Genomic DNA, 56,394 nt, shown 5'->3' on the forward strand with positions numbered 1-56,394 from the left:
GCCGTAAGCCCCTTCGGCGATGGTGGCGATGATTGCCTCGCGCACGCTGTCCCGGATGGCGTGCACCTCGGCGTCGAAGCCGACGCCGCCGCTGACGATGGTGCGGTAGGCCGCCTGGTGGTGCTCGGCGTAGCGCAGATAGCCGTCGATGGTGCGGTGGACCCGGTCCACGGCGGGCATCTCCAGGCCGTTCGCGGCGAAGGTGACCAGGTCGGCGACCGAGTCCTGGACGATCGCCAGGTAATAGCCGCGCTTGGACTGGAAGTAGTAGTAGATCAGCCCCTTGGCGACATGCGCCTGGCGGGCGATGTCGTCCATGGACAGCGCGTCGTACGACGTGTCGGCGAACAACTTCCGCCCGATGGCGATGAGTTCGGCGCGACGGGCCATCGAGCGCTCGGTGCCGCGCATCCGGGGACGGACGGCGGCACGCTGATGCGGCATATTCAATTTCGACCCTGTTCCAGGCGGTCGGCGGGACCACCGCAGTATGTCAGAACATGCCGCACACGTGAGCGGGTCGAGTCAGAGCAGGCCGAGCTGGGTCACGAACATCGCGACGACCGCCACGAGGACCCAGCCCATGACGTGCTCGAGGATCTTCGGGCCGTCCTCCTGGGGGCCGCCGGTGCGGACGCGGGTGGCGGTGGCCGGGTGCGTGGTCATATCCATTTGTCCACCTTGCCACCCGCGACGGCGTTCGCGGGCGATGAGCTTGCTCACACCCTCGTGCTCACCTGATCAGCGCACGCCCACCGCCGCGAGCGCCTTGCACTGGCGCGGGCTGGGACGGGCCGGGAAGTAGAGGTAGCAGACTCCCCCGGTGCCGGAGACGACCTTGCCGGAGGCGTTGTACCGCTTGGTGCGCAGCCAGATGTTCTCGAACTCCCGGCGCAGATAGACCCGTCGTACCGCGTCGTCGCTCGGCGAGGCCGGGTCGTTGGCGATCACGTCTCCGTCCGCGGTGAAGCCGATCACCGTCATCAGATGGCCGGAGGTGCCGTAGCCGGCGCCGGTCAGCTCGGTCTTCAGGAACGACTGGGACGTTATGGCCGGGATGCCTGCCGCGATCAGCGTCTCCAGGTCGGTGAGCGAGGCGAGGCGGGTGACCACGCCCTGGAGACCCTCGAAGGTGGCCGCGTAGGCGGCGTTGAACGGCCAGTTGCCGCAGCCCTCGTACTGATAGTCGTAGGTGAAGCGGGCGGCGTGGTCCACCTGCGGGTCGGCGTAGGCCGGGTCGACCCAGGACAGCTGCTCGGGGGTGAGCCGGCCGCCCCAGTACTCGATGATCATCTGCGAGGAGGTGGGGCTGCACCAGGCCTCGCCGCCGTTGTCGTACTGCGGGTACTGGCCCTTGTGGATCTCCTGCGAATAACGCGGGACGGCCAGTTCCTGGGCGAGGCCGGGGGTGGAGGCGGGGACCGTGAAGCGGTCGGGGATGTCGGACCCCATGGCGCCCAGCCGCCACACGGTCGGCGTCAGCCGCGTCCCCGGCCTGCGGTAGAGGGTGAGGCGCAGCCGGTACGAGGTCAGGCGCAGGCCGGTGCTCGCGTCGTCGATGGCGAAGGTGTCGGTCCAGATGGTGCTCTTGCCGTCGGTCTGGCCGTCCACCGAGGTCCGCTTGATGTCCTGGTCACCGGCCGCCCAGCGGCCCATCACGTACCACGGGGTCCCGGTGCCGTCGGAGTACGTGCCCTGGAGTTCCACCTGGAGCCAGGTGCCGTCCGGGGTGTGGGCGTTCCAGGAGGAGACGACCTCGGTGGCGGGGACGGTGAGCTTGTGGACCGGGGAGGTCCAGCTGGCGTACTCCCAGGTGGCGGTCGTACCGGTGTGCGGGTCGGTGTAGTCGGTGCGGCCGACGGGGGCGCCGATCACGACGGCGGGGCGGGCGCCGGCGACGGGCCGGACGCCCTGGGCGGCGCCGAGGCGCCACTCGCTGTACGTGGTCCAGGCGTGGTAGTCGATCGGGCGGGCCGGCGCCCGGCCGGAGTCGTCGGCTTCGGTGCCGGGTCCCTGCGCGGCGGCGGCAGCGGGGACCGTTCCACCGGCCACCGCGACGGCGACGGCTGCGGTGAGGACGGTTCTGCGGGACGGCTGTTGGGCTCTGCTCATGGGCGCGATTACCCCCGGGTGTCCGGTGATCCGGTGCGGTGTGTGCGCCAACTATGGAGCAGGCGGCAGGGCGCTGCCAGCACTTCTGCGCGTACGGCGCCATCAATATTGGTCTCGGCCACTGGAACGGCAGAGTGGGCTGGTCGCGCAGTCCCCCGAAGGGGCGCGGGGAACTGCGCAACCGGGCCACCGGCCCGCAGCCGCACAGTTCCCCGCAACCACCCGAGCCGGACGCCTCCTGCAGTGGTGCTCGGCGTCAGACGAGATCCATCGCGGCGACCTCGTCGGGCCGCCCGTAGCTGATCGGCCCCTGGAAGCGGCGGCGGGCCGTGGCGAACCACCACACCGTCGCCACGACCAGCACGGCGGCCAGCGCGATCGGCGCGTAGTTGAAGGAGTCGACCGTGATCGGCGAGGCCTGCGGCAGCATGAACAGGACGCTGCTGAGCACGATCCAGATCACCGCGAGCCAGCCGACCGGCCGCCCCCAGCGGCCCAGCTGCCAGGGCCCCGGCTGGAACTCGTCACCGAGCCGGAGGCGGAGGAAGATCGGCACGGCGTAGGCGAGGAAGAGGCCGACCACGTTGACGCTGACGATCGCGGTGAACGCGGTGTGCGACCACCAGCCCGGCACGACCAGGGCCACCGAGCAGGCGACCGCGAGCCACACCGCCTTCACGGGCGTACGGGTGCGCGGCGAGACCGAGTGCCACCAGCGGGAGCCCGGCATGGCGCCGTCGCGGGAGAAGGCGAAGATCTGCCGGGTGTTGCTGGTGAGGTTGGCGAGCCCGCAGAAGAGCATCGCGCCGATGACGACGAGGAGCATGACCTTGGCGGTGCCGAGGCCGAGGCCGTCGATGAGGATCTGGACGGGCGGCGCCGCCGAACCGGCCACCTTGGCGTAGTCGCCGATGCTGTAGACCAGCGCCAGCATCAGGATCAGACCGGTGATCGCCGAATAGCCGATGGAGCGGGTGATCCCCTTGGGTGCGTTGATCGTCGCGTGGACCGTTTCCTCGGACATGTGGAAGCTGCCGTCGAACCCGGTGAACGTCCAACTGGTGACCAGCAGGCCGAGCATGCCGCCGTAAAGTCCGTTCGTGAAGCCGGTGTTGTTCTCGAAATGCGTCACGAAGGACACCGGCTGATGGTGATCCGGCATCACTATGAGTGCACCCACGATCACGACGAGTCCGATCAGCAGCCACCACACGGAAATGCGGTTCAGTACGGCGACGAGCTGCACCGTGTAGGTGTTGGCGAGGCCCTGCACGACGATGATCAGGGCCGTGATCAGCACCGTCTGGTGCGCGGTGGGCTGGTAGGAGGGCCACTGCAGCTGGATGAAGGCCTGGATGAAGGTGGCCGCCGCATAGCCGGTGGCGGCGGTGCCGCCGATCTGTCCCACGAAGTTCAGCCAGCCGGTAAACCAGGACCAGGCGCCCTTGTGCCGCTTTGCAAGTTTACCGGCGGAGAAATACAGGGCACCGCTCGTCGGATAGGCCGAGGCGACTTCCGCCATGGCCGCGCCGATGAGCAGCACCATGACACAGACCCCGATCCAGCCGAAGACGAGAATGCGCGGCCCGCCCGCGTTCATACCGAATCCGAAGGACGAGAAAATACCCGAGAGGATATTGATGATGGTGAAGGAGATCGCGAAATTGTCGAACGCCTGGAAGCGCCGGGTGAGTTTCCGCGGATAACCCATCGCGTGCAGGGTCGCGTCGTCGTCGAGCACGACCGCGTCCTCGCCCGCGCGGGCCTTCGCCCGGGACGCCGATGTCCGTTCCGACACAGTTCGGCCTTTCTCTGAGTGAATCGAGTGAATGGGCAGAGCATGTGCAGATCAGTCGGGCCGCGGGACGGGCAGGCCGCAGGCACGGCGGGCCCGGGAGAGCTGCTCGGCGGGGTCGCCGAAGGCGCTCCAGGGCATGCGCGAGGCGTACGGGCCCATCGCCGTGAACACCGCCCGGGCCTCGAACTCGCGCCGGGCCATGACCAGGGCGTGCGCGAGGTAGGCCAGGTCGAGCACCGGGGTGAAGCGGTAACGGGACACCGTCGGCAGCCAGTTCTGGTAGATCGCCAGCGCGGCGGAGCGCCACTGCGGCTCTTCCCAGACGCGTTCGGCGAGCAACTGGGTGGGGTTGTAGCTCTCCACCAGGGCCACCAGCGGCAGCAGCCGGAGGGCGGAGTCGGCGGGCGCCCGCTGGCTGAGGAAGGCGGCCACGTCCCAGGCCGCGTTGACCGAGCCGCCGTGGCGCGTGAAGAAGAACGACAGGAAGCGGTGGTGGCCCTCGCGGTGCCAGGGGTCCAGCGAAAGGACGTGCGCGAACAGCCGCCAGGGGCCGGGCGGGGCGGTGAGCAGGCCCCGCGGGGCCGGGTCGCGCAGCCGGTGCAGCCGGGCCATGGCGAGCTTGGCGACCCAGGGTGTGGGGTCCTCGGGAGCCATGGCGGCGGCGCGGTCGCAGGCGGTCAGCGCGATCCGCTCCAGCGCCTCGGCGCGCTCGTCGCGGGCGTCGGCGGCCCGCAGCGCGCGCTGCACGGCGACCCGGGCCCACATCAGCGCCGCCTCGGGTGTCGGCTCCTCGGCGAGCCAGCGCTCGACCAGGTCGGTGCCGGCCGCCTCGGAGGCGAGGACCAGCGAGCGATGGGCGCGCAGGGCGAAGTCGGTGCGCGTCTCGGCGAGGGCCTCGTGCGCGTATCGATAACGCCCGGCACGCACATCGACGCATACGCTCGCCAGGACACGGTCGTCGGCCGCCGGATGCCACACATAGTGCCCTTCGAATAACTCCGCGGCCATGTCTCCCTGCCAGTCCCCGTACGGCGCACAGTGGTTGCGCTGGAGGCACCCTACTCAGCCGCGGGCACGCCCGGAACGCCTAATTCGACATATCGGTCAGGGGATTCGCAAATGTTTATCCGCGCCATTGACTGGCTGCCGGCCGATGGTTCAAAACGCGACCACTACTACACTGTTTCCGGAAAACCGCCCACACCGACCACCCCGGGAACCACCATTCACGACCTCGCCGCCCGGCTGCGCGGGCTCCCCCCCTCCCTCGGGCCGGTCCGGCTGATCGGCGTCGACGGACACGCCGGCTCGGGAAAGTCCACCTTCGCCGGGCACTTGGCCGCCGCGCTCGACGGGGCTCCGGTGCTGCACCTCGACGACATCGCCAGCCACGAACAGCTCTTCGAGTGGACCGACCGGCTCATGGCGCAGGTGATCCATCCGTTCGCCCACGGCGAGAGCGCGTCCTACGAGCCCTACGACTGGCGCGCCCGCACCTTCGGCGCACCACGCCCGCTGCCGGCGGCGCCCGTGGTGCTCGTCGAAGGGGTCGGCGCCGGCCGCCGGGCGCTGCGGCCGCATCTGGCGCTGCTGCTGTGGATGGAGCTGCCCCGGGAGGAGTCCTGGACGCGCGGCCGGCAGCGGGACGGGGCAGAGCAGCGGGAGTTCTGGAGAGGCTGGGTCGAGGCGGAGCGTGCGCACTTCGCCGAGGACCCCTCGCGCCCCCATGCCGATCTTCTGGTGCTGCAGAGGCAGAAGGGGTACGAGGTGCTGCCGGGTCCTGGGTCAACCCGTGGACCGGACCAAGGTGTGACCCAGAGTAATGGACCGTCCGCGTTGTGGTGAAGCTGTGAAGACCCTTGCGGAGGAACTTCTCCAACTGTCTCAACTCCGCTTGACCCGGGGGCCGTACAGGTCTTACGTTCTCAATGAGCGGTCATTCGGGACCGCCCCCAGACGCGAAGCCCCCGGTTGTTCCCCCGTGACCGGGGGCTTCGTTCTGTCCACGCACCCCTTTCCCGGGCGCCCGGCGCACCGATCCGCTCACCCTCGGTCACCGAGCCGTGTGCGCCCCGTCTGCTCCCACCTCGCCAAACGGCCTGTGCGGCACCCTTCGGCACGCGGTCATCGCGCGGGTACGATGCCCTCGGTGCGACCTTCGAGGCTGCCTGGCGCACCGGTAACTCCGGTCCGCGGCACGGCGGTTCGACCGCGGCGGCCGTCGGGCGACCGCCCGGTGGTGAACCACGGGGACACGGTCTGTGGGGGGACGGATGGACTTCGGCACGCAGGGCCACGAGGCCCCGGCCGACCTGGCCTGGCTGCGGGGTGTGGACGCCTACACGATGGGCGCCTATCCGCAGGCGGAGGAGGAGTTCCGCACAGCGGTGCGGATGGACCCGGGGATGGCCGACGGCTGGCTCGGGCTGCACGCGCTGCGGGTCGACACGACGACCTCACTGCTCAGGATGTTCCGGCACCGCGACCGCTTCGGCGAACAGCGCGCCCGGCACCGCCGAACCCTCAACTCCTGGTACTGGCTGGGCTGGTGGGTGCAGCCGGTGCTGGAGAGCCCGCGCGATCTGCTGCTCGCGCACGCCTCGCACTGGCTGGACGGCCGTCACGTGCCCGAGCTGGACCGGGCCCTCGCCGGACTGCCCCCGGTCGACACCGACCCGCAGGTCCGCTTCCTGCACGCCTGCCGCGCCTATCTGGTCAAGGACTGGGAACAGCTGGTACGGCACACCGACCCGCTGCTGGACGATCCCATGCTCGGCATCGAGGCGGGCTTGTTCGGCGGCATGGCCAGAGTCCGGCTGGAGATGTACGGCCAGGCCGAGCCCCTGCTGTCGGCGGCGCTGATGCGCTGCCGCAGCGAGCAGCCGCAGCGCAAGGAGCTGCGCTACTGGCTGGCGCGGGCGCACGAGGGCACGGGCCGCTCGGCGGCGGCGCTCCCCCTGTACCGGGCCGTGCACCGGGTCGACCCGGCCTTCATGGACACCTCGGCACGGCTGGCCGCGATCGCCGAGGGCGACGGGTACGACGACACCGCCGACCTGGCCGCGATCACCCTGACCGGTGCGGGACAGGACAGCGTGGACGGGCCGGACGGATTCGATCCGCTCTTCGGCACCGAGGGGCGTGATCTGCGGCTGCCGGAACCGGATCTGCCGACCGGGCCCCTGCCGTCGGTGAGCGATCCGGGTGTCCGGGTGAAGACCGGGGTCTCCTCCTCCCCCATCCCGGCCGGTCCGACCGATCCCGCCCTGCTGGAGGAGGCGCTCGCCGAGCTTGAGCGCATGGTGGGGCTGGAACCGGTGAAACGTCAGGTCAAGGCGCTGTCCGCGCAGCTGAACATGGCCCGGTTGCGGGCCGGGCAGGGGCTGCCGGTGCAGCCGCCGAAACGGCACTTCGTCTTCTCCGGGCCGTCGGGGACCGGGAAGACCACGGTGGCCCGGATCCTGGGGCGGGTCTTCTACGCGCTGGGCCTGCTCGGCGGGGATCACCTGGTGGAGGCCCAGCGGGCCGATCTCGTCGGCGAGTACCTCGGGCAGACGGCCGTGAAGGCCAACGAGCTGATCGACTCCGCGATCGGCGGGGTGCTGTTCGTGGACGAGGCGTATTCCCTGTCCAACTCCGGATACGGCAAGGGGGACGCGTACGGCGACGAGGCCTTGCAGGTGCTGCTGAAGCGGGCCGAGGACAACCGGGACCATCTGGTGGTGATCCTCGCCGGCTATCCGGAGGGCATGGACCGGCTGCTGGCCGCGAACCCCGGGCTCTCCTCCCGGTTCACGACCCGCGTCGACTTCCCCTCCTACCGGCCGCAGGAACTCACCGAGATCGGGAAGGTACTGGCCGCGGAGAACGGGGACGTGTGGGACGAGGAGGCGCTGGAGGAGCTGCGCTCGATCGCCGGGCACGTGGTCGAGCAGGGGTGGATCGACGAGTTGGGCAACGGGCGGTTCCTGCGGACGCTGTACGAGAAGAGCTGCGCGTACCGGGATCTTCGGCTGTCGACGTATGCGGGGACGCTGTCGCGCGAGGACCTGGCGACGCTGCGGTTGCCGGATCTCATGCAGGCGTACGGGGAGGTGCTGTCGGGGCGGGGGCCGCAGGATCCGCCGGGTATGTGATGCGCCCCGAAGGGCCGCGAGGCCGTGTTTGGTCTGCGGCTCCGCCGCGCGGGCGCGACCGGCCACGACGCGCCCGCGCCCGCGCAGCTCTCCGTGACCAACCGGGCTAGGAGGCGAGCACCTGCTCCGGCTCCCCGCTCACCCGAGGCTCCGGCATCTCCCGGTGCGCCGGATCCCGAACCTCGCCCACCAGCAGTTCCAGGACGTCCTCCAGAGCGACCAGACCCAGCACCTTGCCGGAGGCATCGGCGACCTGGGCCAGGTGTGTGGCCGCCCGCCGCATGACCGTGAGGGCGTCGTCGAGCGGCAGCTCGGCCCGCAGGGTGGTCATGGGACGCCAGACGTGCTGCGGGACGGCACGGTCCGAGTGCTCCAGGTCGAGGACGTCCTTGACGTGGACATAGCCCATGAAGGGGCCCTTTTCCGTCGCCGAGACCGGGAAGCGGGAGTACCCCGTGCGGGCCGTCAGCTCGACGATCTGGCCCGGGGTGACCGACGGAGCCACCGTGACCAGCGACTCCCGGCGCAGCAGGACGTCGGTCACCGGGCGGGAGCCCAGTTCCAGCGCGTCCTCCAGGCGTTCCCGCTCCTCGGGGTCGAGCAGGCCCGCCTGGCCGGAGTCCTCCAGCAGTCGGTTGAGCTGCTCGCTGGTGACGACGGCCTCGACCTCGTCCTTGGGCTCGACCCGGAAGAGCCGCAGGATGCCCCGGGCGCAGGCGCCGAGGGCCACGGTGATGGGCCGGCACAGGCGGGCGAACCAGACCAGGCCTGGGCTGAGCCACAGCGCCGCCTTCTCGGGGGCCGCCATCGCCAGGTTCTTCGGCACCATCTCGCCGATGACCAGGTGGAAGAAGACCACGGCGGCCAACGCGATGACATAGCCCAGCGGGTGGACCATGCCGTCGGGGAGGCGGACCGCGGCGAACACCGGCTCCAGCAGATGCGCGACCGTCGGCTCGGCCACCGCGCCCAGCGTCAGTGAGCAGACCGTGATGCCGAACTGGGCCGCCGCCATCATCTGGGGCAGGCGTTCGAGGCCGTGGAGCACCTGTCGGGCCCGGGCGGTGCCGAGCGGTTCGATCTGGCTGCGGCGCACGGAGACGAGCGCGAACTCGGCACCGACGAAGAAGCCGTTGGCGAGCACCAGCAGCGCGGCGAAGACCAGTTGGAGGACGCTCATCGGGCGGCCTCCATCACGTTCACCGCGGGGGCCGTCCTGACCAGGCGGACCCGTTCGGCGCGGTAATGGCCGACCTGGCGGACCGAGAGCCGCCAGCCGGGCAGTTCGGCCCGGTCACCGGGGGCAGGGATACGGCCGAGCAGGTCGGCGACGAGTCCGGCGACCGTCTCGTACGGCCCCTCGGGCACGTCGAGGCCTATGCGCTGGAGGATGTCGACGCGGCAGCTGCCGTCGGCGTCCCAGGCGGGCCGGCCGTCCTCGGGCGGGGCGGGGGCCAGCTCGGGCATGTCCTTGGCGTCGTGCTCGTCGCGCACCTCGCCGACGAGTTCCTCGACGATGTCCTCCAGGGTGACCACGCCCGCCGTGCCGCCGTACTCGTCGACGACGACCGCGATGGGCTGCTCGGAGCGCAGCCGGGCGAGCAGGGGCCGGACCGGCAGGGTCTCCGGGACCAGCAGTGCCTTGCGGGCGATGCGGCTCACCGGGGTGCGCAGCCGGTCGTGCACGGGGACCGCGAGGGCGTCCTTCAGATGGGCCATACCGACGATCTCGTCGATCTTCTCCCGGTAGACGGGGAAGCGGGACAGGCCGGTGGCCCGGGTGAGGTTGACGACGTCCTCGGCGGTGGCCGTGTCCTGGAGGGCGCTGACCTTCACGCGCGGGGTCATGACGTGCTGCGCGGTCAGCTCGCCCAGGGACAGGGTGCGGACGAACAGGTCGGCCGTGTCCTGTTCCAGGGCGCCGGCCAGGGCGGAGTGGCGGGCCAGGGAGACGAGTTCGCCCGGGGTGCGGGCGGAGGCCAGTTCCTCGGCGGGTTCGACGCCGAGGGCGCGCACCAGCCGGTTGGCGACGGTGTTGAGCGCGGCGATCACCGGGCGGAACAGGCGGGCGAAGCGGTGCTGCGGGCCGGCCACGAACCGGGCGACCTGCAGTGGCTTGGACACCGCCCAGTTCTTGGGCACGAGCTCGCCGATCACCATCTGGATCGCGGAGGCCAGCAGCATGCCGACGACCACGGCGACACCGGAGGCGGCGCCGTCCGGGATGCCGATGGCGGCGAACGGGCCGCGCAGCAGCCCGGCCAGGGCCGGTTCGGCGAGCATGCCGACGACCAGGGAGGTGATGGTGATGCCGAGCTGGGTGCCGGAGAGCTGGAAGGACAGCTCCTTGAGCGACTCGGCGACCCTACGGGCCCGTCGGTCGCCCTCGGCGGCCGCCTTCTCGGCGTCGGTCGCCTCGACGGTCACCAGACCGAACTCGGCGGCCACGAAGAAACCGTTGGCGAGGATCAGCAGGAAAGCCGCTCCCAGGAGCAGCAGGGAGATGGTCACGCTGCCACCGCCTTCCCGGTATGTCGGGTCGGGGCGGCGCAGGTACTACAGGACGATCCGTCCATCGCTGGAGGGAGTCACTCCTCGGGTAGCAGGAACCCCCGTGCACCGGGTGGTGCTCCAGGGGCGGGGCCGCAGCGAAACGGCCTCCGTCACCAGATTAATCAAGACACGGGCCGCTCGGGCAGGGTGGACGCCCCCGAGTCAGCCCCGATCTGCCCCCGATTCAGCCCTGATCTTCCGCCAGGTGGGCCGTGGAGCGGGCTTCGGTGAGGGCTCGCAGGGCCTGCGCGTCGGCGATGGCGCGCTGCTTGGCGAGGCCCGGCTGGATGCCGAGCGCGGGCAGGCTGGTGCCGTCGCTGAGGTTGAGGAACACCCAGGGATCCCCCGGACGGAGGTTCACCTGGACGATCTCCGCCCAGTCCAGGCGCCGCTGACCTGCGATGTTGACCACGGTGACCCCGGACTCGTCGGCGACGACCTTCACCCGGGACAGCCGGGCCAGCACCCAGAAGATCAGCGCCCCGGTGACGACGAAGCTCGCCCGCTCCCCCGGGCCGAGCTTCAGCAGCAGCGCGATCCCGGAGATGGTCAGGAAGATCAGCACACCGGCGGTGAGCAGGATCGCCCGCGTATGGCCCGGCCGGAAGGTGACGGGAAGGGTGGGAGTGTCGGCCATCTCGGTGCGCACCCCTTACAGGCGGCAGGCGTGGATGGCCGTGGTGAGGATGGCGCGGGCGCCGATGGCGTAGAGGTCGTCCATGATCCGCTGCGCCTCCTTGGCGGGGACCATGGCGCGGACCGCGACCCAGCCCTCGTTGTGCAGCGGGGAGACGGTCGGGGACTCCAGGCCGGGGGTGAGCGCGACGGCCTTCTCCAGCTGCTCGACGCGGCAGTCGTAGTCCATCATCACGTACGTGCGTGCGACCAGGACGCCCTGGAGGCGGCGCAGGAACTGCTGGACCTTCGGCTCCTCGCCGTCGGTGCCGGTGCGGCGGATGACGATCGCCTCGGACTTCATGATCGGCTCGCCGAAGACCTCCAGGCCGGCGTTGCGCAGGCTGGTGCCGGTCTCCACGACGTCGGCGATGACCTCGGCGACGCCCAGCTCGATCGCGGTCTCCACGGCGCCGTCGAGGTGGACGACGGAGGCGTCGACGCCGCTGTCCTCCAGGTGCTTGGCCACGATGCCCTCGTAGGAGGTGGCGACCGTCCTGCCCTTGAGGTCCTCGATGCCGTCGGCGGTGCCCGGCTTGGCGGCGAAGCGGAAGGTGGAGCGGGCGAAGCCGAGCGGCAGGATCTCCTCGGCGTCGGCGCCGGAGTCGATCAGCAGGTCGCGGCCGGTGATGCCCACGTCGAGGCGGCCGGAGGCGACGTAGATCGCGATGTCGCGCGGGCGGAGGTAGAAGAACTCGACCTCGTTCACCGGGTCGACGATCCGCAGCTCCTTGGACTCGCGGCGCTGCTGGTAGCCGGCCTCATGCAGCATCTCCGCCGCAGGGCCGGACAGTGAACCCTTGTTGGGGACGGCGATGCGCAGCATGAGGTCGGCTTCCTTTGCGTGAAGGGGTTTCTACGGCGGTTACGGCGGGGCGGCTTACAGGTGGGCGTAGACGTCGTCCAGGGAGATCCCGCGGGCGACCATCATCACCTGGATGTGGTACAGCAGCTGGGAGATCTCCTCGGCGGCCGCCTCCTTGCCCTCGTACTCGGCGGCCATCCAGACCTCGGCGGCCTCTTCGACGACCTTCTTGCCGATGGCATGGACGCCCTTGCCGACCAGCTCTGCGGTGCGGGAGGTGGCGGGGTCCCCGTGGGCGGCCTTCTGCTGGAGCTCGGTGAAGAGCTCCTCGAACGTCTTCTTGGACATGGTGTCCTTACCCTACGCGCTCCGGCCGGTGCCTCAGTGCCAGGGTTCGGATACTGAGCGGAGCGTGGCGGCGGTCGAGACCGCCGCGGTCACCGCCTCGTGGCCCTTGTCCTCGTTCGAGCCCTCCAGTCCGGCCCGGTCCAGGGCCTGCTCCTCGGTGTCGCAGGTGAGCACGCCGAAGCCGACGGGCACGCCGGTCTCGACGCTGACCTGGGTGAGGCCCTGAGTGACGCCCTGGCACACGTAGTCGAAGTGCGGGGTGCCGCCGCGGATGACGACACCGAGGGCGACCACGGCGTCGTAGCCGCGCCCGGCCAGCACCTTGGCGGCGACCGGGAGTTCGAAGCTGCCGGGGACCCGGATCAGGGTCGGCTCGTCGATCCCCAGGTCGTGCAGGGCGCGCAGGGCGCCGTTCACCAGACCGTCCATCACCTTCTCGTGCCACTGCGCCGCGATGACGGCGACCCTGAGGTCGCTCGCGTTGCGTACGGACAGTTCCGGTGCACCCTTGCCGCTCACGTGTGTCCTCTCAGTGCTTCTTGCTTACTGGTTGCCGCAGCCGGACGCGACCGCGGCCGCGGAAGCGGTCACGGCGGGCGTCTCCAGCCAGGGCAGGTCGTGTCCCATACGGTCGCGCTTGGTGCGCAGGTAGTGGAGGTTGTGCTCGCCCGCCTGAACAGGCATCGGCTCCCGGCCGGTGACCTTCAGACCGTGGCGCAGCAGCGCGTCTGTTTTGTCCGGGTTGTTGGTCATCAGCCGGACACTGTGCACGCCGAGGTCCGCGAGGATCTGGGCGCCGGCGCCGTAGTCGCGGGCGTCGGCGGGCAGGCCGAGTTCGAGGTTGGCGTCCAGGGTGTCGCGGCCGCGCTCCTGCAGCTCGTACGCCCGGAGCTTGGACAGCAGACCGATGCCGCGCCCCTCGTGGCCGCGCAGGTAGACGACCACGCCCCGGCCCTCCTCCTGGATGCGCCGCAGGGCGGTGTCCAGCTGGGGGCCGCAGTCGCAGCGCAGGGAGCCGAAGACGTCACCGGTGAGGCATTCGGAGTGGACGCGGACCAGGACGTCCTCGCCGGCGCCGAGGTCGCCGTGGACGAGGGCGACGTGTTCGACGCCGTCGACGGTGGAGCGGTAGCCGTAGGCGGTGAAGGTGCCGTGCTTGGTGGGCAGGCGGGTCTCGGCCTCGCGGCGGACGGTGGGTTCGCTGCCGCGGCGGTAGGCGATCAGGTCCTCGATGGAGATGATCGTCAGGCCGTGCTTGCGCGCGAACGGGATCAGCTCGGGCAGGCGGAGCATCCGGCCGTCCTCGCCGGCGATCTCCACGATGGCGCCGGCCGGACGCAGGCCCGCGAGCCGGGCGAGGTCCACGGCGGCCTCGGTGTGGCCGTTGCGGACGAGGACACCGCCGGGCTTGGCGCGCAGCGGGAAGACATGGCCGGGGCGGACGAAGTCCGTCGGCTCCGCCGTGCCACTCGCGAGGAGCTGAAGCGTCGTCGCGCGGTCGGAGGCCGAGATGCCGGTGCTCACACCGTGCGCGGCGGAGGCGTCCACGGAGATGGTGAACGCGGTCTTCATCGACTCGGTGTTGTCCTGGACCATCTGCGGCAGCCGCAGCCGGTCCAGTTCCTCGCCCTCCATGGGGGCGCAGATGAGTCCCCGGCACTCGCTCATCATGAAGGCGACGATCTCGGGGGTGGCCTTCTCGGCGGCGATGACGAGGTCGCCCTCGTTCTCCCGGTCCTGGTCGTCGACGACCACGACCGGGCGGCCGGCCGCTATGTCGGCGATGGCCTGCTCGACGGGGTCGAGCCCGAAGTTCTCGATGGTGTCCATGTCGTACAGGGGCGGTGCCGAGGTCATGCCGGGGCTCCTTCCAGGACGGGCTGCGGATTCCTGCGGGAACGCAGCCACCAGTCGCGCATGCCCCACAGGACGAGTGCGCCGTAGATGACGTAGACGAAACCGGAGAAGGCGTAGCCGTTGGCGAAGTTGAGGGGGACGCCGACGAGGTCGACCAGCAGCCAGGCGATCCAGAACTCGACCATGCCCTTGGCCTGGGCGTACATGGCGACGACGGTGCCGACGAAGATGTAGGCGTCGGGCCAGGGGTCCCAGGACAGCGACGGGTACGCCGTGAAGAGCAGTGCCACCGCGACCGTGCCGGCGGCGGCCGCGCCGAGCATCGCCGCGCGCTCACGCCAACTGGCGAACCGGGGGGCGATGTGGCCGTCCTCGGCCCGGCCCTGGTTGCGCCGCCACTGCCACCAGCCGTACAGCGCGACGGCCATGACGACGGCCTGCTTGCCGGCGCTGCCGGTCAGATGGCCGTAGAAGGCGGCGAAGAGGACGAGACCGGAGAGGAACTGCACGGGCCAGGTCCACAGGGAGCGGCGCCAGCCGAGCGCGAGGGTGATCAGGCCGAGGATGTTGCCGGTCATGTCCGACCAGATGATGCGCTGCCCGAAGAGGGTGAAGGCCTCGGAGTTCAGCCAGTTCACTTGGTGGCTCCCTGGGCACGGTCGCCGAGGAGCCGCTCGACGTACTTGGCGACGACGTCGACCTCGAGGTTGACCGGGTCGCCGGGCTGCTTGAGGCCCAGCGTGGTCAGGGCGAGGGTGGTCGGGATGAGGCTGACGGTGAAGTGGTCCGGTCCGGCGTCCACGACCGTGAGGCTGATGCCGTCGACGGTGATGGAGCCCTTCTCCACGACGTAGCGGGAGAGGTCCGCCGGGAGGGAGATCTTCACGATCTCCCAGTTCTCGGAGGGCTTGCGCTCCAGCACCTCGCCGGTGCCGTCGACGTGGCCCTGCACGATGTGCCCGCCGAGACGCGCGCCCACGGCCATGGGGCGTTCCAGGTTGACGCGGGAGCCGACGCCGAGCGCGCCGAGGCTGGAACGGTTGAGAGTCTCCGCCATCACATCGGCGGTGAACTCGTCGCCCTCGTGCTCCACGACGGTGAGACAGACCCCGTTCACGGCGATGGAGTCGCCGTGCTGCGCGCCCTCGGTCACGACGGGGCCACGGAGCCGGAAGCGGGAGGCGTCGCCGAGGTTCTCGACGGCGGTGACCTCACCCAGCTCTTCGACGATTCCGGTGAACACTTCCCGGGTCCTCCTGCCTCTTGGGGCACGGACTCCGGGGCCTGTCGATGACGACAGAATGTACGGTCGAACACACCTGCGGCGACGCCGAAAGAGGCCCGTCCGCATGCGGACAAGCCCCAGATACGGCGACGCGCACACCTACGTGTGCCCGCCCGCCGCGCACTGCCTCCCATCCGGACTTTAACCGTCGGTCCAGGAATTTCACCTGGTCAACCGGCCGCTGGAAGCGACCGGGTCGCGGACTGTAACCGCCGGTTCGGACTTTCACCGACCCCGGAGTGCGCTGCTTCTGGTACATGGCCAGTGTGCCACGCCGGGCGGCACTCCAGACAGACGGAGGGTGTGGGCTCCCTCACAGCATGTGTCGCCGGGCTTGCGCGGCCGAGCGGGGCCGCGCAACTGCTGCACCTCCAGGGCGCTTTGACCTTTGGTCCGGACCTATTGACCGTACTGGTCTAGTCCTCTTATCGTGCGGGCGGGTCCGGTGGCGGTGACGACGGCCCTTGCCCGCCGCCGGGCCGCCAGGACGCCGGACGCCACGATCCGGGCGCCGGCGGGCGTCTGGCACGCTGAGGCGCATGACGTCTTCGCCGCCCTCCGAAGAGTTCGAGTTCCACCGGCCCCGGCTGTTCGGCCTGGCCTACCGCCTGCTCGGCTCCGCCCACGAGGCGCAGGACGCGGTGCAGGACGCGTATCTGCGGTTCAGCGGCGCCGACCGGGCGGCGATCGAGCACCCCGGGGCTTGGCTCGCCAAGGCCGTCACCAACCTCTGTCTGACCCGGCTGACCTCGGCCCGGGCGCGGCGCGAGGAGTATCCCGGGACCTGGCTGCCCGAGCCGGTGGTCACCTCCGACGGCACCCTCGGGCCGCTGGAATCGGCGGAGCGGCGCGAGCAGGTCTCCTTGGCCCTGCTGGTCCTGCTGGAGCGGTTGACGCCGACCGAGCGGGCCGTGTACGTGCTGCGCGAGGCGTTCGGTTACGCCCACCGGGAGATCGCGGACGTCCTGGACCTGAGCGAGTCCAACTGCCGTCAGCTGTACCGGCGGGCGGCGGCCCGGGTCGCCATGCCGGAGGGCCGCTTCGAACCGGCGCCGGAGCGGCGGGAGGAGCTGCTCCTGTCCTTCCTGGCGGCGGCCCGCGAGGGCGACCTGGCCGGCCTGGAGAAGATGCTCGCGGCGGACGTCACCTACTGGGGCGACGGCGGCGGCAAGGTGTCCGCGGTCCGGCGGCCGGTCGAGGGACGCGAGAAGGTCGTGCGCTTCCTGGTGGGCGGGGCCGAGCGGTTCGCGGGCGGCCTGGACATCGTGGTGGCGGAGGTCAACGGCGCAAGCGCGCTGGTCGCGTGGGCGGGCGACGTGCTCGCCGGGGTGGCGGCCTTCGAACTGCGGGACGGGCTGATCACCCATGTGCGGACCGTGATGAACCCCGACAAACTGGCCTACATGCAACGGCAGCTGACGCGGTCGTAGCGGAGCCGTCCCGGGGCCTGTCACTTTTGCGGAGGCTGCGTGGTCTCAGCGGGGGAGGGTGCTCCGACCGAGGGGCACCCCGAGTCCGGAGGGACGGGAACAGCATGACCAGCATCCTGGTGACCGGTGGGACGGGCACGCTCGGCACGCGCGTGACGGAGCGACTGCGGGCGGGCGGGCACGAGGTGCGGGTGCTCAGCCGGCACACACCGCCGTACGCCGTCGATCTGCGCGTCGGCGGGAGCGGGCTGGACGCGGCGCTCGCCGGCGTGGAGTCCGTGGTGCACTGCGCGACCACTCAGCGGGGCGGGGACGAGACCGCCGCCGATCATCTGATCGAGGCGGCCCGGCGGGCCGGGGTGGGCCATCTGGTCTACATCTCGATCGTCGGCATCGACCAGGTGCCGCTCGGCTACTACAGGACCAAGCTGGCCGTGGAACGCAAGATCGAGGCGTCGGGCCTCGGCTGGACCGTCCTGCGCACGACCCAGTTCCACGACCTGCTCGTCACGACCCTGGGCGGACTGGCCAGGCTGCCCGTCATGCTGGTCCCGGCCGGGGTCCCGGACCAGCCGGTGGAGGTGGGCGAAGTCGCGGACCGCCTGGTGGAGTTGGCGCTCGGCGCGCCGGCCGGGCGGGTGGCGGACATGGGCGGCCCCGAAGTGCGGTCCCTGGACTCGCTGGCCCGCGCCTACCTCCGCGCGACCGGGCGGCGCCGGGCGGTGGCACAGGTGCCGCTGTTCGGCCGGACGTATCGCGCCTGCCGCGAGGGCGGACTGGTGGTGCCGGAGCGGGCGGTGGGGAAGACGACGTTCGAGGAGTATCTGGGGCGCCGCTTCGGCGGCTGACCCGGCGGCCGTGCTGGAGAGGGGGGAGACGGGTGTGCCGTCAGTTCCGGTCCTGTGGTGCGAACAGCTCGTCCTGGGCGCGGTCCCGGGCGGTCAGCAGGGCGCCGCGCAGGACCGCCATGCCGCCGAGGGTGCTCGGCCGTACCTCTGTGAGCAGGGGTGACATACGGCGGAGCCGCTCCTCCACCAGCCCCGCGAGCACCGTGCCGCCGGCCTGCCCGGCCTCTCCGCCGAGTACCACACAGCCGGGGTCGAGCACGGCCACCACGGACGCGGCGCCGATGGCGATCCGGTCGGCGAGAGCGCGCAGAAACCGGCCGGCGGGGCGTTCAGAACCCGAACCGTCCGAACCGGCGGGGCGTTCGGCGTCCGCGCGAGACGCCTCCCCCGCCACCTGAGCCACCGCCTCCCGGATCACCACCGCCGCGCCCGGTCCGTCCATCGTGGCCGGTACCGGCAGGCCGTGCTCCGCCGCCAGGGCGCCGATCGCCGCCGCGCCCGTCAGCGAGTGGAAGCCTCCGTCGCAGTCCCGCGCCGAGGGCAGCGAGTCGGTGCCCGGCACCGGCAGGAAGCCGATCTCGCCCGTGCCGCCCGAGGCACCGCGGCGCAGCGTGCCGTCGAGGACGACCGCCGCGCCGACGCCATGCCCCAGCCAGAGCAGGACGAAGGTGTCCCGGTCCCGGGCGGCGCCCTCGCGCTGCTCGGCCAGGGCGGCGAGGTTGGTCTCGTTCTCCACGGTGACGCGGGCCCCGGGCAGCCGTTCCTGCAGGGCGGCGGCCAGGTTGCGGTGCCAGGCGGGCAGCCTGCCCGAGTCGCGCAGGTCGCCGGTGGCCGGGTCGACGAGGCCCGGCGCGCCGATGCCGACGGTGTGCAGCCTCCCCCACGCTCGAACGCCCTCGTGCGGGGGCGCCCCCATCGCCTCGGCCTCCTTGGCGGCCCGCTCCACCGCGGCCACCGCCTGCTCCACGGCGGGACCGGTTCCGGTGTCGCCGCCGATCGGCACGGACGCCTCGGCCAGGACCCGGCCGACCAGGTCGGAGACCAGGACGAAGACCCCTCCGGTGCGGACGTCGAGCGCGGCCAGGTGGGCCCGGTCGGCGACGATGCCGTACAGCCGGGCGTTGGGGCCCCGGCGCTGCTCGCCGGACTCGCCGACGACCGTGATCAGCCCGGCGTCGGTGAGCCGTTCCACGAGGTCGGCGACCGTCGGCCGGGACAGACCCGTCAGCTGCTTCAACTGCCCGGCCGTGAGCGGGCCTTCCTGTTGCAGCAGGCGCAGGGCCAGGCGGTCGTTGATGGCCCGGGCGGTGCTGGGTGATGCGGGCATGACGGGAATCCTTCCAGATCGACGCACCGAGGGGCGCCGACGGCGGGCGTAGGCCGACTATCTATCAGGCAGGGTCCCTGATAGTTTACGCGCGGGCCGCGAGGGCGACTTGTGGGGAGGGACCGGAACATGAGTGACGTGGGCTTCGCGCGCGACGAAGTGCGGCGCGCCCGGTACGCCGTGGCGGCCGTGTTCGCCGTGCACGGCGCCGTGACCGGGACGTTCGCCACCCGAGTGCCGTGGATCCAGGACCATGCCTCGCTCGGTGCGGGCCAGTTGGGGTTCGCGCTGGCCTTCACGGCGTTCGGCGCCTCCTGTGCGATGCCGCTGGCGGGCCGGATCAGCCACCGCTTCGGCAGCCGTACGGCCCTGCGCGGACTGCTGGCGCTCTGGACGCTCTCCCTGGTCCTGCCGTCCCTCGCGCCGAACCTGTACACCCTGTGCCTGGCGGTGTTCGCCTACGGCGCGAGCGCGGGCATGGCCGACGTGGCGATGAACGCCCTCGGCGTCGAGATCGAGCGGCTGCTGGGCAAGTCGATCATGTCGGGGCTGCACGGCATGTGGAGTGCGGGCGCCCTGATCGGCTCGGCGGCCGGCACACTCGCGGCGCACCTCGGCTCGGACGCCCGGCTGCACTTCTCGCTCGCCGCGGCCGTGCTGACCGTGCTCGGCCTGGTGGTCTGCACCTGGGTGCTGGATCTGCAGCCCGCCGAGGACGAGGAGCCGCCGCCGAGGTTCGCGCTGCCGCCGCGCTCGGCGCTGCTGATCGGCACGGTCGGCTTCTGCGCGGTGTTCGCGGAGGGCGCGAGCCTTGACTGGTCGGCGGTGTTCCTGCGGGACCGGCTGGACAGCTCGGCCGGCGTCGCGGCGGCCTGTACGACCGGCTTCATGCTGACGATGGCGGTGGCCCGGATCGCCGGGGACGCGGTGGTGAACCGGTTCGGCGCGGTCCGCACCGTCCGGGCCGGCGGCGTCCTGGCCGTGCTGGGCGGTCTGCTGATCGTGTTCGCCGGGTGTCCGGCGGTGGCGATGGGCGGGTTCGCGCTGATGGGACTGGGTATCGCGGTGGTCGTACCACTGTGCTTCGCGGCGGCCGGGCACGCCGGGCCCCATCCCAGCCAGGCCATCGCGGGCGTGGCGACGATCACCTACACCTCGGGGCTGATCGCGCCGAGCCTGATCGGCGGGGTGGCCCAGGCGACCAGCCTGGTGGTGTCGTTCTGCGTGGTGACGGCGCTGGCGTGCGGGCTCGCGGTGTTCGCGGGCGTCCTGCGCAGCGCCGAGCGCGGCGGCCGGACCGAGGTCAGCCGGCCGGCCGCAGCAGTTCCCGACCCACGGCCCTGAAGGCGTCGGTCCAGGGCGCCGGGCGCAGGGTCGCGGCGTCGAGCCGGACCAGCACTCGGGTGCCCTGGGCGTAGGTCCGGGTCCCGTCGGCCGAGCAGAAGCGGAAGCCGTAGGTCAGACCGGTGGTGCCGAGCCGGTCCAGCCAGAGGTGGACGGCGTAGGTGCCGGGGCTGGTCACGGGTGCCTCGTAGCTGATGCGCAGTTCGCGGACCGCGTTGCAGGCGTCGCCGGCCGCGTGCCAGTCGCCGTCGAAGCGCACGCCGTGCCCGTTCCACAGCTCGGTCCAGGCGCGCTCGACCAGCAGCGGGTAGCGGGCGTTGTGCAGGAGGCCGAGCGCGTCGAGGTCGTCGAAGTGCACGGTGACGGGGATCAGCCGGCCGTGGGAGACGATGGGCGCGATCGGGGCTTCGGCGGTCACGGGAGGGGCTCCTGAACATAGCTGGTGAGACGGTTACATACTAAGCGACCGCTCAGGACCCCTCGCCGAGTGCCCGTCAGCCCGCGATGGAGTCCAGCTGCTCGGCGGCGGGCCGCAGCGCCCACAGGTCCCCGCCGGGCGGCGCCTCCAGCCGGGCCACGGCCGCCTCGGCCGCCGGATCGCCCGCGTCGGCCGCCGCGTGCACGACGTCCGTGGCCGCGTACCGGTGGAACTCCAGCTCCGGATGTGACCACGCGGCGGCGCCGGTCGCGGCCGGCAGCAGATAGCCGACCGCCTTGAACAGGCTCTGCCCGTCCGGGCCCTGGTACGCCCACAGGTTCACGCCCACATGCCTGCCGATGGCCGCGAGCCGGGTGTAGGCGACCAGGTCGAAGGTGGAGTAGTGCCAGCTGCGGGTGCGGGCGAGTTCCTGGGGCTGGCCGCCGTCGGCCGCGATCTGCGGGTCGATCCGCTTGGCGCGCGCGTCGAGCACGGTCCGCCGGGCCAGCTCGGTGTCGCCGGTGGCGTAGGCGAGGGCGGCGAGCTGCATGTCGTAGAAGGTGCCGTGGTTGTTGGCGGCCGCGCCCTCCTGCTTGCCGAAGTCGCTGTTCTTCAGCCAGTTCAGGAAGTCGGCGTTCCACTTGCCCATCGCGGTGCGGTCCTCGGCGCTCCAGCCGGGGGCACCTGCGGCCAGGACGGCCTGGGCGTCGAGGACGCTGGTGTACGACTGGGAGAAGTCGATGATGCCGATGGCCCGGCCGTCGTACTTGCACGGGATGAACTGGGCGTGGTCCAGGTCGGGGTTCATCCGGGTGGCCGGGTCCAGGAACCAGGTGCGCAGGATCTGCCCGACCTTCTCGGCGTAGGCCCGCCTGCCGGTGTAGTACCAGGCGAGCGCGAGGTCGTACGTCGAGTCGAAGACCTTCTCGGCGTCCTGCCGGTCCGTTCCGCTGTCGACCTCCGGATTGCGCTGCCCGTCGCGCTGGACGTACGGGCAGCCCCAGGGGTTGCCGACGGTGGGGGTGGTCGTGGGCCACCAGTAGGGGGCCTGGCTCAGGTACTCGTGGACGTCACCGCCGGGTGCGGGCCTCGGCTTGTCGACGACCGTCCAGGGGCCCTGGTCCAGCCAGGTGTCGGCGCGGGTGGTCAGGTCCCGCAGTGCGCGCTGGAGCCGGGGGTCATGACCGAGGCGGGCGCGGGTCTGCCGGAGTCGGGCGCCGTCGAGGACGGCGGTCCTCGGGGCCTTCGGCGCGGAGGGCGCGTACGCGGCGTGCGCGGCGTGCGCGGCGTGCGCGGACGGGACGAGCGCGGCCCCGAACGTCACCATCGCGGCCAGCAGCACAGCCGCACGGGATCTTCCGCTCATCGAGCACTCCGATCTGTCAGCGATCAGCGTGGATCAGATATATGAACTGAGTTCATGAGTAGGACCGTGCGAGCGTAGAACCGCTCGTTACCCGTGACAATGGTTCGGACCGTCTTCACGTACGTAGGAAAGCGAAACTGCACCATGGACCTCGGCGTGCGCTGGAAGCTGCACGGTGACGGGCGCACCCCAGCGCCCGGAGCGGTGGTACGCCCCGACGAGCGGCTCTCCTGGCCGCGCACGGTGGGCCTGGGCGCCCAGCACGTGGTCGCGATGTTCGGCGCGTCCTTCGTGGCGCCCGTTCTGATGGGCCTCGACCCGAACCTGGCCATCATGATGTCGGGCGTGGCGACCACGATCTTCCTGCTCGCCACCCGCGGCCGGGTGCCGAGCTATCTGGGCTGCTCCCTTTCGTTCGTGGGCGTGGCCGCCGTCATCCGCGCCCAGGGCGGCACGAGCGCCACGGTGACCGGCGCGGTGTTCGTCGTCGGCGTGGCGCTGTTCCTGGTGGGACTCGCGGTGCAGCGCTTCGGGGCGCGGATCATCCACGCGGCCATGCCGCCGATCGTCACCGGCGCGGTCGTCATGCTGATCGGCTTCAACCTCGCCCCGGTGACCGCCTCCACCTACTGGCCGCAGGACCAGTGGACGGCCCTGCTGGTCATGCTGTTCACCGGGCTGGCCGTGGTCTGCTTGCGGGGCTTCTGGTCGCGTATCGCGATCTTCCTCGGTCTCGTCTTCGGCTACGGCATCTCCTGGGCCTTCGACCGGATCTTCGGCAAGATCCACTCCATGAGCGCCGGCGGCAAGGTCACCGACCACTGGCGGCTCGACCTCTCCGGCGTCTCCAAGGCCGACTGGATCGGCCTGCCGCACTTCCATGGACCGACCTTCCAGTGGTCGGCGATCCTGGTCGCCCTGCCGGTCGTCATCGCCCTCGTCGCGGAGAACGCGGGCCACGTCAAGGCGGTCGGCGAGATGACCGGCGACCCGCTCGACGACAAGCTCGGTACGGCGATCTCGGCGGACGGCGTCGGATCCATGCTGTCCACCGCGGTGGGCGGCCCGCCGAACACCACCTACTCCGAGAACATCGGCGTGATGGCGGCGACCCGTGTCTACTCCACCGCCGCCTACTGGGCCGCGGCCGGTTTCGCGCTGCTCTTCGGCATCTGCCCGAAGTTCGGCGCGGTCGTGGCCGCGGTTCCGGGCGGGGTCCTCGGCGGCATCACCGTGATCCTCTACGGCATGATCGGCCTGCTCGGCGCCCAGATCTGGCTGCACGCCAAGGTCGATCTGCGCAACCCGCTGAACCTGGTGCCGGCCGCCGCGGGCATCATCATCGGCGTCGGCAATGTCAGCCTGAAGTTCACCAGCAACTTCTCGCTCAGCGGCATCGCCCTCGGCACCCTGGTCGTCATCACCGGCTACCACGCGCTGCGCGCCTTCGCCCCGGCCCATCTGAAGCAGCAGGGACCGCTGCTGGACGAGGGCACCTCCGCCTACGACGCGGAGGCCGCAGGGGAGGGGGCTCCGCGCGCCAAGTCGTAGGCGTACGACGGCGTGAACGTCCCGGCGGCGCCCCGGCAGCCATCGGACTCCCCCGGTGGCTTGACCCACAGGCAGGCGTCGATCCGGGCCTTGCCGGTGTCCAGGGTCGGCGCCCGGCCGATCTTCCGGCCGGGCGGGTCGCACCACCGGCCGTCCGGCGGGGCGCCGTTGCCGTTGCGGCTGGTGTCGATCACGGCGCCGAGGCTCGCCGGGCCGCCGAGCGCGTCCAGGACCTGACGGTCGTAGGCGATCTCGTCGGCGGTGGTGCGGAAGTTGGAGACGTTGCTGAAGACGCCGTCGGCCTCGGCCGCTCCCGCCTGCTTCAGCAACGCGGCCTGCCGGACCGGTGGGTTCCAGCCGGAGTGGCCGGCGTCGTAGTAGACGCGTGCCGTCGGGTCCGCCGCCTTCAGGACCCGGCCGGCGCGGGCCAGGGAGGCGAACCGGGCGGCGCGGTCGGCGTCCGGCAGGCAGTCCGCCTGGGCGATCGAGTCCGGCTCCAGGACGACGATCACCTCGCCCGCGCCCAGCCCCCGGGCAAAGGCGTCGATCCAGGCGTCGTAGGCCGCCGGGTCCGGCGCACCGCCACGGGAGGCGCCGCCGCAGGCCCGGTCCGGGATCGGGTACGGCACGAGCACCGGGACCCGGCCCTTTGCTGCCGCGCCCGCGGTGACCGCGCGCACCCGCGCGGCGAGGGTCTCCGCGTCCGGGTCGGTGAACCACACCGCGGCCGGCTGGTCGGCGGTCCGGGCGGCGATGAGGGCGGTGCGCGGATCGTCTGTGTGCGTACGGACCCAGTCGAGCACCTGGGAGTCGGGGTGGCGGTAGAGGAGCGGTGACACGGTGGTGGCCGGCTGCTTTCTCCTGGTCGGGGTGGGTGTCATGCTCTCCGGGGCCGACGTCGGCGTCCGGGCGACTGTCGTACTCGACGAAGGCGGGGGAGACGGCAGAGGAGAAGGTGTCCGCGGCGCGGGAGCCGCGGTCGGCGCGCGGGTCGCCCCGGTGCGGGCCTGGTCTGAGCCGTGGACGCCGGAGCCGCGCGCCTCCATCACACCGGTGACGGAGCCGGCCAGGGTCACCACAGAGGCCACCGCGACCATCACACGGTGCCGTACGGCACGCCTGCGCGCGGCACGGCGCTCGGCCAGGCGCCAGGCACGTAAGCCTGACACGGTGCCACTCCCCCCTCGCGTCCCGCAGTGCGGCGGTCCGTTCCCCCGTTCCGGCGATGTCTCCGGCCGGTCGGCCCGCCCCTCGGCCCAGGGCTGGGACCCTTCCCCCATGGCGCAGCTGGAACACCTCACCACTCCCGTCGACGCGGTCGTCTCCCGGATGCGCGCTCTCGGCGCGCTCCTGCCCGAACGGGACGGTGTCGCCGTGTTCAACCGCGTCTACCTCACCGTCACCGAGGAGATCGACCGGCGCCTGGACGCAGGGGAGTTCCCGGACCCACGGGCGGCGATCGCGCTGGACGTGCGGTTCGCCGAGCGCTATCTGGTGGCGGTCGACGCGGCGGCCGCCGGCCGCCGGCCGCCCGCCTGCTGGCGTCCGTTGTTCCAGCTCCGCCGCCATCCCGGAGTACGGCCGCTGCAGTTCGCGCTGGCGGGCGTCAACGCGCACATCGGGCGCGACCTGGCGCTCGCCGTGGTGGACGCCTGTCGTACCCTCGGCTGCGAACCGCCGGACCTGGAGGACGAGTTCGACCGCGTGGGCGAGCTCCTCGGGTCGCTGGAGGAGCGCATCCGCGAGGATCTGATGCCGGGCCCCGATCTGCTGCAGCTCGCCGACCCGCTCACCCATCTGCTGGGCTCCTGGAGCCTGGAGCGGGCCCGGGACGCGGCCTGGGTTGCGGCACGGACCCTGTGGACGCTGCGCCACTGCGCCGGCATGGCCGAGGAGTTCGCCGAACGGCTGGATGCGGCGGTGGGGTTCGCGGGGCGGATGCTGCTGACGCCGCTCGCCGACTGAACCTGGCCGGATTCCGCCCCTGCGCGAGCCGCGCTCGGAACACCCTGGTGATCGCCGTACGTTGCCGACGAGTATCCGATCCGATCACAGAGGAGCAGCGGTATGGCGACCCGCCTCGGTCTGAGTCTTCCCCAGATGCGGCAGTACGCGATCGGCACGGACGTGCCCGCGGTGGCACGCGCCGCCGAGCGGATCGGCTACGACAGCCTGTGGGTCTTCGAGCGGGCGCTGTTCCCCGAGCCCGCCACCCAGGGTCTGTACGGCGTGGAGGGCATGCCCTGGCCCGACCAGTACCGGAACGTGGCGGACCCGCTGGTCACCCTGACCCTGGCCGCGGCGGCCACCGAGCGGGCGGAGCTGGGCTCCAGCGTGCTGGTGGCACCGCTGCACGTGCCGTTCCAGCTCGCCAAGGCCCTGGCCTCGCTGGACGCGGCGAGCGGGGGCCGCGTCATCGCGGGTCTCGGCACCGGCTGGTCCCTGGACGAGTACGCGGCCTCGGCCGTCCGGCCGTTCGCGGAGCGGGGCGCGGCCCTGGACGAGATCATCGCGGTGTGCCGGGCGGTGTGGGGTCCGGATCCGGTCGTGTACGAAGGCCGGTTGACGAGGATCGCCTCGGCCGTGGTCGGGCCCAAGCCCGTCCGGCCGATCCCGGTGATGCTGGCGGCGAGCAACGAGCGGGCCTTCCGCAGGCTCGTCGACCATGCCGACGGCTGGCTGCCCGCGGGGTTCAGCGCGGAGGGAGTCGGCGCACAGTGGCGGCGGTTGCGGGAGCTGGCCGAGGAGCGGGGCCGTACGAGGCCCATCCGGACCGTGCTGCGGGTGAACACCAGCCACCAGGCGAAGCCGTACGACGGGGCGGACCGCCAACCCTTCCAGGGCGATGTCGACCAGATCGTGGCCGACCTCGTGGAGTACGCCGGCATCGGACTGGACGAGATCCTGATCGACCTCCAGGGCACCGCGCGGGACGCGCGGGAGCTGACGGACGTCGCCGCGGAGGTGTTTGAAAAGGCGCGGGCGGCCGGAATCTGAGGCCGGCCGCCCGCGCCTTGGTCCTTGCTCGTTTCCTGGTCAGTCCTCGGGCAGCTCCACAGGGGCGATCTCGTCGTACACGTCACCCGGGCCGGGGTTGGCCGGGTCGGTCTCGCCGCCGAAGTGGTGCATGACGCCCCAGACCGCGTTCAGCGCGGTCTGGATCGCGCCCTCGGCCCAGCCGGCCGTCCAGGAGATGTCGTCGCCGGCGAGGAAGATGCCCCGCTTGTCCTCGGGCAGCCGGTCCTGCATGAAGTGGGTGAACAGGCGCCGCTGGTAGCGGTAGTGGCCCGGCAGGTTGGCCTTGAACGCGCCCATGAAGTAGGGCTCGTTCTCCCAGGAGACCGTCACCGGGTTGCCGATGATGTGCTTGCGGATGTCGACCTTCGGGTAGATCTCGCCGAGCGACTTCAGCATGACCTCCATCCGCTCGTTCGCGGACAGCGGCAGCCACTTCAGGCTGTCGTCGCACCAGGTGTAGGAGAGGCAGATGACGGCGGGCTGGTCCGGGCCGTTGTCGAGGAGGTAGGTGCCGCGGGTCATGCGGTCGGTCAGCGTCATCGACATGACGTCCCGGCCGGTCTCCTCGTCCTTGTCCAGCCAGAACGGCCGGTCGACGGGGACGAACAGCTTGGAGCTCTCCATGTAGTGGGTGCGCTCGATCGCCGTCCAGTGGTCGATCGGGAACAGCGAGTCGTCGCAGGCGATCTTGGACAGCAGCATCCAGGACTGGGCGGTGAAGATCGCCGCCTTGTAGGTGCGGATGTCGCCGTTCGCGTCCGTCACGGTGATCTGGTTGCCCGCGGTGCGGTGCAGCCGGGTCACGGCCGGGCGCGGCTCGCCGTCCACGTGCAGGGACTTCAGCGAGGTGCCGTACGGCCAGTGGACGATCTTCTCCGGCTCGCGCTCCCACAGGCGCAGCGGCAGCTGCTGGGAGCCGCCGACGATGCCGCGGTGGTGGTCGTCGGCCTCGGTGTAGACGACGCGCAGGATCTCCAGGATGGAGTTCGGGAAGTCGGTGTCCCAGCCGCCGGTGCCGAAGCCGACCTGGCCGAAGATCTCGCGGTGCCGGAAGGACTTGAAGGCCTCGGACTCGCAGAGGAAGCCGTAGAAGGTCTGGTTGTCGAGCTTCTCGACGAGCTTCGCCCAGATCTCGCGGATGCGCGGGACGTCCCGCTCGCGCATGGCGCGGTTCATGTCGGAGAAGTCGGCGCCCTCGTCGAGGCACTTGTTCCAGGCGTCGGCGACGTCCCGGTAGACCTGGGGCAGGTCGTCGATGGTCTCGGCGTAGTGCGACTCGCCCTTGAGGTCCACGACGGTCGAGGGGGTGGCCTCGGCCAGCGGGTTCGGGAAGGGCCTGGTCTCCAGACCCACCATGTCGATGTAGTGCTGGAGGGCGGTGGAGGACGGCGGGAAGCGCATGGCGCCCATCTCGGCGGTCAGCGACTCGTCGCAGCCCTCGAAGCCGACCGTGCGCAGCCGGCCGCCGATCTGGTCGGCCTCGTAGACGACGGGCTTGAGGCCCATCTTCATCAGCTCGTACGCCGCCACGATGCCGGACAGACCGCCACCGATGATCGCGACCTCGGTGCCGTGCTCGGTCGCGGGTATCTGACCGAGGCCCGCAGGGTGGGCGAGGAAGTCGTCGTAGGCGTAGGGGAAGTCCGGGCCGAACATGGTGATCGGCAGCTGCTGCTCGTCGGTGTGCTCGACGGCGTTGGGCACCATGGACGTCATGGGGTACGGACTCCTTGCACGAGGTGAAACAGGGGGGAGGCTTTTGCGGCGGCTCAGCTGAGGGACCCGTACAGACCGGGGCGGCGGTCCTGCAGGTACGGGTTGGCCTCGCGGGAGGCGGCCAGGAAGTCGGGGTCGGCGTCGGCGAACACCAGCTGCTCGGTGCGGCCGGCCCGGGTGCGGGCGACACCGTCGGGACCGGCGAGGACGGAGAGGCCGACGAACTCGAACTCCCCTTCCTGCCCGACCCGGTTGACGTACGCGACGTACATCTGGCTCTCCCAGGCGCGCACCGGCACCAGGGACTCGGCGACGAACTGGAAGGGGTGCATCTGCGCGGTCGGGACGACGAGAAGGTCGGTGCCGGCCAGGGCGTGGGCGCGGACGTTCTCCGGGAACTCGACGTCGTAGCAGATCATCAGGCCGACGGTGAGGCCGTTCAGCTCGGCCTGGACGACCGGCTGCTCGCCCGGCGTGAAGTGATCGCGTTCGAAGCAGCCGAAGAGGTGGGTCTTGCGGTAGTTCGCGAGCCGGGTACCGTCCGCCGAGATCAGCTGGGCGGAGTTGTGGACGGTCTCGCCGTCGCGCTCCGGGTAGCCGTAGACGATCGCCAGGCCGTGCCGGTGGGCCAGCTCGGCGATCGCGTCCGCGCTGTCGCCGTCGGCGGGCTCGGCGAGGCGGGCGATGTCGTCACCGATCGCGTACCCGGTCAGGAACATCTCCGGTGCGGCGAGCAGCGCGGCGCCCGCGGCGGCGGCACGGCCCGCGGCCTCGTCGAGGACCTTGAGGTTCTCGGCGATCGAGCCGGGGCGGCCGGAGCTCTGAAGCAGGGCGGTGCGCATGCGTGAACCTCACCGGACGGGGATTTTGGGGGGCCACGAAGAAGGTACGGTCGGCGTGCTCGACCGGACAAGAAGGAGCCGTTGCGCGCCCGTGCGCGGTTCATTGCGTGGAGAGCGGGTCGGACGGCGATTCGTTGCGCGCCCCGGGTGCGGTTCCCGTCCTGGGTGCGGCTACTTGCCGGTGCCGACGGGGTCGACGGTGACGGCGGAGCCGCTGCCGTCCGAGACCGGCACGTTGATGCTGACGGGCAGCGTGCGGGAGTGCGTCTCGTTCGGCGGGGTCACGACGAGGCTGGTGAAGGTCTCGCCGCTGCCGCCGGAGGTGTTCGGCGGGTAGTGCAGGGTGAAGCGGGTGTCCTCGCCCGGCTTGACGCTGACCAGCGGGGCGGCGAGCTTGCTGCGCCGGGCGCTGACCGTGCCGTCCTTGCTCTTGAGATCGGCGCCGGGGAAGCCCTTGAGGATGCAGGCGGTGGAACCGGTGTTCTTCAGGTTGACGACGAGGGTGCCCTCGGCCATGCCGCCGGAGGTGCTGAACGCGAGCTGGGACGTGGTGCAGGCGGACGTCATGGCGCTGCCCGTCCGGGACGCGGTGGGGGTGCCGGTGCCGCTGGACGCGCCGGTGCCGTCCGAGGCCTGGGAGCCGGAGCCCTGGGAACCGGAAACCTGCGAGGCGGAGCTCGGCGAGGCGGAGTCGCTCGGGTCGGAGGAGCCCTTGGCACCGCCCTGGCAGGCGGTGAGTGACAGGCCTGCTACGGCGGCGACGGCGAGCAGCGAGAGCTTCTGGACGCGCATTGGTTCCCCTTCAGCGGTACGGGTTCGGCGGTGCGGGTGACGTGCTGCCCCGTGAGACACCTGGCGCGATTGACGCGTTCCGGTCGACACCGCTCCCGTACGCGGCTGTGACAATCGGCTAGATCTCCCGCAGCCGTCGCACGATGTCCCGCAGCAGCCCCGGGTCGGTGGCCGGGTCGCCGGCCGGGTGGCGGCGGGGCTCGTCGATGCGGATCAGGCCCGCCTCGGCCAGGTCACCGAGCAGCACCCGGAGGACGGTCAGGGGCAGGTCGGCGTCCGCGGCCAGCTCCACCACGGGTCGCGGGCCGCGCCGGATGAGGTCGAGCAGGGCGGCACGGGCGTGGTCGACGGCCGGTCCCGGCGCATCGGCGTCCAGCGCGGTGACCCGGGACATCAGGTCGATGGCCTGCGCGCCCGTGGGCCGGGTGCGGCCGCGCGTCACCGTGTAGGGGCGCACCATCGACCCGGTCTCGTCCTCGTACCAGTGCTCGTCGCTCACCGCGGGATCATCTGGGGGTGCGGGCGGCCGCGTCCAGGTGGCGGCCGAGGCGGCGGACGAGCAGGGCCATCTCGTGGGCGAGCTGACCGACGTCGGTGCCGGCCTCGCTGAGGACGGCGAGCCGGCTGCCGTGGCCGGCCGGGGTGATGAAGAGGTAGGCGTCGTCGAGCATCACCATGGTCTGCCGCACCTCGCCCGCGGCGAACCGCTCCCCCGCCGAGCGGGCCAGGCCGTGGAAGCCGGAGCAGACGGCGGCCAGGTGCTCGATGTCGCGCCGGCGCATCCCGTCCGAGCTGCTGAGCGGGAGGCCGTCGGCGGTCAGCAGCACGGCCTGGCGGACGTGCTCGGTGCGCGCCACGAGATCGTCCAGCAGCCAGCCCAGGTCCGTGCCGGGCGCTCCGGCGTGCGGGTCGTGCGGCTCCGGGGTCTGGTCGTCACCGTTCATGATCGGTGTCGGTCCCTTCGTCGGCGTGGCTGGTCAGAGGGTCGGCGTCGGTGGCGGCGTTGTGGGCGTGGGCGGGTGCGTGTGCCTGGTCAGGTGCGGCGGTGTGTTCGGGTGCGGTTGCGTGGGGGCGGGTCGCACCGTTCCCCGCGCCCCTTGGGAGCGGCGCTTCCGCCGGATTCCTGGCAGCGGATCCTCGGGCAGTGGCGTCGGTGGCCGGGAGGCCCTTGCGGCCGCGGTCGAGGCCGCGCTGGAAGGCGCCGAAGATCGCGCGCATCTCCTCGGCGTCGATCTCACGTCCGGGTCCGGTGTCGCGCGACGGCGGTTCGTCCCGCAGCTCCCGGACGAGGGAGGCCTGCCGGGTCCGGCTGGGCAGGGCGGGCGGGGTGACCGGCGCCTCGGACACGGCCTCGGGGCCGGTGCCGGCCGAGGCCGTCGGCCGCTCCGCCGAAGACGGCGCGGAACCGGCCCCCGAACCGGCGCCGGCCACAGTCGTCGGGGCGTCCGACGGCAGCTCGCGCACCGGCCCCGGATCAGGGACGGCCCGGGACGACGGCCCCTCCGCCACCGCGGACCCGGACACGGCCCCCGTACCCGGCGCGGGCACGGACGCGAGCCGGTTCCGTCCGGGCAGGTCACCGGCGGGCGCGCGCTGCGGCTCACCCGGCCCGGACTTTGCCGGCCGCTTCCTGGACGGCAGCTCAGGTACAGCCGTCCCTTGCTCGGGTGGCTCCGGCTCCGCCAGCACCCCCTGCGGCAGCAGGACCACCGCCGTCGTACCGCCGTACGGCGAGTCCGTGAGGCTCACCTCGATGCCGTGGCGGGTGGCGAGGCGGCCGACGACGTAGAGGCCGAGGCGGTCGTGGCGGGTGGGGTCGAAGGTGTCGGGGTCGGTGAGGGTGGCGTGGGCGTGGGTGCGCGCCTCGGCGTCGAGGCCGAGGCCGCGGTCGTCGATCTCCAGCACGAACCCGCTGCCGACGCGCCCGGTGCGCAGGGTGACCTGGGTGTGCGGGGGTGAGAACGCCGTGGCGTTCTCCAGGAGTTCGGCGACGAGATGGACGACGTCGGCCACCGCGTCCGCCGCCACGCCCACCTCCGGCATCGGCGGGACCACCACGCGCGCGTAGTCCTCGATCTCACCGACGGCCGAGGCGACGACGTCCGCGACCGGCACGGGCCGGCGCCAACGGCGGCCGGGCGTGGCGCCGGAGAGGATGATCAAACTCTCCGCGTGCCGGCGCATGCGGGTGGTCAGATGGTCGATGCGGAACAGCTCGCGCAGGACGTCGGGGTCGTCGGTGCGCCGTTCCAGGGTGTCGACGAGCTTCAACTGGCGGTGCACCAGCGCCTGGTTGCGGCGGGCGATGTTGAGCAGCACCGCGAACAGGCCGCGGCGCAGGGTCGCCTGCTTGACGGCGGCTTCGACGGCGGCGAGCCGCGCGGTGTTGAAGGACCGGCCGACCTGCCCGATCTCGTCGTCGCGCACCTCGTCGGCGGCCAGCGGCGGCGCCTCCGCCACCGCATCGACCTCCTCGCCGGCGCTCAGCCTCCGCATGACATCGGGCAGTTGACGCTGGGTCAGGACATCGGCAGCGTCCCGCAGGATCTCCAGGCGCCGCGAGATGCGCCGCGCACCGCGCACCGCGAACCACAGCGACAGCCCCACGGCCGCCAGGCCCACCACGCCGACGACGGCCGACTTGGTCAGCTCCCGGTAGGCGAAGGCCCGGCCGCGTGCCGCGGAGTTCTCGGCGGACCGCGTGCACAGTTGCATGTACCGCTGCACGGCCCGGTCGGTGGTGGACCGCCAGGTGTCCGCCGCGACGGCCCTCCCGGCGCCCGCGGCCCCGGCCCGCAGCAGCGCGTCCTCGCCGCGCGCCAGCGAGCCGTACAGGTTCCCGCGCTGGAAGTCCTCGAACAGCGCACGCGAGTCGGCGGGCAGGTCCGGCACATACGTTCGCTGGAACACCCGCCGGTCCTCGATGGTCGCGGTCAGCGTGTCGTACTGCCGGTCGGTCAGCGTGCCGGCCGCCCGCGCCCCGGCGACCAGCGCGTCCTCCCGGGAGACGAACTCCCGTACCCGCACGAGCTCGCTCACGACCTGCGCCTCTCGGGCGAGCTGTCCGGCCTGGAGGGCGGTGAGCGTGGACTGCACGTCGAAGCCGGGCTCGACCAGCGCGCTGTACTGGTCCACGGCCCGGTCCCAGGTGATGTGCCGGGACAGCACCTGCGAGCGCAGCCCGTCCAGTGTGGCGGTGGCCGTGACCATGGCGTCCAGCGCCTGCCGCTGCCGGGCCGTGAGCCGGCCGCGGTCGCCGCCCCGGATCGCCTGCCGCATGGCGTCCACGGCCCGGTCGGTACGGCGCTGCTGTTCGAGCAGCTGACCGGCCGTCGCCGTGTCGAGGCGGGCGCCCAGGTAGGCGGCGGACATCCGGCGCTCGATCTGGATCTGCCCGACGGCGGTGTCCACGGGGGTGCCGAAGTCCTCGTACACCCCCTGGAGCCGGATCAGCGCGCGCAGTTCGGCGGTGACGGACACCATCGCGAAGCTCCACAGCGCCATCAGCGCGACGGCCGGGGCGAGCGCGAGCGCCACGATCCGCGTGCGGACGGTGGTGGGACGGCCGAGGGGCCAGCGCATGGAGTACCTGCCGGGGTTACCAGTCAGTAGAAGTGCGGCACAAGCTACGGGAGGCTCACCCCGGACCGCAATGTGACGTGCGGTAACCCTCGGTCACATCCTGGTCAAGGCGAAGGTCGTGACGACCGCCGCGTGGTCGGAGGGCCAGTCGTTGTCCGCGACGTCCGGCCAGGGGCGCGGGCTGCCGGTGACGAGGGTCCGCGCGTCCCTGACGGTCAGGCCGCGGTGCAGGACGTAGTCGATCCGGTCCTGCGGCTCGGGCCGTCCGCTGCCGTCCTCATGCACGGGATGGATCGGCGACCAGGTGTGGCCGGGCTCGGCGACGGGGTCCGGGTGGGCCTCGCGGTAGGAGTCGGCGAAGCCCGCGTCCTCGGCGGCCCTCGTCACCGGCCAGGCCACGTCCGGCCAGTCCAGGTGCGAGGGACAGTTGAAGTCGCCGACGAGCACGACCGGGACGCCGTCGCGCGAGAAGTCGGCGATACGGGCCAGTGCGTCCCGCATCTGGGTCAGCCGCAGCTCCTCGTGGTCGATCAGCTCCGCCGCCGGCAGCCCGTCGAAGACGGACTCGTAGGGGCCGTACGGCGTGTAGTGCAGATGCGCGGTCCACACGTCGACCTCGCGGCCCGGTGCCACGGCGATCCGGACGCCCGCGGCGCCGTAGAAGCCGACCTCCGGGTCGCCGAAGCGGGCGGTGATGGGGTGGCGGCTGATGATGCCGAGGTTCTCGCCGGCCCGGTGGTGGTGCCAGCCGAGCGCCTCGGCCAGCTCCTGGGCCGCGGTTCCGCCCGTCTCCTGGAGTCCGACGACGTCGGCGCCGCTGTCCAGAACGACCTTGAGCTGCTTGGCCCGGTGATCGTCGACCTCGCTGCCGCCGAGCCACAGGTTCCAGCTCATGACCCGGAGTTCGGGCGCGACCATGCGTCGCAGCTCGTGGACCGTGACCCCGGCGAGGCTCTCCCGGACGGTGCGGCCGGCCGCCGTGCCGATCGGCGCCAGGGACGGTACGGCGAGGACGGCGCACCCGGCGGCCTCGGCGGAGGTGACGCCGGTCTCGGTGTCCTCCACGGCCACACAGGCGGCGGGTTCGACGCCGAGGGCACGGCAGGCGGCCCGGTAGGGGTCGGGGGCCGGCTTGGTGCGGGTGGTGTCGTCGGCGGTGACGGAGGCCGCGAACCGGTCGGCGCCGAGCGCGTCGAGGACGACGTCGGCGACCGCGCGCGGGGACGCGGTCACCAGGGCGGCGGGGACGCCGGCGGCGGCCAGCGCGTCCAGCAGGTCCAGCGCGCCGGGCCGGGGCACGATCCCGGTGCGGACGCGGTCGGCGAACTCGCGGTGCAGCTCGGCCGCGAGGTCCGCCTCCGGCCGGCCCGTCGCCGTACCGAGCCAGGCGGCGGTGTGCTCGACCGGACGGCCGAGCACGTCGGGCTGGTCGGCCTCGGTCAGCTGGCGCCCGGCGACCTGCTCGACCGCCTCCCACCACAGCCGCTCGGTGTCGACGAGCGTGCCGTCCATGTCGAACAGAACGGCCTGCAGCGGGTGTTGATGGGTGTGGGGGGTCACGTTCGGGGAATTCCTCACTTCTGGATACGTTCGGCCACGAGCACCGGCCGCTCGGGCAGCGACACGCCGACGGCGGTTCCGGCGCCGAGCCCGCCGGCCTCGTGGGCGGGCAGGTCGGCCTTGACCTCGGTGCCGTCGGCGAGCCGTACGGTCACCCGGACGACCGCGCCGAGGAAGGCGGTGGCGACGATCCGGGCGGTGCCCTGCTCGTCCGGGCGCACCTGTACGGCCTCGGGCCGCACCAGCACGTCCACCGCACCGCCGGGCACCTCGCCGTCGGCGGGCAGCCGCTGACCGAGCACCTCGACCGTGCCGTCCTTCAGCTCGCCCGGGATCCGGCTCATGGTGCCGACGAACTCGGCGACGAAGGCGGTGGCGGGGCGGCCGTACAGCTCGGCGGGTTCGGCGCACTGTTCGAGGCGGCCGGCACGCATGACGGCGACCCGGTCGGCGACCGAGAGCGCCTCTTCCTGGTCGTGCGTCACGAACAGGGTGGTGATGCCCAGCTCCTGCTGGAGCCGTCGGATCTCCTCGCGCAGGGTGAGCCGCACCTTGGCGTCCAGCGCGGACAGCGGCTCGTCGAGGAGCAGCACGCGCGGGCGCAGGGCCAGGGCGCGGGCCAGCGCGATGCGCTGCTGCTGGCCGCCGGAGAGCTGGTGCGGATAGCGCTCGCCCTTGTCGGCGAGGCCGACCAGTTCCAGCAACTCGGCGGCGCGGGCGCGGCGTTCGGCCGTGCGGACGCCGCGCATGCGCAGCCCGAAGGCGACGTTGTCGAGGGCGCTCAGATGCGGGAAGAGGCTGTACGACTGGAAGACCATGCCGGCGTCGCGGCGGTGGGCCGGGACGTGCGTGACGTCCTCGCCGTCCACCAGCACGGCGCCGGAGTCGGGGTGTTCGAACCCGGCGAGCATGCGCAGCGCGGTGGTCTTGCCGCAGCCGGAGGGGCCGAGCAGGGCCAGGAACTCCCCCGGGCGGACGGTCAGGTCGAGCCCGTCGAGGGCGACGGTGGCCCCGAACTCGCGTCGCAGCGACCGGAATTCAACGGTGGCGGCCCTTTCGGCGACGGCCTTCTCAAGCGTGGTGGCGGTCATGGTGTGTGTCATCCCCGGGAGTTGGCGGTTCGGTTGCGTCCGCCGCCGGCACCGGCGAGCGCGAGGAGCAGGGCCCAGGTGACGAGCAGGCTGAGCACGGACACGGCGACGGACATCTGGGCCTGCTCTCCGCCGACGTTGTAGATCCACACGGCGAACGGGGTGTAGCCGAGCAGATGGGAGACCGTGAACTCGCCGAGGACCAGGGCCAGGGTGAGGAAGGAGGCGTTCAGCAGGGCCCCGCGCAGATTGGGCAGGACCGCCTGGACGAGGGCCTTGGGCCAGGAGGCGCCGCAGCTGCGGGCCGCCTCGACGAGGGTCCGAACGTCGATGGCGCGCAGGCCGGCGTCCAGGGCCCGGTAGACGAACGGCAGGGCCATCACGACGTAGGCGAGGACCAGCACGACGGGGAAGCTGTCGTTCTGGATCACCACGAACGTCTCGAACAGCGGGGTGCGGGACAAATGCTCCGGGCCCCACTTGAGCACGGTGGCGATCCCGGCGACGAAGGCGATGGGCGGCACCACCAGCGGCAGCGAGCACACCACCTCCACCACCGGCCGCAGCCGGGGCGAGCCGAGCCTCAGGGCGACCACCGCGGGCACCATCAGCAGCAGCACGACCGCGATGGTGGCCACGGCCAGCTCCAGCGAGAGCAGCAGGCTGGAGAGGAAGCCGTCGGCGGAGAGGATCTTGGTGTAGGCGTCGAAGGTGAGACCCTGGCCGGGGACGTCCACCGTGAAGATCGCGGAGGCGGCGAGCGGCACCAGGAAGTACAGGGCGGCGAGGCCGAGGACGACCCACCGCCAGAGGGTCAGGCGTCGAGCCATCGGGCACTCCGTCGCTGAAGGGGCAGGTACACGGCCATCACCAGGCCCGCCACCAGCACCATGTCGAGGCTGAGGGCGAGGGCGACGTTCTCCTGGCCGACCAGCACGTTGCCGGACAGGGCGTCGGCGATCTGCAGGGTGACCAGCGGGACCGCGCTGCCGACCATGGCGGCGGCGGTGGCGTAGGCGGCGAAGGCGCTGCCGAACAGCAGCACCAGGCCGCCGAGCAGTGAGGGTGCGAGCACGGGCAGGGCCACGTGCCGCCAGTACTGGGCCCCGGTGGCACCGTTGTTCAGCGCGGCCTCGCGCCACTGGGAGCGCAGGCCGTCCAGCGCCGGGGTGATGGTGAGGACCATGAGCGGGATGAGGAAGTACAGGTAGACCAGGATCAGGCCCCAGAAGCTGTAGAGGTCCCAGCCGGTGCCGTTCAGGCCCAGGTGCACCGTGAGCACGCCCGCGTTGCCGAGGGTGGCGACGAACGCGAAGGCCAGCGGGACACCGCCGAAGTTGGCGAGCACGCCGGAGGCGGTCAGCACGGCCTCGCGCAGCCAGCGGGAGCGGGAGCTGACCACGGCCTGGGCGAGCGGCAGCCCGAGCAGGGCGCCGAGCGCGGCGGAGATCGCGGACAGCTTGACGCTGCCGAGCAGGGCGGTGAGGTACGGGCCCTGCAGCGAGGCCGTCATGTTGGCGCCGGTGTAGGTGGTGGCGCCCGTGGTGGCGTCGTCGACCGAGAAGGCGCCGTTGACGATGGCCAGCGCGGGCAGGCCGAAGGCGACGGCCGTGAACGCCAGCAGCGGCACCACTGCGAGCCAACCGGGGGCGCGGCGCCGCCGCTTCGCCGAAGCGACGGGCGCCACGTCCGCGCGCGGGAGAGCGGCGGTCATCCGGAGACGGCCTTCCCCCAGCCCTGGGCGATGACCGTCTTGGCCTTGCTCTGCTGGGTCTCGGTCGGGAAGGAGGGCGTGCCGGTGACCTTCGGGAGCTTGGCGGCGGCCGTCTTGTCGAGGGTGCCGGCCTTGTCCATGGCGGCCATCAGGGCCGGACGGGCGTAGCCCTTGAGCCACAGGTTCTGGCCCTCGGTGCTGTACAGGTACTCCTGCCACAGGCGGGCGGCCGCAGGGTGCGGGGCGTCCTTGGTGATGGCCTGGGAGTAGTACTGGGCGTACTGGCCGTCGCTCGGGATGACGACCTTCCAGTCGAGGCCCTTGGACTTGAACTCGTCGGCGTAACCGGCGTTCAGGTAGTCCCAGTCGATCGAGATCGGCGTCTCGCCCTTCTCGACGGTGGCCGGGGTGGACTCGACCGGCGTGTAGTTGCCGTTCTTCTTCAGCTTGGCGAAGAAGTCCAGGCCGGGCTGGATGTTGTCGAAGGAGCCGCCGTTCGCCAGGGCCGCCGCGTAGACGCCGCCGAAGGCCGAGCCGGACTTGGTGGGGTTGCCGTTGAGGGCGACCTGGCCCTTGTACTCGGGCTTGAGGAGGTCCTTGAAGCTGGTCGGGCAGGTCTTCACGCGCTTGGCGTCGCAGCCGATGGAGACATAGCCGCCGTAGTCGTTGAACCAGCGGGCCTGCGGGTCCTTCTGGGCCTCGGGGACGTCGGCGTAGGAGGCGACCTTGTAGGGCGCGAGCAGGCCCTGCTGGGCGGCGCTCAGCGCGAAGGAGGAGCCGAGGTCGAGGACGTCGGGGGCGCGGTCCTGGCCCTTGCGGGTGGTGACGGCGTTGATCTCGTCCTGGCTGGTGCCGTCGGGGCTCTCGTCCTGGATCTTGATGCCGTACTTCTTCTGGAAGCCGTCGATGATCGCGCCGTAGTTGGCCCAGTCGCGAGGCACCGCGATGATGTGCAGCGTGCCTTCCTTCTTGGCCGCCTTGACCAGGGCGTCCATGCCGCCGAAGTCGGCCGCGGAGGTGGCGGTGGCGGCGTTCTTGCCGTCCTTGGTCGTGGTGGACGCGTTGTCGGGGGCGGCGCCGCAGGCGCTGAGCGCGAGCGCGGCGACGACGGCGAGGGAGCCGCCGAGGACGGCGTTTCTCGGCAGGGACACGATCACGGTCTCTCCAGGGGACGCATGAGGGTTGCGGAGAACTTGTCTGAACAAGTTGCGTCACAGTACGCCCGCTCGCGGTGTCCTGTCTGTAAACGGGAGCGAAACTTTGGACCCTGGTTGGCTGCACAATCCAGACCGTTTCAGATCACGCTCAGGTCTCGATTAGGCTGGTCACGCTGTGCACAGTGACCCGAGCAGAGGGGAAGCATGACCGCGCGACACGAGGAGATCGCCGACGAGCTGCGGCGGGCGATCGACCACGAGGAGTACACGGTCGGCAGCCGCCTGCCCTCGGAGTCGGAACTCGCCACGCACTACGGCGTCTCACGCGGCACGGTCCGCCAGGCCGTCGCGACCCTCACCTCCGAAGGCCTGATCGGCTCCCGTCAGGGTGCCCGGCGCGTCGTCCTGGCCAGCCGCCGCAGCCAGAGCTTCGAGGAATTGCGCAGCTTCGCCCAGTGGGCCCGGGCGATGGGCCGCGAGGCCACCGGCCAGGTGGTGTCCCAGGAGTACCGCCCGGCGACCCACGAGGACGCCGTACGCCTCCAACTGCCCGTCGGCACACAGGTGTTGCACGTGCTCCGGGTGCGCGGCCTGGACGGCGAGCCGGTGCTGCTGGAGCGCACGGTGTACGCCGACTGGATCTCCCCCGCCGTCGAGTCGATCGAGCCGGACTGCCCGTCGGTCACCCAACGCCTCTACGACGACTCGGGGTTGGTCTTCGCCTACGGCGAGCACATCATCGACGCGGTGGCCGCGGGCGCCCAGGACGCCGAGCTGCTGGGTGTCCGCCGTACGAGTCCGCTGCTGCGCGTCCGCCGGGTGACGACGACCCGCGAGGGGCGCCCGGTGGAGTGGTCGGACGACCGGTACCGCTCGGACGCGGTGAGCTTCAGCGTGCACAATTCCATCGGGAACAACGCCCTGGCCCGCAAGACCGCGGAGTGAGGGCTGCCGAAGGGGGATCACATGGCGTACGTCCGGACCGTGCCGCTGCCGTACGTGGACACGCACACGACGGTCGTGGCGGCGGGCGCGGACGTCGTGTGGGGGAGGATCGGCGAGGTCCTGGGCCGGTCCTTCGCGGGGCGCGCCGGGGCCGCCTACGCCCGGCTGGTCGGTGTCGCCGACCGGACCGCCTCCGGTCCGCGGCCTCTGTCCGTGGGCTCCACGGTCCGGGGTTTCCGCGTGACGGCGGCGGATCCGGAGCAGGAGCTGGCTCTCACCGGACGCCACCGCTTCTCGGCGTACTCGCTGACCTTCCGCCTGGCACCGGAAGGCCCGGGCCGCACGCGCGTGAGCGCGGAGACCCGGGCCGTGTTCCCCGGCCCGGCCGGGAAGCTGTACCGCTTGCTGGTGATCGGCAGCGGCGCCCACGCGGCGGTGATGCGCCGCATGCTCAAGACGATCAGCGCCCCATAGGAACGCGGGGAACTGCGCGAGCCCGTTACCCCGGCGCCCCGGAAGAAAAGCGCCGCAGCAACGGCGACAGCACCAGCACCGACTTGGTCCGCTCCACGAACGGCTCGCCGGCGATCCGCTCCAGCACTCGCTCGAAGTGCCGCATGTCGGAGGCGAAGACCTGGGCGATCGCGTCCGCGTCCCCGGTGACGGTCGACGCGGCCACGACCTCCTGATACCGCTCCAGCCCCCGCTGAATGGTGTCCGGCGAGGTGTTCCGCCGGCAGTAGATCTCGATGTAGCCCTCGGTCTCCCAGCCGAGCGCCGCCGGATCCACCCGCACGGTGAATCCGGTGATCGCTCCGGTGGCGCGCAGCCGGTCCACGCGCCGCTTCACCGCGGGCGCGGACAGGCCGACCATCTGCCCGATGTCCGCATAGGAGCGGCGGGCGTCCTCGGCGAGGGCGTGCACGATGCGTTCGTCGAGATCGTTCAGCACAGGGGGTGGTTCACTTCTTCGGTCCGGTCACTTCTCTGCCGTCACCGCGAGGTCGTCACCGGTCGCGAGACGGGAACGGCGATAGCCGTATACGAAGTAGAACACGAGCCCGACGGCCATCCAGACACCGAACACGATCCAGGTGACGGTCGACAGGCTGCCCATCATCCACACGCAGAAGGCGAAGCCCAGCGCGGGCAGGACCGGCGACAGCGGGACCCGAAAGGAGCGGTGCATGGCCGGGCGGGTCCGGCGCAGCACCACCACGGCGACATTGACCAGCGCGAAGGCGAACAGCGTGCCGATGCTGGTGGCGTCCGCCAGCTGGCCCAGCGGAATGGCGGCGGCGAGGACACCGCAGAACAGCGACACGATGACCGTGTTGGCGCGCGGGGCGCCGGTCTTCGGGTGGACCTTGGCGAAGATCTTCGGCACCAGTCCGTCGCGGGACATGGCGAACAGGATGCGGGTCTGGCCGTAGAGCACGGTCAGCACGACGCTCGCGATGGCGATGACGGCGCAGAAGGCCAGCAGGGTGCCCCAGAAGCTCTGCCCGGTGACGTCCTTCATGATCTGGGCGAGCGTGGCCTCGGAGTCGTTGAAGCTCCGCCACGGCTTGGCACCGACGGCGACGGCGGCGACCAGCACGTACAGGGCGGTCACGATGACCAGCGACAGCATGATCGCGCGGGGCAGGTCGCGCTGGGCGTCCTTGGCCTCCTCACCGGCGGTGGAGGCGGCGTCGAAGCCGATGTACGAGAAGAACAGCGTGGCCCCGGCGCCGCTGACGCCCGCCATGCCGAGCGGCATGAAGTGGGAGTAGTTGCCGGACTTGAACCCCATGAAGCCGATCGCGCAGAACAGGATCAGCGCGGCGATCTTCACGCACACCATGATGGTGTTGGCCCGCGCGGACTCCTTGGCGCCGCCCATCAGGAACACCATCGCGAGGATCACGACGATCAGGGCGGGCAGGTTGAAGACACCGCCGTCGACGCCGGGCGGGTTGGCGAGGGCGTTCGGGATGGTGACGCCGATGGTGCCGGACAGCAGCTCGTTCAGGTACTCGCCCCAGCCGACCGCCACGGCGGCGACCGAGACGCCGTACTCCAGGAGCAGACACCAGCCGCAGACCCAGGCGATCAGTTCGCCCATCGTTGCGTATGCGTAGGAGTACGAGGAGCCGGAGACCGGGATGGTGCCCGCCAGCTCGGCGTAGGACAGGGCCGAGAACAGCGCGGTGAGACCGGCGATCACGAAGGAGAGGACGACCGCCGGGCCTGCCTTCGGGACGGCCTCGCCGAGGACGACGAAGATACCGGTGCCGAGGGTGGCACCGATGCTGATCATGGTCAGCTGCCACAGGCCGAGGGAGCGCCGAAGCGAGCCTCCCTCGCCCTGGCCGCCCTCCGCGACCAGGCGTTCCACGGGCTTGCGCCGCATGAGGCGCGCGGCGAGGCCCTGGGGTGCGGGGGCGGTCGCTGTGCGGTCGTGCGGGGGTGCGCCTTGGTCGAGCACGCGCTGGCTCCTTCATCGTGCCGGTCATTGCGGACGGGGACGGGGGGCAGCCCTGCGCGGGCAGGGGCCCACCGAGCAAAGTCCCCGCCACGCCACGTACAGCGCAGCACCTTACGGGGGTGGCCTTCACGGTCGTAATGCAGCAACCTTGCGCGTCCCCGCATGATCATTGCGTTCCTCGGCCCGGAATGACAAATCGTTGTGCGCAGGCTGTCGACCGTTGCAGGGCGGCCCCCGTTCTCCCGGCGAGCGGGAACAACGGGGGCCGTGTGGAAGGGAGTTGGATCAGTTCCAGCTGGCGTGCAGCGGCTTGCCCTCGGCGTAGCCGGCGGCGCTCTGGATGCCCACGATGGCCTTCTCGGCGAACTCCTCCAGGGAGCCGGCACCGGCGTAGGTGCACGAGGAGCGGACACCCGCGATGATCGAGTCGATCAGGTCCTCGACGCCCGGGCGGGCCGGGTCGAGGAACATGCGCGAGGTGGAGATGCCCTCCTCGAACAGCGCCTTGCGGGCGCGGTCGTACGCCGACTCCTCCGAGGTGCGGTTGCGCACCGCGCGCGCGGAGGCCATGCCGAAGGACTCCTTGTAGGCGCGGCCGTCGGCGTCGTGCTGGAGGTCGCCGGGCGACTCGTACGTACCCGCGAACCACGAGCCGACCATCACGTTGGACGCGCCGGCCGCGAGGGCCATGGCCACGTCGCGCGGGTGCCGGACACCGCCGTCTGCCCACACGTGCTTGCCGTACTTCTTCGCCTCGGCGGCGCACTCCAGTACCGCTGAGAACTGCGGCCGGCCCACGCCGGTCATCATGCGGGTGGTGCACATGGCACCGGGGCCCACACCGACCTTGATGATGTCCGCGCCGGCGTCGATCAGGTCCTTCACGCCCTCGGCGGAGACGATGTTGCCCGCGACGATCGGCACCTGCGGGTCGAGGGCGCGCACCAGCTTGATGGCGCTGATCATCGACTCCTGGTGGCCGTGCGCGGTGTCGATGACGAGCGTGTCCACGCCCGCGTCGAGCAGCTGCTTGGCCTTGCCCGCGACATCGCCGTTGATGCCGACGGCGGCGGCGATGCGCAGCTTGCCGTTCGCGTCGACGGCCGGGGTGTACAGCGTGGCGCGCAGGGCGCCCTTGCGGGTCAGGATGCCGGCCAGCTTGCCGTCCTTGTCGACGGCCGGGGCGTAGCGGCGGTTGTGGGCGTCCAGGGTGTTGAACGCCTCGCGCGGGTCTATGTCCGCGTCGAGCAGCAGCAGGTCCTTGGACATGACCACTTCGAGCTGGGTGAAGCGGTCGACTCCGGTCAGGTCCGCGTCGGTGACCACACCGACGGGCCGGTCGTCCTCGTCCACGACCACACCGGCGTTGTGCGCGCGCTTGGGCAGCAGCGCCAGGGCGTCGGCGACGGTCTGGTGCGGGGCCAGCACGATCGGCGTGTCGAGCACCAGGTGGCGGCTCTTCACCCAGGAGATGACGTCGGTGACGACATCGATGGGGATGTCCTGCGGGATGACCACCAGACCGCCGCGGCGGGCCATCGTCTCGGCCATGCGGCGGCCGGCGATGGCAGTCATGTTGGCCACGACGAGCGGGATGGTGGTGCCCGTGCCGTCCGGCGAGCTGAGGTCCACGCCCTGACGCGAACCGACCGCGGAGCGGCTCGGCACCATGAACACGTCGTCGTACGTCAGGTCGTACGCGGGCTGGATGTCATTGAGGAAACGCACGTGCTGCACATCCCAGTCGATCAGAGGTGACCCCCCGACGGGTGCGCCAGGGGGAAAAGAGCACGTACTTCATTGTCCCATGTCGGCGCCGCAATCCTGCCCCACGGAACATCCAGGGTGGGCGCCGATCACCTAGGAGGATCCTCCAAGGGCCAGGGCCACCGAGAGGGCGGGGGTGTGGTCCGCGGCCTCGGCGAACACCTCCCGCGCGATCTGCCACTCGTCCGGCCGCGCCTCGGCGTACGGCTGCCAGTTCCGTACGACGACCAGCAGTCCCCGCTCGACGGCCCCCTCGGGCCACACGGAGTGGTCGCCGAGCGAGTCGGCCAGGGCGTCCCAGTTGCGGCCGAACCAGTCGGGCAGCGCGAGGGCACGGGCGGCGCGGTCCATCAGGCCGGCCTTGTCCGTGACCCCGTCGAGGTCCAGCGTGATCACGAGGTCCGTCATCTCAGCACCGCCCGGAACGAGTTGTAGTGATCGCCGGTGTAGTAGATCTCGCCGCCCTGTCCCGTGACAATGCGCCGGGCCCCGCGATCGCGGGAGCCCGGCGTCCTGACGGTGTACTCGTGGTAGTAGCCGCGCTGGTGCCTCGGCAGCCGCCCCTCGAAGTTCCCGAACACGACGCCGTCCTTGGCGTACGGGAAGGGGCCGCCCCGGTCGATGAGCGCGAGCGTCCTGCGCGCCTCGGCCGGCAGCTGGGACTCCTGGACCGTGTCCATACCGTGGGCCCACGCCGGACTGCTTCCGGCCGCACGCGCGCCCGCGCTCGTCCCGGCACCGGAGTCCGGCCCCGAACCGGACGAACATCCGGCGACCAGAGCGGCGAGGACGACGGCCACCAGCCCCACGAGCAGGCGGGCCGGCGGCAGGGAACGCCTCGGCATGCGGGGGACCCGTCTCGGCATGTGGGGAACGAACGGCGGCGACATGCCGACGATGCTGCCACGGCGGTCCCGCTGCGAGGGCGGCACGACCCGCCGCGCCGGGCCTGTCTCGGCCCCACTGCGCACGGGCCGAAGGCCGACGACGGGCTGACGGCCTGGCCCGCCCCCGTCCCGGGCCCGGCACGGCCACCACGCCCCCGGCATCCGTCCCGACCGTCCGTCCCGACCTGTCCCGGCCGGGTGCGGCCCGCTCGTGTGCCGGGAGGAGCGTCGGGGTCCGTCAGTGGCCGTCCGGGTCCGCTCGGCCGAGGGTGGGCTTGGGGGTCGGGCCGGCCGTCATCAGGTAGTCCGCGGCGGAGGTGTCCGTGACCAGGCTGGTGACCAGCCCGGACCGCAGCACCGCGTCGATCGCGGACGCCTTGCGCTGACCACCGGCGATCGCCACGACCTCCGGGATACGGCGCAGCTGGTCGGCCTTGACGGTGATGCACCGCTCCCCCAGGTCCCGCCCGATCCGGCGTCCCTCGGCGTCGAAGAGGTGCGCGGCCATCTCGGCGGCGACGCCGAGCGAGGCGTAGTGCGCCCGCTCCTCGTCGCTGAGCATGTCGTGCACGGTCGAGATGCCCGGCTCCCAGGAGCCGATGGAGACACAGGCGACCGTGACCTTGTCGAAGTACTCGAAGGCACGGGCGATCCCGGTCTGGTTGCGCAGCGCGGCCGCGGTCGCCGCGTCCGGCAGCAGCATCGGCGCGTAGATGGGGTGGGCGTCGCCGCCCGACACCTGGGCGGCGCGGCGCACCGCCTCGACGGAGCCGCGCTCCGAGGTCCCGGCGTCGTACACGCCCGTCAGCTGCACCACCGTGCACGGCGGCAGCCGGTCGAGCGCCGCCGCCATGTGGATCGTGGACCGGCCCCAGGCCAGCCCGAGCACGTCCCCCTCGTTGACGAGCTCGCCGAGCAGGTCGGCGGCCACTTCCCCCAGGTTCTCGGGGTCGGGGGTCTCCTCGGCCTCGGCCGGGGACTCGACCACGACGGCGTGCCTCAGACCGTAACGGGCGCGGAGCGCGTCGGAGCGCTCGGCGTCCAGTTCGGCCGGGACACGGATCTCGATGCGTACGAGATCCCGTTCGAGAGCAGTCTCCAGGACCCGGGCCACCTTGAAGCGGCTGACGCCGAACTCCTCCGCGATCTGGATCTTGGACTTGCCCTCGAGGTAGAAGCGGCGGGCCATGGCCGCCGCCTGCACCAGCTCAGCGGGTCCCATCCGCATGGCTGACCGGCCCGCCGACATACCCGACACGGCGATCTCCTCACTGCTGTTCACACTCTGGATTCGCCGTTCATCCTTGCAGATTCGGCGCTACGGATCGGCCCTGATAGGGGCCGTTCACTTAACCGTTCATGTAGCTGTGGCTCAGTGGTCGCATGCCCAGGACGCCTTGGCGGTAGCCGTCTCGGCCTGCGTGCGCAGGGCACGGACCGCCTCCGCCGGGTCCTTCGCCCCGTACACCGCCGAGCCTGCCACGAACACGTCCGCTCCCGCCTCCGCGCACCGCTCGATCGTCGAGGCCGAGACACCGCCGTCCACCTGGAGCCACAGCTGCAGGCCGTGCTTGCTGATCAGCTCACGGGTGCGGCGGATCTTCGGCAGCATGATGTCGAGGAACGCCTGGCCGCCGAAGCCGGGCTCGACCGTCATGATCAGCAGCATGTCGAGTTCCGGGAGCAGGTCCTCGTACGGCTCGATCGGTGTCGCCGGCTTCAGGGCCATGGAAGCGCGGGCGCCCTTGGCGCGGATCTCCCGGGCGAGCCGCACGGGGGCGGCCGCCGCCTCCACGTGGAAGGTCACGGAGGAGGCGCCCGCCTCGACGTACTGGGGCGCCCAGCGGTCGGGGTCCTCGATCATCAGATGGCAGTCCAGCGGAGTGTCGGTCGCACGCGCCAGGGACTCCACGACCGGCACGCCGAGCGTGAGGTTCGGGACGAAGTGGTTGTCCATGACGTCGACATGGAGCCAGTCGGCGCCTTGGACCGCCTTGGCCTCCTCCGCGAGGCGGGCGAAGTCGGCGGACAGGATGCTGGGGTTGATCTGCACGGCCATGCCCCAAGCCTGCCATGTCGCTGCGCTGGGCTGTAACGGCGGTCCATTGAGGTCGTGTCTTGTCTGCGGGCCGGTGGGGGCGGGGTGCGCAGTTCCCCGCGCCCCTGGATTGGCTGCCCGCAGCGGTGTTTCAGCTTGTTCTGCGGATCAGGGCCAGGTACATCGCGTCCGTGCCGTGCAGGTGGGGCCAGAGTTGTACGTCCGGGCCCTCGCCCAGCGCCGGCACCCCCGGCAGCATCGGGCGGGCGTCGATCAGTTCCGCCTCCGGGCGCTGCTTGAGGACGTCGGCGACGACCGCGCGGGTCTCGGCGAGATGCGGCGAGCAGGTCGCGTAGCCGACGATTCCGCCGACGCGCACCGAGTCGAGCGCGGTGCGCAGCAGGGCGCGCTGGAGGGGCGCGAAGTTGTCCAGGTCCTCCGGGCGCCGCCGCCAGCGGGCCTCGGGGCGCCGGCGCAGCGCGCCGAGCCCGGTGCACGGCACGTCCATGAGCACGCGGTCGAAGGTGCCGGGCCGCCACGGCGGCCGGGTGCCGTCGGCGGCGATCACCTGGTACGGCCCCGGGTTGCCCGCCAGCGCCTTGGCGACGAGGCCCGCCCGGTGCGGCTGCTTCTCGGAGGCGAGCAGCGTGGCCCCGCGCTCGGCGGCGAGGGCGGCCAGCAGCGCGGCCTTGCCGCCGGGCCCGGCACACCCGTCGAGCCACATGCTGTCGGAGCCCTCCAGGGGCGCGCCCGCGAGCGCGAGGGCGACCAGCTGACTGCCCTCGTCCTGCACTCCGGCCCGCCCCTCGCGCACGGCCTGCACCGCACCCGGCTCTCCGCCCTCGGCGAGCCGCACGGCGTACGGCGACCAGCGCCCCGGTACGGCGGCCTCCTCACCGAGCAGCTCCTCGGCGGTGGCCCGCCCCGGCCGGGCGACCAGGGTCACCTCGGGCCGTTCGTTGTCGGCCTCCAGCAGGTCCTCGATACCGGCACGCCCGCCGCCGAGGGAGTCCCAGAGCGCGGAGACGACCCAGCGGGGATGCGAGTGCACGACGGCGAGGTGGTCCTCCGGGTCCGCGTCGTAGGGCGGCGCGACCTTCTCCAGCCACCCGTCGAGGTCGTCCTGGGCCACCTTCCGCAGCACGGCGTTGACGAACTTGGCGCGCCCGTCGCCGAGCACCACCCGAGCGAGCTCCACGGCGGAGGACACGGCTGCGTGCGTCGGGATCCGGGTCCCGAGCAGCTGGTGCGCACCGAGGCTGAGCACGTCGAGCACCGGCGGGTCGACCTCACGGAGCGGCCGGTCGACACAGGCGCTGATCACCGCGTCGTACGTCCCCTGCCGGCGCAGTGTGCCGTAGACCAGCTCGGTGGCGAGGGCGGCGTCCCGCGCGTCGAAGTCGCCCTTCTCGCGCGCCTTGCGCAGCAGCGGGGGCAGCACGAGGTTGGCGTACGCGTCCCGCTCGTCGACCGCGCGCAGCGCCTCGTAGGCCAGGATGCGGACGGGGTCCTTCTGCGGACGACGGTAGGGCTTGGCAGGCTTACGCGGCCGCCGGGACTGCTCGCTCACGAAAAAGGTGCTCCGGATGTGAAGAAGGGGTGCGGTGTCCAGCCTACGTCGGCGCACCGCCGCCCCCGTCGCCCGGGGCTCAGCCGCCGAGCGTCTCGCCCTCGGCGATGCGCACACCCCGCGCCCAGTCCGCCGCCCGCATCGGCTTCTTGCCCTGCGCCTGCACCCAGAGCAGCTCGACGGCGTACGAACCGGTGCCCACGTGCACGCTGTTCTTGCCGACGGCCATCCGCCCCGGCGCGAGGTCGGTGCGCTCGGGCACGGGGGTGACCTGGATCAGCTTGAGCCGCTCGCCGCGGAAGGTGGTCCAGGCGCCGGGCGCCGGGGTGCAGCCGCGCACGACCCGGTCGACGCGCAGCGCGGGCGTGGCCCAGTCGACCCTGGCGTCCTCGACGGTGATCTTCGGCGCGAGGGTGATGCCCTCGGCCGGCTGCGGTACGGCCTTCAGGGTGCCGCCCTCGATCCCGTCCATGGTGGCCGCGAGCAGCCCGGCACCGGCGAAGGCGAGCCGCGTGAGCAGGTCGCCGCTGGTGTCGGTGGGCCGGATCTCCTCGGTCACGGTGCCGTAGACGGGCCCGGAGTCCAGCCCCTCCTCGATGAGGAACGTCGACGCCCCGGTGATCTCGTCTCCGGCCATGATGGCGTGCTGCACGGGAGCGGCTCCGCGCCAGGCGGGCAGCAGCGAGAAGTGCAGGTTGACCCAGCCGTGGGCGGGGATGTCGAGGGCCACGCGGGGCAGCAGGGCGCCGTAGGCGACGACGGGGCAGCAGTCCGGCGCGATCTCCGTCAGCCGCTCCAGGAACTCCGGGTCCCGCGGCCTGACCGGCTTCAGCACCTCGATCCCGGACTCCTCCGCCCGCTCGGCCACGGGCGACGCGACCAGCCTGCGCCCACGACCGGCCGGCGCGTCGGGCCGCGTGACGACGGCGGCCACCTCGTGCCGCCCGGAGGCGATCAGAGCGTCCAGGGCGGGAACGGCGACCTCGGGGGTTCCGGCGAAGACAAGCTTCATGGGCGGGATCGGGCCTCTCGGGCGGGGGTTGGACGGGCAGCGCACCAGTCTATGACCAAGCAAGGAGCGACACCCCATGCCCGCGGACGGACGCGCAGACGAACGACGAACGGACTGACACGGGGACGAAGAAGGCCTGGCGAACGGGGACACGGGGCGACCGACGGAACGGTGCAGGCCGCGCCCAGGGCGGACACGCACGAGAACGGGGAAGCCACCGGGACAGCGAACCCGCAGCCGAACGACGGACACCGGACGAACGACGAACAGCGAACGCCACACGGACGACGGACGCCCGACGGACAGCGGACGCCACACGGACAGTGGACGGACGACGGACGCCAGAACAGCGGACGCCAGGCGGACGCACAGACGGTCGGCGAAGGCGACGCACACGCGCGGACGCCGACGGCGAGCAACCCCCACAGGTTGTCCAGCAGGTTGTCCAGCCTCTCGGCCGACCGGAAACGGGTGGTGCGCGGGTGGGAGAACACACAACCCGAACCACACACGGCGCGCACCCGAACGACCGGCGTACGAATATGCCCGTACGCCCCCACCCCGTGACCAGCGGAGCGCACACGCGTTGGTCAAGAAAGAGTTGACCACATAGGGCTGCTTTCGCGGCCCAATTCCTTTCAACGCCGGTTCGAGAGGCTTGTTCATGGCCGACCACGCAACCCACGACGCCCAGGCCCGGGCCAGCCTGCACTTGCTGGTGCGGGACATCGAGCGAGTCCGCCGGCAGGTGGACGCACTGCGCACGCTCACCGCCCAGCTGGGCAACGTCTACCGCCCGCGCCGCTCCGGCCCGTCCACGGGCTTCGTCGTCTACGGACGCGCCCCCGCCCCGACGGTCCGCCTTGCCCAGGAACTCCGGGACAGTGTCGAAACCCTGGTGACGGCCGCGGTGGACTTCGACCGCTCACTCGGCTTCTCGTGGGACGCCGTGGGCTCGGCTCTCGGAGTCACCAAGCAGGCGGTGCACCGCCGTTACGGCGCCCGCCGCGCCGCGGCACAGGCGGCCGCCGAGGCCGAGCGGACCGGGGAGCCGTCCGGCGCCCGCCCGCTCAATGTGAACACCGGCCTCCCCACGGTCCCGACGGTCCCCGCGGCCCGCTCGATGCCCACACAGCCGACAGCCGGCAGCCCCGCCCTGCGCGACCGCGACGACGCCCGCCCGACGGCCTTCCCGGGCCCACGCAACGGCTGAGCAGCGGCCGAGCAGCGGCCGAGCAGCGGCCGCCACTTCCGCCCTGCCCTCCCGGACGGACACCCGGGAGGGCAGCCACGCGCCTGGACAGCCAAACCGGCGCGCCGGCACACCCACCGAACAGCCGCCGACGGTGAGCAACCCCCGAGAACACCCGGAACACCACCCGTCACCCGATGTCCGGCGGATCGATCCGCACCCGCACCGCCTCCCCGCTCCCCCGCGCCATCCGAGCGGCCTGCGCGGTCTTCAGCGCGGCAGCCAGCGCCGCCCCGCTCCCCGGCGGCACCCGGACCAGCGCCCGGTCCCAGTGCTCACCCGGCGGCGGCGCGCCAGGTCTGCGGGGCCGGCCGGGCGGCGACGCAGGCAGTGGCACGGGGCCCAGCACCTCCGCGTCCGACGGCAACTCGACCGAGGCCAGGAACTCGGCGACGGCCGCGGGCGTCCCGGAGACCGCCGCCATCCGCGACACCGGCGGAAAGCCCAGTTCGGCCCGCTCGGCCAGTTCCCGCACCGCGTGCCCGACGGGATCCCAGCGCACCAGCGCCTGCACCGGCCGCAGGGTCGGCTCGGCCACCACGACCACCGAGCCCCCCTCGCTCTGCGGCCGCACCAGCGCGCCCGCCGCGATCCACCGGCGCAGGGCGTCCTCGCCGGCCCGCAGGTCAGGTCGTACGAGCATGGCCCAGCCGTCCAGCAGAAGGGCCGCCGCGTAGCCGCCCTCGGCGACCGGTTCGGCCCCCGGTGTGCTCACGACCAGCGCCGGCGTGCCCGGCACCGTGTCCAGCACATGCTCCCGCCCCGAGGTGCGCACCGGGACGGCGGGGAAAGCGCGCCCCAGCTCCTCGGCCGTCCGCCGCGCCCCCACGACCTGCGCCCGCAGCCGGAAGCCGCCGCACTCCGGGCAGTGCCACGCGCTCTCCTCGCGCCCGCACCAGCCGCACCGCAGGACCCCCGCGTCCTGCCCCTGGAGCGGCCCGGAGCAGTGCCGGCACCGGGCGGGCGCCCGGCACCGGTCACAGGCCATGCGGGGCGCATAGCCGCGCCGCGGCACCTGTACGAGCACCGGCCCGTGCCGCAGCCCGTCGCGGGCAGCCTGCCAGGCAAGCGTCGGCAGCCGGGCGGCGCGGGCGGCCTCGTCGCGGGCGAGATCGTCGTCCCCGACCGTGCGGATCAGGGGGGCGGCCCGCCGTACCTGCTCCCGACCGGCGACCAGCGGCCGGGCCCAGCCGCTCTCGACGAGCTGGGCGGCCTCCACGGTGCAGCTCCAACTCCCCAGCAAGAAGGCGCACTTGTCCAGCGCGGCCCGCAACAACAGCACATCCCGGGCGTGCGGCTGCGGGGCGTGCTGCTCGCTGTGGCTGTCGTCGCCGTCGTCCCAGATGGCGACGAGCCCCAGGTCCTGCACGGGCGCGAACATGGCGGCCCGGGTCCCGACCACGGCGCGCACGGAACCCCGGCGCACCGCGAGCCACTGCGCGTACCGCTTCTCGGGCCCCGCGTCGGCCGTGAGCAGCGCGTGCCGGCCCGTGCCGAGCAGCGCGGTGAGCGCGGCGTCGACCCGCGCGGCGGCCCGCCCGTCCGGTACGACGACGAGGGCGCCGCGGCCGGAGGCGAGCGTGGCGGCGACGGCGCGGGCCAGTTCCTCGCTCCACAGCGGCCCCGGCAGAGCGTTCCAGACGGCCCTGGGCGAGCCGCCGGAGGCCAGGGCGTGGAGGAATGCCTCCCCCTGCTCATACCGCCCCCAGGAGGCCTTCTCCGGCGCCTGCGGCGGGGGTGGGGGCGGGGGCGACGGCCGCTGCTCGGCCCGGGCGCTGCGCGGCGGCACGGCCAGCTGGAGCACGTCGGCGAGGCTTCCGGCATACCGGTCGGCCACGGCCCGGGCGAGGCCCAGCAGCTCCTCGCTCAGCACCGGCTCCGGCGACACGACCTGGGCCAGCGCGGCCAGCGGCCCGGAGTAGTCGGACTCGGCCAGCCGCTCGACGAGGAACCCGTCGATGAGCCCGCCGCCCTCCCGGCGCCCTTCCCGCACCCGGCCCCGCCCGGCCCCGAACCGCACCCGCACCCGCACGCCCGGCTGTGCGTCGGCGTCCAGTTCGGCGGGCACGGCGTAGTCGAAGTACCGGTCGAGATGCAGCACGCCCTTGTCGACCAGGACCCGCGCGACGGGCAGGTGCGGGGCGAGCGCGGCCCCCCGCCAGGTCCGCGGCTTGGCCCGCGGCACCTTCGCCTTGCGCACGCTCTCCCGGATGAGCGCGAGCTGCTCCGGCGGTGCCCCTTCGGCCCCGCCGTCCCCGTCTGCCCGGGGCGCCCCGTACTCGCTGCTCACGCTTGCATTCTTACCAAACGGCACTGACAACCGACGTACGCCCGAGATCCGGATCGGCAGCGGCACGGATTCAGCTTCACCGCACGCCCCGGAGGGCGCACTCCACGAAGTAACCGCGACCTTCGCACCGGGCGGCGTCGACGGCGTCAGCGTAGATACCGCCCGCCCTGGCCCGCCAGCCAATTCGGTACACGCCGAGGCCCGGCCCCCGGGGAAGGGGAACCGGGCCTCGGCGAGAAGAGCGGTCGGGCCTTACACGCCCACGGCGGCGCGCAGTGCGTCCACGCGGTCCGTGCGCTCCCAGGTGAAGTCGGGCAGCTCGCGGCCGAAGTGGCCGTAGGCGGCCGTCTGGGCGTAGATCGGGCGGAGCAGGTCGAGGTCGCGGATGATCGCGGCCGGGCGGAGGTCGAAGACCTCGTCGATCGCCTTCTCGATCTTCTCGGCGTCGACCTTGGCGGTGCCGAAGGTCTCCACGAACAGGCCCACCGGCTCGGCCTTGCCGATCGCGTAGGCGACCTGGACCTCGCAGCGGGAGGCCAGGCCCGCCGCCACGACGTTCTTGGCGACCCAGCGCATCGCGTACGCGGCCGAGCGGTCCACCTTGGACGGGTCCTTGCCGGAGAAGGCACCGCCGCCGTGGCGGGCCATGCCGCCGTAGGTGTCGATGATGATCTTGCGGCCGGTCAGGCCGGCGTCGCCCATCGGGCCGCCGATCTCGAAGCGGCCGGTCGGGTTGACCAGCAGGCGGTAGCCGTCGGTGTCCAGCTTGATGCCCTCGTCCAGGAGCGCCTTCAGCTCCGGCTCCACGACGAACTCGCGGATGTCGGGCGCCAGCAGCGACTCCAGGTCGATGTCGGAGGCGTGCTGCGAGGAGACGACCACCGTGTCCAGACGGACGGCCTTGTCGCCGTCGTACTCGATGGTGACCTGCGTCTTGCCGTCGGGGCGCAGGTAGGGGATCGTGCCGTTCTTGCGCACCTCGGACAGGCGCTTGGACAGGCGGTGCGCCAGGAAGATCGGCAGCGGCATCAGGGTCGGCGTCTCGTCGGACGCGTAGCCGAACATCAGGCCCTGGTCACCGGCGCCCTGCCGGTCCAGTTCGTCGTCGTCGCCCTCGACCCGGCTCTCGTACGCCGTGTCCACGCCCTGCGCGATGTCCGGGGACTGCGCGCCGATGGACACCGACACACCGCAGGAGGCGCCGTCGAAGCCCTTCTTGGAGGAGTCGTAGCCGATCTCGAGGATCTTGTTGCGGACCAGGGTCGCGATGTCCGCGTAGGCCTTGGTCGTCACCTCGCCGGCCACGTGCACCAGGCCGGTGGTGATCAGCGTCTCGACGGCGACCCGGGAGGACGGGTCCTCGCGCAGAAGCGCGTCGAGAATGGTGTCGCTGATCTGGTCAGCGATCTTGTCGGGGTGACCCTCGGTCACGGACTCCGAGGTGAACAGGCGACGGGACACAACGCTCCCTGTGGTTGCAGCGGCTGCTGGCTGATCATTTGCGGCGACGCTCGGGGCTGCGCCCGGCGTCGACCGTCAACAGTTTATCGGTCGCACTCGGCCGATGGGTCACCCGTCTCGCCACTCGGGAGCGCTGTGACCTGCGGCACGGGCATTCTGCACAATGCCGGGCGGCCTTGGCCAGGGTCGCCACACCTGATTTCGGTGTGGCGTGAACCTGCCGTCGAGCTCGCGTGGACGTCAGCTCAGGCGCTGCGCGACGAGGTCCCAGACGATGTCGGCCAGGGCTTCCTTGGGGCCGTGGGGCACCGGGGTCTCGCTGCCGTCGGCGCCCAGCACCACGGCTTCGTTCTCCTCGGAGCCGAACGTCTTGCGCTCCCCCACCTCGTTGACGACGAGCAGGTCACAGCCCTTGCGGGCGAGCTTGGTGCGGCCGTTGGCGAGGACGTCGTCGGTCTCGGCGGCGAAGCCGACGATCACCTGGCCGGGGCGGGCGCGCTCGGCCGAGATCTCCGCGAGGATGTCCGGGTTGCGGACCAGGACGATCGGGTCGGGGTCCTGGCCGTCCTTCTTCTTGATCTTGCCGGTGGCGTAGGCCGAGGGGCGGAAGTCGGCCACGGCGGCGGCCATGACGACCGCGTCGGCGTCCGCCGCCGCCTTCAGCACGGCCTCGCGCAGCTGCACGGCCGTGCCGACCGGTACGACGTCCACGCCCGCCGGGTCGGGCAGGCCGGTGTTGGCCGCGATCAGCGTGACCCGGGCGCCGCGGGCGGCGGCGGTGCGGGCGAGGGCGTAGCCCTGCTTGCCTGAGGAGCGGTTGCCGAGGAAGCGGACCGGGTCGAGGGGCTCGCGGGTGCCGCCGGCGGAGACGACGACGTGCCGCCCTTCGAGGTCGGGCTCGGTGACGCCGCGGGCCAGCACCCGGCGGCACACCTCGAAGATCTCCACCGGGTCGGGCAGCCGGCCCTTGCCGGTGTCGACGCCGGTGAGCCGGCCGACCGCGGGCTCGATGACGACGGCGCCGCGGCGGCGCAGCGTGGCCACGTTCTCCTGGGTGGCCGGGTGCTCCCACATCTCGGTGTGCATGGCGGGCGCGAAGACCACCGGGCAGCGGGCGGTGAGGAGGGTGTTGGTCAGCAGGTCGTCGGCGAGGCCGTGGGCCGCCCTGGCGAGCGTGTCGGCCGTGGCGGGTGCGACGACCACCAGGTCGGCGTGCTGGCCGATGCGGACGTGCGGGACCTCGTGGACGGCGTCCCAGACCTCCGTCGAGACGGGGTTGCCGGACAGGGCGGACCAGGTGGCGGCGCCGACGAAGTGCAGCGCGGAGGCGGTGGGCACCACGCGGACGTCGTGGCCCGACTCCGTGAACCTTCTCAG

The 56,394-nt window shown here is 72.0% G+C and carries 52 protein-coding genes and 1 riboswitch (2 of these 53 running past the window's edge); of the genes, 11 read left to right on the forward strand and 41 right to left on the reverse strand.

Features of this window, described 5'->3' with window-relative positions:
* The 5 genes from ACWCQS_RS30955 to ACWCQS_RS30975 all read right to left on the reverse strand — a co-directional run.
* Positions 1–444: the 5' portion of a TetR/AcrR family transcriptional regulator gene (locus ACWCQS_RS30955; protein WP_451007516.1), read on the reverse strand. 210 nt of this gene lie to the left of the window's left edge; the window shows 444 of its 654 coding nt (coding positions 1–444); its start codon is at positions 442–444; the stop codon falls past the left edge of the window.
* A gap of 81 nt (positions 445–525) precedes the next feature.
* Positions 526–672, reverse strand: coding sequence for an SCO1431 family membrane protein (locus tag ACWCQS_RS30960; RefSeq protein WP_451007517.1), 147 nt, complete (start codon positions 670–672; stop codon positions 526–528).
* A gap of 69 nt (positions 673–741) precedes the next feature.
* Complete coding sequence (locus ACWCQS_RS30965) at positions 742–2,112, reverse strand: peptidase C39 family protein (protein WP_451007518.1); 1,371 nt, start codon at positions 2,110–2,112, stop codon at positions 742–744.
* Between the two features lie 256 nt (positions 2,113–2,368).
* Entirely contained in the window at positions 2,369–3,910 is a 1,542-nt protein-coding gene (locus ACWCQS_RS30970) for an amino acid permease (RefSeq protein WP_388626062.1), read from the reverse strand.
* Positions 3,911–3,961: 51 nt separating this feature from the next.
* Positions 3,962–4,918 (reverse strand): hypothetical protein, encoded by a 957-nt coding sequence (locus ACWCQS_RS30975; protein ID WP_451007519.1) that lies wholly within the window; start codon positions 4,916–4,918, stop codon positions 3,962–3,964.
* A 216-nt stretch (positions 4,919–5,134) separates the two neighbouring features.
* On the opposite strand from ACWCQS_RS30975, the gene ACWCQS_RS30980 reads away from it, so the two are divergent.
* Both ACWCQS_RS30980 and ACWCQS_RS30985 read left to right on the forward strand, forming a co-directional pair.
* Positions 5,135–5,755, forward strand: a complete 621-nt coding sequence (locus tag ACWCQS_RS30980; RefSeq protein WP_451007626.1) for a uridine kinase family protein — start codon at positions 5,135–5,137, stop codon at positions 5,753–5,755.
* Between the two features lie 428 nt (positions 5,756–6,183).
* A complete protein-coding gene (locus ACWCQS_RS30985) occupies positions 6,184–8,046 on the forward strand; it encodes an AAA family ATPase (protein WP_451007520.1) in 1,863 nt (620 codons plus the stop codon).
* A gap of 106 nt (positions 8,047–8,152) precedes the next feature.
* On the opposite strand, the gene ACWCQS_RS30990 is transcribed toward ACWCQS_RS30985, so the two are convergent.
* The 9 genes from ACWCQS_RS30990 to ACWCQS_RS31030 form a co-directional block, all read right to left on the reverse strand.
* Positions 8,153–9,226 carry a hemolysin family protein gene (locus ACWCQS_RS30990; RefSeq protein WP_451007521.1) on the reverse strand — a complete coding sequence of 358 codons (1,074 nt, stop codon included), beginning with the start codon at positions 9,224–9,226 and terminating at the stop codon, positions 8,153–8,155.
* The gene (locus ACWCQS_RS30995) at positions 9,223–10,557 is read right to left on the reverse strand and encodes a hemolysin family protein (protein ID WP_451007522.1); all 1,335 of its coding nucleotides are present in this window, start codon (positions 10,555–10,557) and stop codon (positions 9,223–9,225) included. Before ACWCQS_RS30995 ends, ACWCQS_RS30990 begins: the two co-directional genes overlap by 4 nt.
* 226 nt (positions 10,558–10,783) lie before the next feature.
* Positions 10,784–11,236: a PH domain-containing protein gene (locus tag ACWCQS_RS31000; RefSeq protein WP_451007523.1), complete on the reverse strand. Its 453-nt coding sequence runs from the start codon at positions 11,234–11,236 to the stop codon at positions 10,784–10,786.
* A gap of 15 nt (positions 11,237–11,251) precedes the next feature.
* Positions 11,252–12,100, reverse strand: coding sequence for an ATP phosphoribosyltransferase (gene hisG / locus ACWCQS_RS31005; RefSeq protein WP_451007524.1), 849 nt, complete (start codon positions 12,098–12,100; stop codon positions 11,252–11,254).
* Between the two features lie 54 nt (positions 12,101–12,154).
* Positions 12,155–12,427, reverse strand: a complete 273-nt coding sequence (locus tag ACWCQS_RS31010; protein WP_351809542.1) for a phosphoribosyl-ATP diphosphatase — start codon at positions 12,425–12,427, stop codon at positions 12,155–12,157.
* Between the two features lie 33 nt (positions 12,428–12,460).
* Complete coding sequence (gene ribH / locus ACWCQS_RS31015; RefSeq protein ID WP_450983218.1) at positions 12,461–12,946, reverse strand: 6,7-dimethyl-8-ribityllumazine synthase; 486 nt, start codon at positions 12,944–12,946, stop codon at positions 12,461–12,463.
* Between the two features lie 24 nt (positions 12,947–12,970).
* A complete protein-coding gene (locus tag ACWCQS_RS31020) occupies positions 12,971–14,284 on the reverse strand; it encodes a bifunctional 3,4-dihydroxy-2-butanone-4-phosphate synthase/GTP cyclohydrolase II (protein ID WP_451007525.1) in 1,314 nt (437 codons plus the stop codon).
* Positions 14,281–14,922, reverse strand: a complete 642-nt coding sequence (locus ACWCQS_RS31025) for a nicotinamide mononucleotide transporter family protein (protein ID WP_451007526.1) — start codon at positions 14,920–14,922, stop codon at positions 14,281–14,283. Before ACWCQS_RS31025 ends, ACWCQS_RS31020 begins: the two co-directional genes overlap by 4 nt.
* Complete coding sequence (locus ACWCQS_RS31030; RefSeq protein ID WP_388626080.1) at positions 14,919–15,527, reverse strand: riboflavin synthase; 609 nt, start codon at positions 15,525–15,527, stop codon at positions 14,919–14,921. The genes ACWCQS_RS31025 and ACWCQS_RS31030 overlap by 4 nt, the downstream gene beginning before the upstream one ends.
* Positions 15,528–15,685: 158 nt before the next feature.
* A riboswitch (FMN riboswitch) is annotated at positions 15,686–15,816 on the reverse strand.
* Between the two features lie 292 nt (positions 15,817–16,108).
* On the opposite strand from ACWCQS_RS31030, the gene ACWCQS_RS31035 reads away from it, so the two are divergent.
* Together ACWCQS_RS31035 and ACWCQS_RS31040 are read left to right on the forward strand one after the other, a co-directional pair.
* A complete protein-coding gene (locus ACWCQS_RS31035; protein WP_451007527.1) occupies positions 16,109–16,999 on the forward strand; it encodes an RNA polymerase sigma-70 factor in 891 nt (296 codons plus the stop codon).
* A 104-nt stretch (positions 17,000–17,103) separates the two neighbouring features.
* Positions 17,104–17,847 (forward strand): SDR family oxidoreductase, encoded by a 744-nt coding sequence (locus ACWCQS_RS31040; protein ID WP_451007528.1) that lies wholly within the window; start codon positions 17,104–17,106, stop codon positions 17,845–17,847.
* 40 nt (positions 17,848–17,887) lie between these two features.
* On the opposite strand, the gene ACWCQS_RS31045 is transcribed toward ACWCQS_RS31040, so the two are convergent.
* Positions 17,888–19,174, reverse strand: coding sequence for an ROK family transcriptional regulator (locus ACWCQS_RS31045; RefSeq protein ID WP_451007529.1), 1,287 nt, complete (start codon positions 19,172–19,174; stop codon positions 17,888–17,890).
* A 129-nt stretch (positions 19,175–19,303) separates the two neighbouring features.
* Here ACWCQS_RS31045 and ACWCQS_RS31050 point away from each other — a divergent pair, with 129 nt between their 5' ends.
* Positions 19,304–20,518 (forward strand): MFS transporter, encoded by a 1,215-nt coding sequence (locus ACWCQS_RS31050; protein ID WP_451007530.1) that lies wholly within the window; start codon positions 19,304–19,306, stop codon positions 20,516–20,518.
* On the opposite strand, the gene ACWCQS_RS31055 is transcribed toward ACWCQS_RS31050, so the two are convergent.
* Positions 20,478–20,936: an acyl-CoA thioesterase gene (locus ACWCQS_RS31055; RefSeq protein WP_451007531.1), complete on the reverse strand. Its 459-nt coding sequence runs from the start codon at positions 20,934–20,936 to the stop codon at positions 20,478–20,480. The genes ACWCQS_RS31050 and ACWCQS_RS31055 overlap by 41 nt on opposite strands.
* Before the next feature lie 76 nt (positions 20,937–21,012).
* Positions 21,013–22,302 (reverse strand): alginate lyase family protein, encoded by a 1,290-nt coding sequence (locus ACWCQS_RS31060; protein ID WP_451007532.1) that lies wholly within the window; start codon positions 22,300–22,302, stop codon positions 21,013–21,015.
* 144 nt (positions 22,303–22,446) lie between these two features.
* Here ACWCQS_RS31060 and ACWCQS_RS31065 point away from each other — a divergent pair, with 144 nt between their 5' ends.
* On the forward strand, positions 22,447–23,853 hold the full coding sequence (locus ACWCQS_RS31065) for a uracil-xanthine permease family protein (protein ID WP_451007533.1): 1,407 nt from the start codon (positions 22,447–22,449) through the stop codon (positions 23,851–23,853).
* On the opposite strand, the gene ACWCQS_RS31070 is transcribed toward ACWCQS_RS31065, so the two are convergent.
* Entirely contained in the window at positions 23,805–24,950 is a 1,146-nt protein-coding gene (locus tag ACWCQS_RS31070) for a glycoside hydrolase family 6 protein (RefSeq protein ID WP_451007627.1), read from the reverse strand. The two genes, ACWCQS_RS31065 and ACWCQS_RS31070, sit on opposite strands and share 49 nt — an antisense overlap.
* A gap of 181 nt (positions 24,951–25,131) precedes the next feature.
* Between ACWCQS_RS31070 and ACWCQS_RS31075 the strand changes: the two genes are divergently transcribed.
* Positions 25,132–25,818, forward strand: coding sequence for a DUF5995 family protein (locus ACWCQS_RS31075; RefSeq protein ID WP_451007534.1), 687 nt, complete (start codon positions 25,132–25,134; stop codon positions 25,816–25,818).
* 102 nt (positions 25,819–25,920) lie between these two features.
* A complete protein-coding gene (locus ACWCQS_RS31080; RefSeq protein WP_451007535.1) occupies positions 25,921–26,850 on the forward strand; it encodes an LLM class F420-dependent oxidoreductase in 930 nt (309 codons plus the stop codon).
* Positions 26,851–26,889: 39 nt separating this feature from the next.
* Here ACWCQS_RS31080 and ACWCQS_RS31085 read toward each other — a convergent pair whose 3' ends face one another.
* The 11 genes from ACWCQS_RS31085 to ACWCQS_RS31135 form a co-directional block, all read right to left on the reverse strand.
* Complete coding sequence (locus ACWCQS_RS31085; protein WP_451007536.1) at positions 26,890–28,587, reverse strand: flavin monoamine oxidase family protein; 1,698 nt, start codon at positions 28,585–28,587, stop codon at positions 26,890–26,892.
* Positions 28,588–28,640: 53 nt separating this feature from the next.
* Entirely contained in the window at positions 28,641–29,429 is a 789-nt protein-coding gene (locus ACWCQS_RS31090; RefSeq protein ID WP_451007537.1) for a carbon-nitrogen hydrolase family protein, read from the reverse strand.
* Positions 29,430–29,600: 171 nt separating this feature from the next.
* The gene (locus ACWCQS_RS31095) at positions 29,601–30,221 is read right to left on the reverse strand and encodes a DUF4232 domain-containing protein (RefSeq protein ID WP_451007538.1); all 621 of its coding nucleotides are present in this window, start codon (positions 30,219–30,221) and stop codon (positions 29,601–29,603) included.
* Positions 30,222–30,339: 118 nt separating this feature from the next.
* Positions 30,340–30,720 (reverse strand): DUF742 domain-containing protein, encoded by a 381-nt coding sequence (locus ACWCQS_RS31100; RefSeq protein ID WP_451007539.1) that lies wholly within the window; start codon positions 30,718–30,720, stop codon positions 30,340–30,342.
* A 7-nt stretch (positions 30,721–30,727) separates the two neighbouring features.
* Entirely contained in the window at positions 30,728–31,165 is a 438-nt protein-coding gene (locus tag ACWCQS_RS31105) for a roadblock/LC7 domain-containing protein (protein WP_451007540.1), read from the reverse strand.
* Positions 31,155–33,803 (reverse strand): nitrate- and nitrite sensing domain-containing protein, encoded by a 2,649-nt coding sequence (locus ACWCQS_RS31110; protein WP_451007541.1) that lies wholly within the window; start codon positions 33,801–33,803, stop codon positions 31,155–31,157. Before ACWCQS_RS31110 ends, ACWCQS_RS31105 begins: the two co-directional genes overlap by 11 nt.
* Positions 33,804–33,896: 93 nt before the next feature.
* Positions 33,897–35,363, reverse strand: a complete 1,467-nt coding sequence (locus ACWCQS_RS31115; protein ID WP_451007542.1) for an HAD-IA family hydrolase — start codon at positions 35,361–35,363, stop codon at positions 33,897–33,899.
* Positions 35,364–35,377: 14 nt separating this feature from the next.
* A complete protein-coding gene (locus ACWCQS_RS31120; RefSeq protein WP_451007543.1) occupies positions 35,378–36,454 on the reverse strand; it encodes an ABC transporter ATP-binding protein in 1,077 nt (358 codons plus the stop codon).
* A gap of 8 nt (positions 36,455–36,462) precedes the next feature.
* Complete coding sequence (locus ACWCQS_RS31125) at positions 36,463–37,284, reverse strand: ABC transporter permease (protein ID WP_451007544.1); 822 nt, start codon at positions 37,282–37,284, stop codon at positions 36,463–36,465.
* Positions 37,269–38,168, reverse strand: a complete 900-nt coding sequence (locus ACWCQS_RS31130) for an ABC transporter permease (protein WP_388626109.1) — start codon at positions 38,166–38,168, stop codon at positions 37,269–37,271. Before ACWCQS_RS31130 ends, ACWCQS_RS31125 begins: the two co-directional genes overlap by 16 nt.
* Positions 38,165–39,325, reverse strand: a complete 1,161-nt coding sequence (locus tag ACWCQS_RS31135) for an ABC transporter substrate-binding protein (RefSeq protein ID WP_451007545.1) — start codon at positions 39,323–39,325, stop codon at positions 38,165–38,167. Before ACWCQS_RS31135 ends, ACWCQS_RS31130 begins: the two co-directional genes overlap by 4 nt.
* 204 nt (positions 39,326–39,529) lie before the next feature.
* Between ACWCQS_RS31135 and ACWCQS_RS31140 the strand changes: the two genes are divergently transcribed.
* A complete protein-coding gene (locus ACWCQS_RS31140) occupies positions 39,530–40,270 on the forward strand; it encodes a GntR family transcriptional regulator (protein ID WP_451007546.1) in 741 nt (246 codons plus the stop codon).
* Positions 40,271–40,291: 21 nt separating this feature from the next.
* The gene (locus tag ACWCQS_RS31145; protein WP_451007547.1) at positions 40,292–40,744 is read left to right on the forward strand and encodes a hypothetical protein; all 453 of its coding nucleotides are present in this window, start codon (positions 40,292–40,294) and stop codon (positions 40,742–40,744) included.
* 25 nt (positions 40,745–40,769) lie between these two features.
* Here ACWCQS_RS31145 and ACWCQS_RS31150 read toward each other — a convergent pair whose 3' ends face one another.
* The 9 genes from ACWCQS_RS31150 to fmt all read right to left on the reverse strand — a co-directional run bounded on the left by ACWCQS_RS31150 (position 40,770) and on the right by fmt (position 50,014).
* Positions 40,770–41,222, reverse strand: coding sequence for an Lrp/AsnC family transcriptional regulator (locus ACWCQS_RS31150; protein WP_031174468.1), 453 nt, complete (start codon positions 41,220–41,222; stop codon positions 40,770–40,772).
* 27 nt (positions 41,223–41,249) lie between these two features.
* Positions 41,250–42,740: an amino acid permease gene (locus tag ACWCQS_RS31155; protein ID WP_451007548.1), complete on the reverse strand. Its 1,491-nt coding sequence runs from the start codon at positions 42,738–42,740 to the stop codon at positions 41,250–41,252.
* Between the two features lie 285 nt (positions 42,741–43,025).
* Positions 43,026–44,468, reverse strand: a complete 1,443-nt coding sequence (locus ACWCQS_RS31160; RefSeq protein WP_451007549.1) for a GuaB1 family IMP dehydrogenase-related protein — start codon at positions 44,466–44,468, stop codon at positions 43,026–43,028.
* A 132-nt stretch (positions 44,469–44,600) separates the two neighbouring features.
* Positions 44,601–44,915 (reverse strand): barstar family protein, encoded by a 315-nt coding sequence (locus ACWCQS_RS31165; RefSeq protein WP_388626118.1) that lies wholly within the window; start codon positions 44,913–44,915, stop codon positions 44,601–44,603.
* A complete protein-coding gene (locus ACWCQS_RS31170; protein ID WP_451007550.1) occupies positions 44,912–45,352 on the reverse strand; it encodes a ribonuclease domain-containing protein in 441 nt (146 codons plus the stop codon). The genes ACWCQS_RS31165 and ACWCQS_RS31170 overlap by 4 nt, the downstream gene beginning before the upstream one ends.
* A 280-nt stretch (positions 45,353–45,632) precedes the next feature.
* Positions 45,633–46,676: a sugar-binding transcriptional regulator gene (locus tag ACWCQS_RS31175; RefSeq protein WP_055704927.1), complete on the reverse strand. Its 1,044-nt coding sequence runs from the start codon at positions 46,674–46,676 to the stop codon at positions 45,633–45,635.
* Between the two features lie 90 nt (positions 46,677–46,766).
* Positions 46,767–47,453 carry a ribulose-phosphate 3-epimerase gene (gene rpe, locus ACWCQS_RS31180; RefSeq protein ID WP_451007551.1) on the reverse strand — a complete coding sequence of 229 codons (687 nt, stop codon included), beginning with the start codon at positions 47,451–47,453 and terminating at the stop codon, positions 46,767–46,769.
* A 130-nt stretch (positions 47,454–47,583) separates the two neighbouring features.
* Positions 47,584–49,002 carry an RsmB/NOP family class I SAM-dependent RNA methyltransferase gene (locus tag ACWCQS_RS31185; protein WP_451007552.1) on the reverse strand — a complete coding sequence of 473 codons (1,419 nt, stop codon included), beginning with the start codon at positions 49,000–49,002 and terminating at the stop codon, positions 47,584–47,586.
* Between the two features lie 79 nt (positions 49,003–49,081).
* The gene (gene fmt / locus ACWCQS_RS31190; protein ID WP_451007553.1) at positions 49,082–50,014 is read right to left on the reverse strand and encodes a methionyl-tRNA formyltransferase; all 933 of its coding nucleotides are present in this window, start codon (positions 50,012–50,014) and stop codon (positions 49,082–49,084) included.
* Positions 50,015–50,678: 664 nt separating this feature from the next.
* On the opposite strand from fmt, the gene ACWCQS_RS31195 reads away from it, so the two are divergent.
* Positions 50,679–51,227, forward strand: a complete 549-nt coding sequence (locus ACWCQS_RS31195; protein ID WP_451007554.1) for a hypothetical protein — start codon at positions 50,679–50,681, stop codon at positions 51,225–51,227.
* A gap of 169 nt (positions 51,228–51,396) precedes the next feature.
* Here ACWCQS_RS31195 and ACWCQS_RS31200 read toward each other — a convergent pair whose 3' ends face one another.
* The 3 genes from ACWCQS_RS31200 to coaBC all read right to left on the reverse strand — a co-directional run.
* The gene (locus ACWCQS_RS31200) at positions 51,397–53,556 is read right to left on the reverse strand and encodes a primosomal protein N' (RefSeq protein WP_451007555.1); all 2,160 of its coding nucleotides are present in this window, start codon (positions 53,554–53,556) and stop codon (positions 51,397–51,399) included.
* Between the two features lie 252 nt (positions 53,557–53,808).
* Positions 53,809–55,017 carry a methionine adenosyltransferase gene (metK, locus tag ACWCQS_RS31205; protein ID WP_451007556.1) on the reverse strand — a complete coding sequence of 403 codons (1,209 nt, stop codon included), beginning with the start codon at positions 55,015–55,017 and terminating at the stop codon, positions 53,809–53,811.
* Positions 55,018–55,257: 240 nt separating this feature from the next.
* On the reverse strand, positions 55,258–56,394 hold the 3' portion of the coding sequence (coaBC, locus tag ACWCQS_RS31210) for a bifunctional phosphopantothenoylcysteine decarboxylase/phosphopantothenate--cysteine ligase CoaBC (protein ID WP_451007557.1). It continues 66 nt past the right edge of the window; only the last 1,137 of its 1,203 coding nucleotides appear in the window; its start codon lies off the right edge, out of view; its stop codon occupies positions 55,258–55,260.

Source organism: Streptomyces sp. NPDC002076 (genome assembly GCF_053593835.1).

Bases quoted from the DNA above. Each gene is read 5' to 3' on its own strand.
- ACWCQS_RS31035 (WP_451007527.1), top strand. From the start codon at position 16,109: ATGACGTCTTCGCCGCCCTCCGAAGAGTTCGAGTTCCACCGGCCCCGG.
- ACWCQS_RS31040 (WP_451007528.1), top strand. From the start codon at position 17,104: ATGACCAGCATCCTGGTGACCGGTGGGACGGGCACGCTCGGCACGCGC.
- ACWCQS_RS31050 (WP_451007530.1), top strand. From the start codon at position 19,304: ATGAGTGACGTGGGCTTCGCGCGCGACGAAGTGCGGCGCGCCCGGTAC.
- ACWCQS_RS31130 (WP_388626109.1), bottom strand. From the start codon at position 38,168: ATGACCGCCGCTCTCCCGCGCGCGGACGTGGCGCCCGTCGCTTCGGCG.
- ACWCQS_RS31120 (WP_451007543.1), bottom strand. From the start codon at position 36,454: ATGACCGCCACCACGCTTGAGAAGGCCGTCGCCGAAAGGGCCGCCACC.
- ACWCQS_RS30965 (WP_451007518.1), bottom strand. From the start codon at position 2,112: ATGAGCAGAGCCCAACAGCCGTCCCGCAGAACCGTCCTCACCGCAGCC.
- ACWCQS_RS30960 (WP_451007517.1), bottom strand. From the start codon at position 672: ATGGATATGACCACGCACCCGGCCACCGCCACCCGCGTCCGCACCGGC.
- ACWCQS_RS31020 (WP_451007525.1), bottom strand. From the start codon at position 14,284: ATGACCTCGGCACCGCCCCTGTACGACATGGACACCATCGAGAACTTC.
- ACWCQS_RS31170 (WP_451007550.1), bottom strand. From the start codon at position 45,352: ATGCCGAGGCGTTCCCTGCCGCCGGCCCGCCTGCTCGTGGGGCTGGTG.
- ACWCQS_RS31125 (WP_451007544.1), bottom strand. From the start codon at position 37,284: ATGGCTCGACGCCTGACCCTCTGGCGGTGGGTCGTCCTCGGCCTCGCC.
- ACWCQS_RS31090 (WP_451007537.1), bottom strand. From the start codon at position 29,429: ATGCGCACCGCCCTGCTTCAGAGCTCCGGCCGCCCCGGCTCGATCGCC.
- ACWCQS_RS31085 (WP_451007536.1), bottom strand. From the start codon at position 28,587: ATGACGTCCATGGTGCCCAACGCCGTCGAGCACACCGACGAGCAGCAG.
- ACWCQS_RS31000 (WP_451007523.1), bottom strand. From the start codon at position 11,236: ATGGCCGACACTCCCACCCTTCCCGTCACCTTCCGGCCGGGCCATACG.
- ACWCQS_RS31095 (WP_451007538.1), bottom strand. From the start codon at position 30,221: ATGCGCGTCCAGAAGCTCTCGCTGCTCGCCGTCGCCGCCGTAGCAGGC.
- ACWCQS_RS31075 (WP_451007534.1), top strand. From the start codon at position 25,132: ATGGCGCAGCTGGAACACCTCACCACTCCCGTCGACGCGGTCGTCTCC.
- ACWCQS_RS31140 (WP_451007546.1), top strand. From the start codon at position 39,530: ATGACCGCGCGACACGAGGAGATCGCCGACGAGCTGCGGCGGGCGATC.
- ACWCQS_RS31010 (WP_351809542.1), bottom strand. From the start codon at position 12,427: ATGTCCAAGAAGACGTTCGAGGAGCTCTTCACCGAGCTCCAGCAGAAG.
- ACWCQS_RS30985 (WP_451007520.1), top strand. From the start codon at position 6,184: ATGGACTTCGGCACGCAGGGCCACGAGGCCCCGGCCGACCTGGCCTGG.
- ACWCQS_RS31070 (WP_451007627.1), bottom strand. From the start codon at position 24,950: ATGGTCGCGGTGGCCTCTGTGGTGACCCTGGCCGGCTCCGTCACCGGT.
- ACWCQS_RS31045 (WP_451007529.1), bottom strand. From the start codon at position 19,174: ATGCCCGCATCACCCAGCACCGCCCGGGCCATCAACGACCGCCTGGCC.
- ACWCQS_RS31060 (WP_451007532.1), bottom strand. From the start codon at position 22,302: ATGAGCGGAAGATCCCGTGCGGCTGTGCTGCTGGCCGCGATGGTGACG.
- ACWCQS_RS31195 (WP_451007554.1), top strand. From the start codon at position 50,679: ATGGCCGACCACGCAACCCACGACGCCCAGGCCCGGGCCAGCCTGCAC.
- ACWCQS_RS31080 (WP_451007535.1), top strand. From the start codon at position 25,921: ATGGCGACCCGCCTCGGTCTGAGTCTTCCCCAGATGCGGCAGTACGCG.
- rpe (WP_451007551.1), bottom strand. From the start codon at position 47,453: ATGGCCGTGCAGATCAACCCCAGCATCCTGTCCGCCGACTTCGCCCGC.
- ACWCQS_RS30990 (WP_451007521.1), bottom strand. From the start codon at position 9,226: ATGAGCGTCCTCCAACTGGTCTTCGCCGCGCTGCTGGTGCTCGCCAAC.
- hisG (WP_451007524.1), bottom strand. From the start codon at position 12,100: ATGCTGCGCATCGCCGTCCCCAACAAGGGTTCACTGTCCGGCCCTGCG.
- ACWCQS_RS31065 (WP_451007533.1), top strand. From the start codon at position 22,447: ATGGACCTCGGCGTGCGCTGGAAGCTGCACGGTGACGGGCGCACCCCA.
- ACWCQS_RS31165 (WP_388626118.1), bottom strand. From the start codon at position 44,915: ATGACGGACCTCGTGATCACGCTGGACCTCGACGGGGTCACGGACAAG.
- fmt (WP_451007553.1), bottom strand. From the start codon at position 50,014: ATGAAGCTTGTCTTCGCCGGAACCCCCGAGGTCGCCGTTCCCGCCCTG.
- ACWCQS_RS30975 (WP_451007519.1), bottom strand. From the start codon at position 4,918: ATGGCCGCGGAGTTATTCGAAGGGCACTATGTGTGGCATCCGGCGGCC.
- ACWCQS_RS31110 (WP_451007541.1), bottom strand. From the start codon at position 33,803: ATGCGCTGGCCCCTCGGCCGTCCCACCACCGTCCGCACGCGGATCGTG.
- ACWCQS_RS31105 (WP_451007540.1), bottom strand. From the start codon at position 31,165: ATGAACGGTGACGACCAGACCCCGGAGCCGCACGACCCGCACGCCGGA.
- ACWCQS_RS31145 (WP_451007547.1), top strand. From the start codon at position 40,292: ATGGCGTACGTCCGGACCGTGCCGCTGCCGTACGTGGACACGCACACG.